Consider the following 56949-nt stretch of genomic DNA (forward strand, 5'->3'; position numbering starts at 1 on the left):
CCAGCTTGTCATCGAAATAGCGGCGCGGACCCTTGGCAAAGAACGGTGCCTTGGCCAGAAAATCCTTGAATGTGTCTTGGTCCTGCACTGTCGCAAGCGGCTCCCATTCTTCGCCTTCAGGCACGCCCATATGCGACTGCCACGCGGCGAACTGGCTGTTGTTCATCAGCCCGCCGTGATTGTCCTTGTGGCCCGCGATGGGGGTGCCCCATCCTTTGACGGTGTAGGCCAGGAAACAGGTCGGGCGATCGTGATCGATGGCGGCAAATGTTCGGGCCATGGTCTCGACGCAGTTGCCGCCAAGGTTTTCCATCAGCGCAGCCAGCTCCGCATCCGTCCGCCGTTCGATCAGGGCGGTCACATCCCCCTGATCCCCCAGATCGTCCATGAGACGCTGCCGCCAGACCGCCCCACCCATGAAAGTCAACGCCGAGTAGTCCTGGTTGGGGCACGCATCGATCCAGTCGCGCAGGCGATCGCCACCCGGTTCTTCAAAGGCCGCGCGTTGCAGAACCCCATATTTCACGCGCACGACATCCCAACCGAACGCATCGAAGATTTTCTCGATCCGTTCGAACAGCCCTTCACGGACGATACCATCCAGGGATTGCCGGTTGTAGTCTATGATCCACCACGTGTTGCGCAGGTCGTTCTTCCAGCCTTCCTGCAAAGCCTCGTACACATTGCCTTCGTCCAGTTCGGCGTCGCCAACAAGGGCCACCATCCGCCCCATCGGAGCATCCGAGCCCCAGCTTTTGGCCTTGATGTAATCCTGAATGATCGAGGCAAACGAGGTGATCGCGACACCCAATCCCACCGAGCCGGTGGAGAAATCAACGTCGTCGATATCCTTGGTCCGGCTGGGATAGCTCTGCACACCGCCAAAACCACGGAAATTCTCCATCTTCTCGCGCGTTTGATTGCCCATGAGATACTGCATCGCATGAAAAACCGGCGAGGCATGGGGTTTGACTGCTACGCGGTCTTCAGGGCGCAGGGCTGAAAAATAGAGCGCCGTCATGATCGACACCATCGAAGCAGACGATGCCTGATGGCCACCAACCTTGATCCCATCCACCTTTGGCCGGACGTGGTTGGCATGGTGGATCATCCAATGCGACAACCATAGCAGGCGCTGTTCGACGATCTTCAACTGGGTGCGATCAATGTGCATGGCGGTCTCCGGATTCAGGCGGCGCTGCGGGCAGGATAGGGCAGAGCTTGCTCCAGGTCGGCGAGGATATCTTCGACGTCCTCCAACCCAACAGACAGACGGATCAAACCATCGCTGATCCCATGCTCGGCCCGTTCCTCCGGAGTATAGGTCGAATGAGTCATGGATGCGGGGTGCTGGATCAGCGTTTCGGCATCGCCCAAGGACACCGCGCGCTGGATCATGTTGAGGCGGTTCATGAATTCAATCCCACCGGACAGGCCGGACTTGATCTCGAACGCTATCATGGCGCCGGGTTGGGACATTTGCCGCTGTGCGACATCATGCTGGGCAAAGCTTTTCAGCCCGGGGAAACAAACCTCGCCGACGGCGGGATGGGCCTCGAGGAAATCTGCAACGACCCTGGCGGAGGCACAGTGACGATCCAGACGCAGGTTCAGTGTTTTCAGTCCGCGCAGGATCAGCATCGCGTTGAAAGGGGCCATGACCGCACCGGTCATATCCTTCATTCCGACCAGGCGGATTTCGGCAATCTGTTCGGCGGTGCCAACAACCAGACCGGCGACCACATCGCCATGTCCGCCAAGATATTTGGTGGCGGAATGCAGAACGATATCCGCCCCGTGCTCGATCGGGCGGGTCAGATAGGGGCTGGCATAGGTGTTGTCGACGACAACCGTTGCACCGACCGAATGCGCGATCTCGGCGCTGGCGGCAATGTCCACAAGGCGCATGTTCGGGTTGGCCGGAGTTTCGAAATAGACAACGCGGGTTTTGTCAGAAAGCGCCGCTTTCAGGTTCTCGGGGTCCGTCATGTCGACATGGGTGATCGTGACCCCCCATTTCGCCAGACCGTGGCGCATGAAGGCGAAGGTGCAGCCATAGAGTGTTTTGTCCACGATGACTTCGTCCCCTGGCGACAGCAGAGTCCAAAGCACTGCCGTTATCGCCCCCATGCCGCTGGACAAGGCCAGTCCGGCCTCGGCCCCTTCAAGCACCGCAATGCGTTGTTCCAGAAGGTCACATGTGGGGTTCGAAATTCGGCTGTAGATATGACCTGCGCGTTCACCGGCGAACATCTCTCCACCAGCCTCTGCGGATTCGAAGGCAAACGTGGACGTCAAATGCAGCGGTGGGGTAAGGGCGCCGTCATTTTCCAAAGGGTTGTAAGCGTGGTGAATGGCGCGGGTGGCAAATCCGGTTGAACGAGTCATTGCAAGCTCCTGTTTCAAGCTGACGCCAGTTTACGCCTTTACTTTGGGCTTTTGCTTGCAAATAGTACCAAGAGCGCGATCCATATTGGCAGATTCTGCCAAGGTTGAGGTTGAAATGGACGATAAAGACAGACAGATCATTCGGGCGCTGCAAAAGGACGGGCGCATGACGAACCAGGATCTTGCCGACGAGGTGAACCTGTCTCCATCGCCGTGTCTGCGCCGGGTCAAGAACCTCGAAGCGCGCGGGGTCATAAAGGGTTACAGCGCAGATGTGGACGCTGCGGCATACGGCATAGGCATTACCGTTTTTGTGCGGATCCGGTTGGAGCGGCACAATGAAACGGACGTTCAGAATTTAGAAAAACGCGTTCGGATGATCGACGAAGTTCTTGAATGCCACGTGCTGACCGGGGCAATGGACTACCAGTTGCGGGTGCTGGTATCGGATCTCGAGTCATATGAGGAGTTCATTCGAAACAGAATTCACCCGATCGGTGGGATTGCATCGATCGACACAAGCTTTGTTTATGGAACGGTAAAGAAGACCGCAGTTTTTCCGCCCTGATGGAACGCGCCCGGCCAATCTGCGAACTCAGGTTGAGGTGCATGTTCAACGGGCGCTGGGATCAGGGTTCACAGATCGTTTTTCGACCCGTGAACCCGCTGACCTGCCGAGTTCAATAGGCACCAAGCCTAGTAGGCGACCATCGTCAACAGCTCGTATTCCGCAACCATTTCATCATCCTGCTGGGTCAGGGTGACATGCCAGCGGACTTCGCCGTATTCTTCGTTCCGCTTGGTCTTGGCCTTGACCGTCAACCGCACCTTGATGGTGTCTCCCGCCTCGACGGGCTTCATGAATCGCAACCCGTCAAGACCCGTGTTTGCCAGAACCGGGCCTTCGTTGGGTTCAACAAACAATCCGGCTGCAAATGACAAAAGCAGGTACCCATGGGCCACACGGCCCGGGAAGAACGGGTTCCGTTCCGCCGCTGCCTGATCCATATGCGCGTAGAACGTATCGCCGGTGAAATTGGCAAAGTGTTCGATGTCTTCCATCGTGATTGTACGGGGCGCCGTGTGGAGGGTCTCGCCAATCGCCAGGTCGTGGAACCGGCGCGTGAACGGATGGGCCGGCCCTTCGACCTCGGTCGCGCCGGGAACCCATTTGTTCCCGATTGCGGTCAGCAGATCAGGCGATCCCTGAATGGCTGTTCTCTGCATGTAATGCTTGACGCCACGCACGCCGCCCATCTCTTCGCCGCCACCAGCGCGTCCCGGTCCGCCGTGAACCATATGCGGCAGCGGAGAGCCGTGGCCGGTGGATTCCTTCATCGAGTCGCGATTGTTGAAGTACATGCGCCCATGATACGCCCCTGCCCCCAGGGCAACGTGCCGTGCCACATCGGCGTCACGGGTTATGACCGATGCCACCAGCGACCCCTGTCCGCGATTTGCCAGTTCGATCGCATGGTCGAGATCGCGATAGCCCATCACAGTGCTGACAGGGCCAAAAGCCTCGGTGTCGTGGACACGCCGGGCCGCATCCGGATTGGCACAATGGTACAACATCGGCGGCAGGAACGCGCCTTTCTCGGCATCCGCCCCATCAACCACAAAATCGTCAGGGTTGCCGAAAACGCGTTCAGCTTCCTGCCCGATGATTGCCGCCTTTTCCAGAACATCGCGTTTCTGACCGTTCGAAACCAACGCGCCCATGCGTGTGGTTTCCAGCCTAGGGTCGCCGATGACCGTTTTGGCCAGCCTCGCGGACAGGGCTTCGATCACCGCCTGCACCAGAGGCTCTGGGGCCATGATCCGGCGGATTGCGGTACATTTCTGCCCAGCCTTCGTGGTCATCTCGCGCTGGACTTCCTTGACGAAAAGGTCGAATTCCGGCGTTCCGGGCTCGGCATCAGGGCCCAGTATCGAGCAGTTCAGACTGTCCTGCTCGGCCACGAAACGAACTGAATTCTCCAGGATCACCGGGTTGGAACGCAGTTTTGAGGCCGTGTCAGCAGATCCGGTGAAGCTGACCACGTCCTGCATGGTCAGACGGTCCAGCATATCACCCAGACCACCCGAAACCAGCTGCAACGCGCCCGCAGGCAAAATGCCGGAGTCCAGCATCAGCCGGACGCATAGTTCGGTGACGTAGCACGAGTTCGTTGCCGGCTTTACGATGGCCGGAACGCCCGCCAGAAGGGTTGGAGCCAGCTTTTCCAGCATCCCCCAGACAGGAAAGTTGAACGCATTGATGTGAACCGCCACACCGTGCAACGGGGTGCAGATGTGCTGCCCCAGGAAGGTGCCGTTGCGGGACAGCTGCTCGACCTCACCGTCCAGGTAGACATGTCCGTCCGGCATCTCGCGCCGACCTTTCGAAGCGAAGACGAACATCGTGCCGATGCCGCCGTCAATGTCGATCAAGTGGTCGGACTGGGTGGCACCCGTGCTGAAAGACAGGTCATACATTGCCTGTTTGTGCTGACCCAAATGAATGGACAACGCCTTGAGCATCTTGGCCCGCTCATGAAACGTCATCTTCCGCAACGCCGGCCCGCCGACATCGCGCGCATAGTCCAGCATCCCCTGCACATCCAACGCGCTATTGCCGGCCGAGGCGATTACCTCGCCGGTGACTGCGCTTGCAATATTGCGGGCACCCGCACCGGGCGAAACCCATTCACCGGCCGCGAAGCTGGAAATCTGTTGGATTGTCATGAGCGTCTCCTCATCTGTTGTGTGATCTTCGCGCAGCCGTATGCCCGTCTCACGAAACCATAATATAAACCGTACGGTCGGTCAATAAATTGGCGAATTGGCAACTCGAACCGTACATCTCAGACTTGCGCTGGCAGTCGCGCGAAACCCCGAAACCGAATGCGTCCGCCCCGTTCAGCACCGTCTGTGATGCGATAGGTCGGGAATCGCGCCAGAAACCGTCCGACGGCCACGCGACCCTCCATACGCGCCAGGGTCAGGCCAACGCAGGTGTGGGGGCCTCCGGCAAACGCATGATGCTTGTTGGGACGTCGATCCAATACAACCTCATCAGGTTGTTCAAACTGCCGCGGATCGCGATTCGCGGCGCCGATGCACAGGTGAACGTCTGTACCTGCCGGAATGGTCTGACCATGGAACGTCACATCTTCGGTGGTCAGACGATTGCCAAACTGATTTGGGCTTTCCAGCCGCAGAAACTCGTCCACTGCCGTGTTGATCAGATCCGGATTGGCCAGCAGTTCGGCCCGTTTGTCGCGGTGCCGTTCCAAAAGTTCCAATGCGTTGCCGATCAGGTTGGTGGTGGTCTCGTGCCCTGCATTCAGAATGAAAATGCAGTTCTGGTACAGCTCGACCTCGGTCAGACCACCATCGGTGTCATCCTGCATCAACCGTGTCAGGACATCCGTCGCAGGATCTCCGGGGTTGGCCCGGCGATCTTCGATGACATGCCGAAGATAGTCCTTGAAATCAGATACCGAACGGTTGCCCCACTCTTCCTGCTCGGGCGTCAACTGAGGCTCCAAAGCGCCCAGTATGGCCAGAGACCAATCCCGCAAAGGCCCGCGCTCTGATCGGGGAATGCCAAGCAGGTTGCCGATGATCTCGATCGGGATGGCACCGGCGAAATCCTCGATCAACTCTACCGAGCCCTTGGCCTGCATCTCGTCCAGCAGCCCATCGACAAGTTGAATCAGGCCCGGTTCCATCTGCGCCAGCGCCCGTGGGTTCATCGCGCCAACCATGACCTTGCGGACGCGGGTATGCAGGGGCGGATCGTTGAACACAAGGCTGGTGGTATGGTGTTCGTAAAGCGGGCTGTCGATACCGTATTTGGGGCCGAAAACCGCCTTTTTGTCCGATATGAAACGCTCCGTATCCCGGTACACCAGGTCCAGGTCGTCGTACCGCGACAGGATCACCGACCCGTCGGGCTGCCAGCAGACGGGCGTGTCTTCGCGCAACACGGCGTAGGTTGGATAGGGATCCGCATGAAACCCGTCCGGAAGCGCAGTCAGAGAGAACATCAGTGACCCATCGCTCCCATTTGTTCGGGAAGGACCAGAACCAGCCACGGCACCAGAACGATCAAGGCCAGACGGAAGATGTCTGCCACCCAGAACGGTGTGACTCCTTTGAAGATTGTTCCGGTCGATACGTCCCCGACCACGCCTTTCAGAATGAACACGTTCAGACCCACGGGCGGCGTGATCAAACTGATCTCGGTCACGACGACGACGACGATGCCGAACCAGATCGGATCATATCCCAATGAGGTGACCAACGGGAAAAAGATCGGCACCGTCAGCAACAGCATCGACAGCGATTCAAAGACGCATCCCAGAATGATGTAGATCCCGAGGATCATCAGGATCACGACGAAGGGTTCCACCTCATATGCGGTGACCAGGGCGATCAGCGCTTCGGGCAGACCAGCCAGGTTGATGAAATTCGAGAAGATCTGCGCCCCGATCAGAACCGAGAACAGCGCCGCCGCGGTGAAACTGGTTTCCTTCAGCACTTCAAAGGTCGAACCAAAGGTCAGCCCACCGCGCGACAGAGCAATCAGGAATGCGCCCATGGCACCCATACCGGCAGCCTCGGTCGGGCTGAAGGTCAGGTTCAGTGGATAGAAATCGAACACTCCGTACAAACCGCCGATCACCAGGAAGAACAACAGCAATACGGCCCAGACCGAGCGCAGGGCCGACAGGCGTTCGCCCCAGCCGTGGCGTTCACCAGCGGGGCCGGATTCTGGCCTGCGCCAAACAGTCCAGCGCACGGCGAACAGATAGAAGAGGATACCAAGTACACCGGGGATGATGCCAGCAACGAAAAGTTTGCCGATCGATGTTTCGGTCAGCAGGCCGTAGATCACCAAAATGACCGACGGTGGGATCAGGATACCCAGCGTGCCGCCGGCGGCAATCGACGCCGTTGAAAGCTCATCCGCGTACCCATAGCGACGCATTTCCGGCATCGCGACTTTGGACATGGTCGCAGCCGTTGCCAGCGAGGAACCGCAAATGGCCGAAAAGCCGCCGCACGCCGCAACCGTCGCCATGGCGATACCGCCTCGGAAGTGGCCCAGGAAGGCGTTTGAAACCGCGTATAATTCGCGCGCGAGCCCGCCCTTGTTCACGAACAGGCCCATGAGGATGAACAGTGGCACGACCGACAGGCCGTAATCCTGTGCCGTGTCCGTAATCTGGCGCCCCACCATTGACATGGCGGCCTTCAGTCCGCGCTCGGACAGGATGCTGCCACCGCGCTCATATGCGAACCCAAGCGTCCCCACGAGGCCCATCGCAAACACGATGGGCAAGCGTACCAACACAAGAACCAGGACAAGGGCGAAACCGATCAGTGCGGCAGTCATCAGGCGTGCTCCGACAAGGTTTGGGGGGCAAAAATGTACAAAAGACCGGTGATGAACATCGCAACGGCCGTGATCGCAGTGAAGGCGGCGATGAACCAACCCACATAGAAGACAGGGATCGACAGGTATTCGGTGACGTCGCCGTAATCCCGTGCACGTTCAGCCAGAACCCAGACGCGCTGAATCGGCCAGATCAGCATGATGCCGGACACCAGATAGACAATCGCATCGCGCGCCCTGCTCAGCCGCAGGCGGGAAAAAATTCCATCGGTCAGGTCAACCGCGATTTGCCCCTTCCCTGCCGAGATCATCGGCAGGACCGAGAACACAAGGATCGCCATCAGAATCCGCGTCAGTTCGGTTGCCGCCTCGATCGGAGCATTGAAGACTGAGCGCAGGATGACGTCAAAAAAGGTCATCACCATCAGGATAAACAGCGCCACACAGGCCAGCACCGTCGGAATGATACTGACGCGACGCGCGAAGGTCACGATAGATTGCATGATTGGCCCCCAACGGGTGTAGATGGCTGGCGGTTCAACCCCGCCAGCCGGGCTGCGTTACTGAGCAGCCATTTCGTTTACGATCATGTCATAAGCGGCCTGCGCATCGACACCGGTGCCATTGACCTCTTCGATGACCTTGGTGCGCACATCGGTAGCGATCGCATTGAACTTTTCCAGATCTTCAGCAGAGGCTGCATTGATCGCGTTGCCTTCGGTCTGTACGGTCGCCTCACGGCCGATCGCGTCGATCTCATCCCAGATTTTACCGATTTCGCGGCTCAGCGGTTCACCGAACACCTTTTCTTCCAAAGCGGCCTGCACATCGGCGGGAAGATCCGCAAACGTGTCTTCGTTCATGATGAACGCAAATGATCCGCGATACAGGCCACCCGGAACTTCATACACGTTTTGCGCAACTTCGGTCAGCTTGAAACCCTTGCGGGATTCAAACGGCATGACGACACCATCAGCAGCTTTCGACGCGAGTGTCTCGTATACTTTCGGCGCAGGCACCTGGATTCCAGTTGCGCCCAGCGCCGTGCCTACATCTCCGCCGACACCACCCGGGATACGGACCTTGAGGCCCGATACCTCGTCAAGCTTGGTCACGGGGCTGCTGGAGTGAAGCTGCGCCGGGCCATGGGTGTGCAGGGCGATCACCTTCACACCGCGATGTTCGTCCGCCGCCTTGAGATACTTGTCGTATGTACGCCAATACGCGACCGAGGCCGCTTCGGCCGAGCCCTCATATCCGGGCAGCTCGATCATCTTGGTGGTGACGAAACGACCGGGCTGGTATCCATGAAAGATGATCGACGCATCGGCTGCGCCATCCATGATCAGGTCCATCTGCGCCGGCGGCGGGGCAATTCCCAGCTTCAGTTCAGCAGTGACTTTGCCGTCGGTGGCCTCTTCGACCATTTCCACGAATTTCGGCCACATCTTCGCGTTGATGCCGTGGGTCGGCGGTGCCCAGCTGGAAATCGTCAGCGTATAATCCGCCGCCAGCGCCACTGTGCCCGAAACGGCCAGCGCGGCCGAGGCCAAAAGAGTGCTCAACTTGGTGAACTTCATGGTTTTGTCTCCTCCCTGTGAAACATGACTCGAGAATGCGTTAATGGTCACTTTTGTAACCATCAACATGTTAATAGTTTTCGGATCGGTCCGCGACACGCCACGAACCGGGGCTTTCTTTCGCTACGGTTAGCATATTTGCGGCGCACCGGCTGACGCCGATTTCGTTGCAATAGTTCATCGGACCTCCTCTCCAGCGCGGGAAGCCGTATCCATGGATTTGAACCATATCGACGGCTTCTGCGTTTTCCGCGATCCCTTCTTCAATGATCAAAGCGCCCTCGTTGGCCAGAACCGCCAGCAGTCTTGAAGAGATATCCTCGTCCGAAAAAGCCCGCCGGGTGATGCCCTGCTGGTCAGAATAGGCTTCGATCAATGCCTCAACTTCGGAATCCCGAACCGGGGCGCGACTGCCTTCTTCGTAGCGATACCACCCTTTGCCGGTACGCTGGCCGAAACGCTCCATCTCGCACAGCTGGTCTGCGATGGTGACATAGCGTTCGTTCGGGTCGCGGTTTGCTGCATTGCGTTTGCGGTTCGCCCAGGCAATTTGAAGACCGGTCAGGTCCTGAAGCTCATAAGGCCCCATGGGCATCCCGAACGCCCGCATTGCATGGTCCACCTGATAGGGAAGCGCCCCATCTGCCAGCAGATAATCGGCCGCGCGCCGATAGGCTGCCAACATGCGGTTGCCAATGAACCCATCGCAGATACCCGACAGCACCGAAACCTTGCGAAGCTTTTTGCCAAGCGCGAAGCCGGTTGCGACAACCTCGGGAGACGTTTGCGGAGTACGCACGACCTCGAGCAGCTTCATGACATGTGCCGGACTAAAGAAATGCAAGCCGATGCATCGGGCCTGATTGCCGATGCCCGCGAAAATCTCGCGCGGATTCAGATAGGACGTATTGGTGGCCAAAATCGCGTCGCTGCTCATATGCCTGGCCAGCTCGTCAAAGACCTGCTGCTTGACGGACAGGTCTTCAAAAACGGCCTCGATCGCCAGTTCAGCATCCGCAGCGTCAGCATAGCTGTTCACCGCACGAAACGCGGCAAGACGATCCCGAAGCTGCGCCTCGGACATCTTGCCCCTGGTGACTGCGCCTTGCAGCAGACCCTCGACCCGAGTGTGTGCTGCGGCCGCGGCGTCAGCGTCTCGCTCGATCAACGTCACGGACAGCCCGCCGTTCAGGGCCGCAGTTGCGATCCCCGCCCCCATCAATCCCCCTCCGACAACGGCGATCCGTGTTATGTCACGGGCGGCCACGTCTTTGATCAACGAAGGTTTGGACACGGTACGTTCAGCAAAAAACGCGTAACGCAAAGCGCGGCTTTCCGGGCTTTGGCGCAACTCCAGATGGCGCGCGCGCTCTTTCGGTTGTGCGGTGGCAAATGGCTCAACCGACCAACCAAGCGCCGTCAGGTTTTCCAGCGGCGATTTCTGCCCCCTGGCGCGTTTCTTCAAAGCCTGGCGGCTCGCCTCCAACAGATCCGGCGCAAATTCCGCCACAGCACGCTGGCTGACAGGTATTGGGCGTTCGGGCAGATCCGCTACCAAGTCCAGAACAGCAGCCTTGGGGTCTTCGGCGACAAGGTCGACACCGCCAAGCTCGGCCAGTGTCTCTGCCCTGAGAATTTTGCCCGAACAGGCCATGTCAATTGCAGCCTGCATCCCGACCAGACGCGGCAATCGTTGAGTGCCCCCTGCCCCGGGGATCAAGCCCACATTGACTTCCGGCAGGCCAAAACCCGTTCCCGGCGCTGCGATCCGCCACGCACAGGCCATGGCGATCTCGAACCCGCCACCCAGCACGTTGCCATGCATGCAGGCTATGAACGGAACCACGCTGTCTTCGATTTTCTGAACCACGTCAGGCAAATGTGGCTCGACCGGCGGTGCATCGAATTCGGACATGTCGCCGCCCGCAACAAAGGTCTTTCCAGCACAACACAACACCGCCACGCGCGCGCCCTTGACCGCATCAACCGCGTCAGACAGCCCTTGCCGAACACCTGTCGACGTCGCGTTTACCGGCGGGTTGTCAATTGTGACCCACGCCACGTCGCCTTTAAATTCAACGCTAACCAGCGACGACTGCGACATTTGCAATCCCTTTGATCGGTTCAGATTCGGTTCGGGTTTATATATTGACCAACCGTTCGGTTAATGCAATGATTAAGTTGAAACGAGACCAGATGAGACAGTCATGAGCGATACGATTCTTGTACAAGACAACGGGAACTGGGTCGAAATCACCCTGAACCGCCCGGACAAGCTGAATTCGTTCAACGAAGAAATGCACCTGGCGCTACAGAATGCGCTGAAAGCCGCGCACGACGACGGGGCCCGCGCGATATTGCTGACCGGTGCCGGGCGTGGCTTTTGTGCCGGTCAGGACCTCGGTGATCGCGACCCGTCGAAGATGGATGGCCCACCGGATTTAAGCAAGACGGTACGCACGTTCTATGCCCCTCTTGTCCGTTTGATCCGGTCGATGAATATCCCGGTGATCTGCGCCGTGAACGGAGTAGCCGCCGGTGCAGGTGCAAATCTGGCGCTGGCCTGTGATATGGTTCTGGCCGCGGAACGTGCGAAATTCATTCAGAGCTTTTCCAAGGTGGGCCTGATTCCCGACACGGGCGGCAGCTGGCACTTGCCGCGCCTGTTGGGCGAGGCGCGCGCCAAGGGGCTGGCCCTGACAGCCCAACCCCTTCCGGCCAAACAAGCCGAAGATTGGGGGCTGATCTGGAAGGCAGTGGCCGACGATCAATTGATGACCGAAGCGCGCGCGCTTGCCGCGCAATTGGCAAACGGCCCCACCCTCGGGCTCGGGCTGACCAAACAGTGCATTCAAACTGCTGCCACCACGTCCCTCTCGGATCAGCTCGAGATCGAAGCGGACGCAATGAAGACCTGCGGGGAAAGCGCGGATTACGCCGAAGGCGTATCCAGTTTTCTTGAAAAGCGGGCACCGAATTTCCAGGGACGCTGATGATGACACCCAAGGAACGTGCCACGAGATCCGCTGAAGCGATGTGGGCGAATGACCAAGCCAGCAAATGGTTCGGGATGGATCTGGTCGACGTCGACGAAGGCCGTGCAGTCCTGACCCTGACAGTCGGGGACCATCACTGCAACGGGCACGGCATTTGCCACGGGGGCGTCACTCATGCCCTGGCCGACAGCGCCTTTGCCTTCGCCTGCAACAGTCGCAACGTGGCAACCGTCGGCCAGCATACGATGATGAGCTATCTCGCGCCCGGGAAAAAGGGGGACCTCCTGACCGCAACCGCGACAGAGGTTGCCGTCACCGGCCGCAGTGGCATCTATGACGTCCGCGTCACCAATCAAGACAACACCCTGATCGCCGAGTTTCGCGGAATGTCCCGCGCGGTCGGCGGGCAGAATTTTCAGGAATAGCTTCGCGACTGGAGGAGTGACGCGATGGAAGATCTTTCCCCAAACAAAGCGGATCTGGACCCGATCGAGATCGCCTCGATCGACGAAATCCGTGCGACGCAGCTTGAACGGCTCAAATGGTCCGTTCGCCACGCCTATGAGAACGTGCCGATGTACAAGCAACGGTTCGACGAATCCGGTGTGCATCCTGACGATCTTCAGCAGCTCTCGGATCTGGCGAAGTTTCCGTTCACGTACAAAAATGATCTGCGTGACAACTATCCGTTCGGCCTGTTCGCCGTTCCACGCAGCCAGATCATTCGTCTGCACGCCTCGTCCGGTACGACTGGCAAGCCGACGGTGGTGGGCTATACGAAAAACGACATCGACAATTGGGCGGATCTGGGCGCAAGGTCCCTGCGTGCATCGGGATTGCGCAAGGGAGACATGGTGCACAATGCCTATGGTTACGGGTTGTTCACCGGCGGTCTTGGCGCACATTACGGGATCGAGCGGCTTGGCGCGACCGTCGTCCCCATGTCCGGCGGGCAGACCGAAAAGCAAGTCAACCTGATCAACGACTTCCAGCCCGACGGGATCATGGTGACGCCGTCCTATATGCTCAATATCCTTGAACAGTTCCACAAGGCCGGGCTCGACCCGCGTGAAAGCTCGCTGAAGGTTGGCGTGTTCGGTGCTGAGCCCTGGACTGACGCCATGCGCGCCGAAGTCGAAGAAGCGTTTGATATGCACGCGGTCGACATCTACGGCCTGTCCGAAATCATGGGGCCCGGGGTGGCCAATGAATGCGTTGAAACCAAGGACGGCCCGGTGATCTGGGAAGATCACTTCCTGCCTGAAATCATTGATCCCGCAACCGGAGAGGTCCTGCCCGATGGCGAAACCGGCGAGTTGGTGTTCACGACCCTGACCAAGGAAGGGTTGCCGATGATCCGCTATCGCACCCGCGACCTGACCTGCCTGCTGCCGGGAACTGCACGGTCCATGCGCCGGATGGCCAAGATCACCGGTCGCAGCGACGACATGATGATCCTGCGCGGCGTCAACGTCTTTCCCAGCCAGATCGAAGAACAGGTCATGGCGACGGGGGGCCTTGCCCCTTATTATCAGATCGAGCTGTACAAATCCGGCCGCATGGACGCCATGCGGGTTTATGTTGAATCCTCCCCGGATTCCACCGACGAACTGTCCAAGACGGCCGCAGCACGGATGCTGACCAAGCGGATCAAGGACGTCGTTGGCGTCTCAACGGAAATTGTTGTAGGTGACCCCGGCGACGTCGAACGCTCTCAGGGCAAGGCGAAGCGCGTCGTCGACAATCGCGATAAGGAATAAACCGTGGCCCGTACAATCGCCAAAGATCACGACCAGAAGCGGAAGCAGATCCTGAAGACGGCAGCCAAAGTGTTCGCCGACCAAGGGTTCGATCGCGCCTCGATGACCCTGTTGGCAAATGAGTGCGGGATTTCCAAGGCAAACATCTACCACTATTACGACAGCAAGGATGCCATCTTGTATGACATCCTTGAAACCTACCTGCGCGAGCTGCGCGACCGTATCTGCAATGTGGATCTGAACGGTCTCACGTCTGAACAGAAGCTGCGGAAAGCGGTACGCGAAATCCTGTTTGCCTACCAAGGCGCAGATGACGAACACCGGGTGCAGATCAGCGGCATGAGCGCATTGACCGAGGAACAGCAGAAACTTCTGCGCGGGTATCAGCTGGAATTGGTGAATTTTGTGCGCGACATCCTGAAAGAGCTGGCCCCGACAGCCTTCAACGATGACAAGGACAAGCTGCGCGGCGCCACGATGTCAGTTTTTGGGATGCTGAACTGGTATTACATGTGGAACAGCGGAGCAGGGCCCAAGGCCCGCGAAGACTATGCTGATCTGGTCAGCACTCTGACCGTCCATGGTATCCACAAGCTCTAGCTGAGGCCTTTCGGGCAAAACCGTTCGAAATCCAACGCAGGTATGCCTGCCTTTGTCCCGCTGCCACAGAGCCATCTTCAGGGCCGCAACGCGTTTTCCTCATCCTGACCAGTCAATGCGGAACGCTTCCCGAAACGCAAAACGCACCAGATGAGCCTCGATGACCTGTTGCCATCGGTCCAGATCACCGCGCGCCCGGGTGGCGGCGGTTACGGTCAGGCTGGTGTCGCTTGCCGAAAGGGTGACGCGGTTCCCGTCCGGAAAGCTCACGCTGCCCCGCGTGTCATCGAATGTTACCTGCGCCTTGTGGGACCAGTGTTTGCAAAGCTGTTGCAGGTATTTCGACGCCGCGCCTGTCTGCGCGGTTCCCGAAGCCACCTGATCGGGCAGCAGGCTGAGCCCATCAGCGGCAGCGGCCCGGATTGCCTTGGCGAACAGGGTCACATCGATGTCCGTGGCCACGAATGTTGCCCCCAGATCCAGGCATTTTCGCTGCATGACCGGGTCCAGCGACAGTATCCCTGCCGGCTTGCCTGCCGCAACGATGCGCTGGATCGCATCAAGCACGGCCTCGATCACGTCCGGATGCCCGGCATCGCCGATATGGCCCATATCTGCGGCCAAATCCGACGGGCCGACGAAAACCCCATCGACTTCGGTCGCCAGTATGTCGTCCAGCGCCTCCAGCCCAAGCCTGTTTTCGACCTGCACCAAAAGACAGATCTGCTCGTCCGCCGTTTTCAGATAATCCGGGATAGCCGCAAAACGCGAGGCCCGCGCCAAGGCGGAACCTACGCCCCGAACGCCACGAGGCGGATACTGCACGGCCCGCACCAGTTCGCGCGCCTGATCGCCGCTTTCCACCATCGGCACCAGTATGTTCTGCACACCGGCATCGAGATATTGCTTGATCATCCAGGTTTCGCCAATCGGCAGGCGTGCGACGGGGGTGCTGCCAGACCCTTCAATCACCCTCACCTGCTCGAGGATCGAGCGCAGATCGTTTGGTGCATGCTCTCCGTCAACCAGCAGCCAGTCAAACTGCGCCGTTGCGGCGATCTCGGCCGTATAGGCATTGGCCAGCCCAACCCAACACCCGATCAAAGGGGTTCCCGCCCTCAGCGCGGCCTTGAACGTATTGCTTGGCGCGGGCATTGGCGTTCCTTTCAGGCGAAACGGATATCGACCGAGCCGAACGGCCCGAAATCCGCTTGGATTTCCGTTCCCGAGGGGCATTCGACCGGGCGGATAAAGCTGCCGGATAGAATGACCTGTCCGGGTTCGATGCTCTGGCCGTATTGCGCCATGCGACGCGCCAGCCAGACGACGCTTTCGACCGGATCGTTCAGCACCCCCGCGCCCAGACCGGTTTCCTCGATCTCGCCATTGCGGAAGGTGAATGCCCCGACCCAGCGCAGATCAAAGGCATCCACCCTGTGGCGGTCGTTGCCCAAAACGATACCGGCATTGGCGGCATTGTCACTGATCGTGTCAAAGACCGTGCGCGCCTTGCCGGTTTCGGGATCCACGCGTTCAATCCGGGTATCCAGAATCTCGATGGACGGCGCGACGCATTCCGTCGCCGCGATGATATCTTCGCGGGACACGTTTTCCCCGCCTATGGCAGACTTCATGACAAAGGCAATTTCGGCCTCGATCCGGGGCTGGATGAATCGCCCGGCCGGAACGGTGGCTCCGTGTTCAAACATCATGTCGTCGAACAGAATTCCACTGTCGGGAATGTCGATGTTCAACGCGTATTGCATGGCCTTCGAAGTCAGTCCGATCTTCCACCCAATCACCTTGCGCCCTTCGGCCAGTTTCTGGCGACAGATGGCGTTCTGTACTTCATAGGCATCATCCATGCCCATCTCGGGATGGCGCAGGGTCAGCAATCCGATCTGTTCGCGAGAGCTTTCAGCCTGCAACAGATCCGCAGCGGCGCGCGCGTGATCTTCGGGCGTCATGCTTGCTCGTCCTCGATGGTATTGCGCAGGGTCCCGATACCTTCGACGGAAACTTCGACCACGTCGCCCGGCACCAGGTACTTTGGCGGATCGAACCGCGCGCCCGCCCCGGTCGGTGTACCGGTCACAATGATATCGCCGGGCTGAAGCGTCATGAAAGTCGAGATGTATTCAATCTCGCGCCGGATCGGAAACATCATGCGGTTCAGCGTATCATCCTGCCGCAGCTCGCCATTCACATGTGTCTGAATACGAGCGTCATCCAACTGGGCCGCATCCGTGAAGGGAACCAGCCACGGGCCGATGGCCCCAGAGCGGTCCCAGTTCTTGCCTTGGGTGACATTGAACTTGGCGTGCCGAACCCAGTCGCGAATGGTTCCTTCATTGCACAGCGTCAGCGCGGCGATGTGATCATACGCGTCCTGCTGCGGAATGCGGCGGCCAGCCTTGCCAATCACGATGGCCACTTCGCCTTCGTAATCCAGCGTGTGGTTTTCCGGCGGGCGGATCAAAGGCCGGTCATGGCCGGTAAATCCACTGGCGAAACGCGGGAACAGAGACATGTATTTCGGCTGCGCGCTGCCATCCTTGTATTCCGCGTTCCGGTCGGGAAAGTTCACCCCGACACAAAGGATACGTCGGGCATCCGGCATCACCATGTCATAGGTAAACTCGGAATGGGTGACCGGTTTGCCCTCGGCGGCTTCCGCCAGTTGATCAAATGCACCGGCCGCGATCACCTCATAAAGGCTGTCGTGTTCGGGGAATTCCGGATTCAAAGCAATTGCACCACCGTCGGTGATTGCCCCGAAGAAACGTTCTTCGTCCGAAACGAAAGTTGCAAACTTCATTTCATGGCCTCCCACACGTCCCGGATCACGTCCGCAGCCATCAACACGTCGTCGCGGGTGGTATCGAACTGCCCGACCTGAAAGCGGATGATCTTGCGGCCGTCGAACATGCCCTGCGTCAGGTAAATCCGGCCATCGTCATTCAGCGCGTCCACCAGACGCTGCTGCTGTGCATCGTCCCCGGGACAGCGGAAGGAAAACAGGCTGAGGATTGGGCCGGTTGTGATCTCGAACCCCTCGATCGCACAAATCATTTCCGCCAGTTCGCCGGCCCATGCCACATGGTTGCGGATCCGTTCGCGCAATCCCTCCAACCCGTAGGAACGCAACAGGAACCAGATTTTCAACGCCCGGAACCTGCGGCCCAGAGGGATGGTCCACTCAGAGTAATTCGTCACTTCCGCACCGGTCGTCTTGAGGTATTCCGGTTCGATTTTCAGCGTATCAAGCTGGGGCGTGGCGTCCTTCAGGAACTGGATGGCACAATCGAATTGCGCGCCCATCCATTTATGCGGGTTGAAGACAATGCTGTCATAGCGACCGGCCCCCTGCCACAAAGCCTTGCGAAATTCCGGGCAGATCATGGCCGATCCTGCCCAGGCGGCGTCGAGATGGGTGTAGAGGTCGTGTTTTTGCGCAATGTCAGCCACGGCCATAAGGTCGTCGCAGGCCCCCACTCCTGTGCCGCCGGTAATGGCAACGATCCCGGCCGGAATATGCCCGGCGGCAATGTCATTCTGAATGGCGGCCTCGAGCGCCGAGGGAACAATCCCGAAATTCGGCCCCTGCGTGGGCAACTTGACCAGATTGTCCTGACCGATCCCGGCAACCCAGCAGGCCCGGTCGATCGACGAATGCACCTGGTCCGAACAATAGATCCGCAATGCCCCCTTGGCGTTCAGGCCTTCACGGTTGCCGGTAAAGCCGGTGGCCCGTTCCCGCATGGTCAGCACCGCTGATAAAGTCGCTGAAGAGGCGCTGTCCTGAATGACGCCGGTCATGCCCTCGGGCAATCCAAGAGCCTGCCGCAGCCAGTCGACCATGACGCCCTCGACCTCGGTCGCGGCAGGCGAGGTCTGCCACAACATGCATTGGGCCGCGATTGTCGTCACAAGCATCTCGGCCAACATGGACGGGGGCGCGGCATTGGCCGGGAAATAGGCGAAAAAGCGTGGATGCTGCCAATGTGTGATGCCCGGCATCACGATCCGTTCGAAATCGGCCATGATGGCGTCCATCGGCTCGCCTGTCTCAGGTGGCACCGGCACAAGCTGGGCCGCGATTTCCCCCGGCGCGGTCTGCGCCCGCACGGGAAGTTCAGCAAGTGTCTTGTGATAATCCGCCGCCCATTTCGAGATGTGCTGACCCCAATACGAAAACGTGTCCCAGTTCATCTACTGATTTTCCTTTGTGACGGGATCACCGCCAAATCCTTTTGTTCCGTTGCGTGCGTCACACCGAAAAGCTGACATTTGCCTGACCGGTGCCAGAGCTGCCGAAATACGGGGTATAGATGTCAATCTCGCCCTTGTAACTTCCCCAACCCAATGCACCAAACAGCAAGGCAGTGTCATTCATGGCGCATTCGCCAGTGCATTTCTTTGCATAGTCCGGCAGCATCTCAAGAAACTCTTCAAATCGGCCCTGCTGCCACAGCTCCAGAACGCGCATGTCCATCTGGCGGTTGAACTCGCCGTTCACGGCGTTCAGCCCGTCGACCGAGCGTTCATTCGGTGTGAAGTCGTGGCTGAGCGAGCCGGACGCCAGAATGGATACATTGCGGTCCGAACGTCGGATGCCTTCGGCAATGGCCTCGCCCCAGGCCCGGTTTTCCGCAATCGACGAGAATTGATTGACTGCCACCGGCAATACCCGGGCATTCACACCGTCGTTGATGAAATGCATCGGCAGCAGGGTGCCGTATTCCATGCCCATGTCGGGGTGCGAATGGCCCAGCGCCCGCTCTCCCCGCTCGCGCAGAACGTCAAGGATGGTTTCCCCAAGTTCATGATCGCCGCGATAGTCGAACTCCATATCCGCCAACATATGCGGCAGTTCGTGACTGATGAACCGGCCCTTGTGATGTTCCTTCGTGTTCAGGTGAAACCCTTGATTGGTGATCCAATGGGTGTCGAACACGATGAACGTCTCGACCCCGCGGTCAATCGCGTCCTGACGCAGGCGCCCGTACCCATCAATGGCGGATTGCCGGATGCCCTTGTATTTTGGCATCGTGTGGGACATCCAGATGCTGGGCACATGCGTAATCTTTGCGGCCTGTACTATCTTTCCCATGGCAATTCCTCCTCGTGAAATGGGCTTGCCCCAGCCGGGGTCGGCCTATGGGATCTACTTACCCAACTGCATGATCTTGTGCTGACCGGTGGCAAAGCCGATGTGTTTCTGTTCCATATAGAATTCAAAGCTCCAGTCGCCGCCATCCCGGCCGATGCCGGACGCCTTGACCCCACCGAACGGCGTTGGCAAGTGACGCACGTTCTCGGAATTCACCCAGATCATTCCAGCCTCCAGCCTGTCTGTAAACCGAAGCGCGCGGGTCAGATCATTGGTCCAGACATAACCGGTCAGGCCATAGGGCGTGTCGTTGGCGATCTCCAGCGCCTCATCCTCGGTCGAGAACGGGATAGAGGTCAGGACAGGGCCAAATATCTCTTCCCGGGCGATGCGCATCTGGTTGGTGGCATTGGTGAACAGGGTCGGCCGGACGAAATAGCCCACATCCCCCACCTTGACACCACCAGCGGCGACAGTTGCGCCATCTTCCTTGGCGATGTCGAAATAGCTCGTGACCTTGGTGTAGTGTTCTTCGGTCACCAACGGCCCGATCTCGGTCTCGGGGTCCAAGGGGTGACCTACCTTGATGTTGTTGACGCGTTCAATCAGTCTGGCTTCGAAGTCTTCCTTGATCGTGTCCTGCACCAAAAGCCGCGAAGACGAGGTGCAGCGCTCGCCATTGATCGAATAGATCATGAAGATCACGGCATCCAACGCGCGGTCCAGATCCGCATCGTCAAACACGACAACCGGGTTTTTTCCACCCAGTTCCAGATGGTTGCGCTTGTGGGTATCTGCGCCTTGCTTGACGATCAGACTGCCGGTACGGCTTTCGCCCACAAAGGCAATGGCCTTGATCAGCGCATGCTCGCACAAAGCCTTGCCAGCGTCGGGGCCAAATCCGTTGACCGTGTTCAGCACACCTTTGGGCAGCCCTGCCTGTTCGGCGATTTCCACCAGAAGGCGGGCCGTCAGAGGGGAATCCTCGGCGGGTTTGTGAACCACCGTGCAACCCGCAGCCAGGGCCGGCGCGATCTTCCAGGTCGACAGCATGAACGGCGTGTTCCATGGGGTGATCACGCCGACCGGGCCAATCGGCACACGGGTCGTCACATTCATCAGCGTCGGAGACTTCAGGTGCTGCCCATCCCGCGCCTGTATCACCTGATCCGCGAAATACCGGAAGTTCTCTGCCCCGCGCAAAGCTGCCTTTGACATGAAACGCAGGGTCTGCCCCGTGTCCCAGCACTCGCACAGCGCTATTTCCTCGGCGCGCGCTTCTATGGCATCAGCCACATTCAACAAGATGCGACGGCGTTGGGTGGCGGGCATGTCTCGCCATTCGGCAAAGGCTGCGTGGGCGGCCTGGGCCGCCGCGTCGATGTCAACTGCCGTGCCATGGGCAACATCACAGATCACGGATTTATCGACGGGCGAGACCGACTGAAACACCCCGGCAGATCCGTCCCGGTCTTCACCCGCGATACGGTTGCGGATGCCCGTTTCCCGGAACCGGTCCAGAAAGCCGTTCAGCTTTTCGATGTTTGTGTCCAGTGCGCTCATGCGTCAGGTCTCCTGCGTGGTCGCCGACAGGTGGTCGCGGATCGTACCGGCCTTGGGCGACAGCTTGGGGTCGATGTCACGCATCTCAAGCGAGAGCGCGATGGAATGCCGTGAAAAAACCGGCGCCAGATATGCTTTGACCGCCTCGAATATGCGCTGGGTGGCGTCTTGTTTGACATCCGCGGATCGGCCTGCCCGCAGGCGGATCGAGATATCAATGAACCCATGCGCCGGGTTGCCGTCCGCTATGGCGTAATGATCGACCCGCGTCGCCCGCACACGAATGCCGGGCATCGGAAAGGTCTCGATCCCGGCCGCCGTTGCCCGAATGCACTCGCACAGGCCACCCATGTCGATCGTTTCTTCCAGATTTCCGGAATATTCGACGTGGAAGTGAGGCATGATCTCTCCTTTATTAGTTAACATGTTTAGTTTTTAATGCGCCCCCTGTCAAGAGATTGCTTTGTTAATCTTTGCAATTCCCGGAACGGCGTTCTAGAAGGCCGCATGAACACTCACAGCCATTCCAAAAGCACCGCCCGGTCCCTTCCGATCGCGCTGCTACGAGCCCGCGAAACCGTCATGGCTCCGATCCGGGACATGCTGCAAGGGATCCAGCTGACCGAGCAGAAATGGCGCATCCTGCGTGTTCTGGACGAGCTGGGCGAAGTGGAGCAAAGCACCATCGCGCACGAGGCATGCCTGCTGCTGCCCAGCGTGACCCGCATTTTGCGCACGATGGAGGCCGACGGCCAGATCACCCGCCGTCAGGATAGTGACGACAAGCGCCGCACCATGGTCAAGATCACCGAAGCAGGCCGCACCATCCTCAGGGAAAACCTGGCTACATCACTCGCCATCTCCAGCAATATCGAAGCGCAGATGGGCAAGGAGAAACTGGATCAGCTGCTGGACCTGCTAGAGGAGCTGCAAGCCATCAAAGTCTGACCCCGCCAGGTTCCGACGGGGTCGGTTGGCCGCCTACAAAGTGGCAAGACCGGTATCCAGCGCCGACAGAATTTTTGCCACATCTTCCGAAGTGACGATCAGCGGCGGCGACAGAATGATGTTGTTGCCAGACACACGCACCATCACGCCATCTTCGTATGCGGCTTTCTGAACCTGAAGCGGCAGGTGTTTTGCGACCGGCGCCTTGGTCTCCCGGTCCGAAACCAGTTCCAATGCACACATCAGCCCCTCGCCGCCCCGCACGTCCCCGATCGCGTCGTGCTTGTCGGCCAGCTTTTGCAAGCCGGCAAACAACTCGTCCCCACGCGCAGCAGCGTTTTCCCAGATCCGCAGGCGGTTGATCTCGGACAGGGCGGCCAAAGCTGCGGCCGCCCCGACCGGATGGCCGGAATAGGTATACCCCTGATCGACGGATGCCAGACCCGTGGTGTCACTTTCAAAAACCTCTGCGACCGCACCGGAAATCATGGCCGCGCCAAAAGGGAAATACCCGTTGGTGATCGCCTTGGCCGTCGTCATGATATCCGGCTGGACGCCCCAGTGCCGCGTACCGCTCTCGCTGCCGGTGCGACCAAAAGCGGTGATGATCTCGTCCGAGATCAGCAGGATGCCGTGCCTGGAACAGACCTCGCGCACCATGGGCATGAAGCTCTTGTGTGGCGGGATCACACCCCCGGCCCCCAGCACCGGCTCCATGATGAAGGCCGCCACAGTGTTTGCACCCTGAAACGCGATCTCGGCCTCAAGCGCCTTGACGCAAAGCTGCGCCAGACGCTCGGGGTCGGTTTCGTCAAACGGGTTGCGATAAGTCCACGGTGCGGGCACGTGGAAACAGCCGGGCATCATCGGCTCATACACCGCGCGGAATTTCTGGTTGCCGTTGACAGAGGCGGCAGCAAAATGGGTGCCGTGATAACCCTGCTTCAGGCTGATGAACTTGGTGCGCCCTGCTTCACCCCGGACCTTGTGAAATTGACGCGCAAGTTTCAGAGCTATTTCGACCGAATCCGACCCCCCCGACGTAAAGAATGAACGGGTCAGCCCGTCGGCCTCGAAGAACTGGGCCAGCTCATAGGACAGCTCGATCGCCTTGTCGTTGCTGGTGCCGCGAAAGGTCGAGTAATAGGGCAGCGCATTCAGTTGATCCGCTATGGCCTGTTTCACCGGTTCACAGGAATAGCCCAGATTGACGTTCCACAACCCCCCTACGGCGTCCAGCGCCGTGTGACCATCGACATCAGTGATGTTGACCCCCTCACCACCGCTGAGAATGGTCGGCGGGTTCTTCCGGCTGTCGGCGGGATGCGCCATCGGGTGCCAGAAGTACCGGGCGTTGTTTTCCTTCAGAAAGTTGGAGTCTTTCATGTCGCGGGTCTCCGAATGTTGAATCCACCCCGGGTCACGGGTGGAATCCGGTTGGAAAGGAGTCGGGCAACTGGCCGCCAAAACCGGCAGTCAGATCAGCCGAAAGTGAATGCAAAGTTGACAGTATTGCCGGAAGGCGGTCGCTGGTTGCTCGGGTTTCCGGGACAGCTATCGCGATGGTTCCCAACGCGATTTGATCGATGCCGAAGATCGGCGCGGCATATCCAAAAACGCCATCTTCGTAACTGCCACGGCTGTCGGCCCAGCCTGAAACTCTGATCTTTGCGACCCGTTCCTTGATGAGCTTCGGATCAGTAAGCGTGGCTTGTGTAAACCGTGCCTGCACGTCCTGATCCAACTGCTCCAAAAGGTGAGCCGGCCCGAAACTGAGCATGCACAGACCGGAAGCCGTCGCATTGAGCGGAAGCATCTCGCTGGGATCAAGACTGACACGAACACTGTGCTGCGTTGTTTCCACCACAAGCGCCGTCTGCAACCCCGTTTTCTCCAGCACGGACAGATGCAGGGATTCACCGACCACCTGCATAGCGGCCTGCATTTTTTGACGCGCGTCCTCAATGCCGGGTCTGGCGATCTCTCGCAGCGCGGCCAAACGCAAAGCCGCCGGCCCGATCGCATAGGATTTCGTCATCGGGTTCTGTTCGATCAACCCGAACTCCTCAAGCGCGCGCAGGTGCCGCAACGCCGTTGCTTTGTTCAGCCCGGACAACCGCGCCAGGTGACTCAGCCCGATCTCAGGGCGGGCATTGGAAAAGTAGTCCAGCATTTTTAGGGCGTTAAGGGCTGTACCCATGTGCGTGTGGTCCTCTTGCTCAGGTAATACTTGACAGAACTAACTTAACAAAGCAACATTATTATTGTTAACGAGGTTCAAATATTGAACCACGAACGGGAGGTGTCAATGAAGAAATTTCTAACAGCCGCCGCTTTTGCGGCTTCGGCCACTGCCGCACTGGCAGAGTACCCTGAAAAGCCGGTAAGTTTTGTCGTCCCCTGGCCTCCGGGTGATCTGGAAGATGTCCTTACCCGGATGATCGCCGACGAATTCCAGGCCATGTACGGTGTGCCTGCCGCTGTCGTGAACAAACCCGGCGGCGGAGGCGGCCCATTCCCCGGCGCGGTCGAGGTGGCAACCGCCCCTGCGGATGGCTACACCATCGGCTCATTCGTCATCGGCGTACCTGTCATCGGCCCCGAAATCGGAATTCCCGAACTCAACCCGAATCCTTTTGATCCAATTGGCATCTTCCTGACTTATCCCTTCGTCATCGCGGCCAGCAAAGACGCGCCGTTTTCAAGCTGGGAAGAACTGGCCGAACACGGCAAGGAAAACGACGTTGCGCTTGGCCATTTCGGATCGGTTCTGCCCCCCACACAGGTCACCTTTGCAGCTGCGGTCAGCAGCGGGTTCGACTTTGCCAGCGAAGCGGCCTTCGACGCACTGGATTGCAACACGCTGGCCTCAGGCGACGTGGATGTCATCAATACGACGCTACAGCTTATCCTTCCCTGCCTTGATCAGGTGAACGTCCTTGCCAGCATCGGCGGCGAGCGGATTTCACTGGTTCCGGATACGCCGACGATCGTGGAACTCAATCCGGACCTTCCATTGGCCCTTTGGAACGGGCTGTTTGTGCACAAGGACACGCCCGCCGACGCGCGTGAAAAGATCACGGCCGCCGCACAGAAAGCGTTGTCCTCGGACAAAGCCAAGAAGCTGGCTGAGGAAACCGGCGCCCTGATCTACTGGCAGGACCCGGACGCGTCCAAAGCTCAGATCGAGCAGGACAAAGCCTCTTTCGCCAAGATCGAAGAGATTCTGGGCGAATAATCCGAAAGAGGCCCGGCAAGGCCAAACAACCCCGGGCCTTTTTCATTCAAACAGGAGGCCAAAATGATCGCAAAGACGCTGCAAGACATGTTCCGACGGTATCGACGTCCGGGCGATATTGTCTTTGCCTTCCTTTTCTTCGGTTTCTCCCTGTTCCTCCTCAGCCAGATCGGCACTGAGACTCAGATCGTCAAACGAACCAAGTGGTTTGCCCAGCCCGCCCTTTGGCCCAAGATTGCGATCTGGGGCATGGTTTTGTTCAGCGGCCTCCACTTGCTGAGCTCTTTCCTGTCCCCACGCATTCCCGGACGTTTGCGAGAGGTGACGTTCTGGTTGATGTCCATCGAATATGTTGCCTACTTCCTGATCTATGTCGTGGCGGTTCCGTGGCTTGGGTATCTGCCCTCCACCATGCTTTTTGCAGCCCTACTGACGATACGATTGGGATTTCGATTGCCTGGGGCTTTTTGCGTTGCACTTGCCTTCGGCGCGGTCGTGGCCGTCGTTTTCCGCGCGTTGCTTCAGGTGAACATTCCGGCCGGTCGGATATACGAATACCTGCCCGACGGGCTGCGCGCCTTTGCGCTGACCTACCTGTGAGGCCAAGATGGACAATCTGATTTCCGGCTTTGCAATTCTGGCGCAGTGGCAGGTCGTCGTCGCACTGATCATCGGATCGGTGGGCGGAGTCATCATCGGTGCGTTGCCCGGCGTCGGCGCTGCTGTGGCAATTGCCATCCTGTTGCCCGCCACCTTCGCGTTCGAGCCCATCGTCGGCCTGACCCTTCTGTTGGGCATCTACGGGTCGTCCATGTATGGCGGCGCAATCCCCGCCATCCTGATCAACACGCCCGGCACAGCCGTCAACGCACTGACCACCTATGACGGCTATCCCATGACCAAGCGCGGCGAGGGCCACCGGGCCCTGTCGCTGGCCTATTCGGCGTCGTTTTTCGGCGGCATCTTCTCGATTCTCTGTCTGATCATCCTGTCACCCGTGTTGGCCTGGGTTGCCCCGCATTTCGGCAGCCGCGAGATATTTCTGGCCGCACTCATGGGCATCCTTCTGGTGATCCTGGCCCATCGCGGACAGACCTTTTCGGCCGCGATGCTGGCGTTCTTTGGCATCTTCCTCAGCACCGTTGGTCTGGAACCCGTCAAATACACCAAACGTTTCACCTTTGACCAAACCTGGCTTTCGTCAGGTATCGATCTGATCGTGGTGGTTCTGGGGCTGTTCGCCATCAGTCAGGCGCTGCTGTTGCTGGTCGACAAGGAACACGCGCCGGGCGAAGCCCATGTGCGCGGCAGCATCTTCGCGGGCCTCAAAGAGCTGCTGGGCCTGAAACGCATCGCAACGGTGTCGTCATCGCTGGGTGTGCTCATGGGCATGGTACCGGGCACAGGCGAATTCACATCACAGTTCCTGTCATACACATACGCCCAGAAAACCTCTGAAGACCCCGACAAGTTCGGCGATGGATCACCCGAAGGTCTGGTGGCGTCCGAGGCGGCCAACAATGCCGTTCCCGGGGCTGCGATGATTCCGCTGCTGGCGCTAGGTATTCCGGGCGAGGCGCTGACCGCGATGATGCTGTCCGTCTTCTATGTTCACAACGTGATCCCCGGGCCGCAGCTTTTCGCCGACCAGATGGATTTTGTCATGGCCCTGTACATGTCGCTGATCCTGCTCAATGTGATCGTTCTGGTCTTTCTGTTGTTCTCGACCAACCTGTTGCTGAAAATCATTCAGATCCCGACGCGCTTTCTGGGGATCATGATCCTGACGCTGTCCTTTGTCGGGGTATTCAGCCTGCGCAACTCAGTCACGGACTGTGCCATTGCCGCCGGGTTCGGTGTGTTCGGGCTGATCCTGAAGCGCCTGAACCTGCCCATAGTTCCGATCATTCTGGGCATGGTTCTGGGCGGGATCATGGAAGTCAAACTGCGCAGCGCCATGGCGCGGGTGAAGACGCCACTTGATTTCATCGACCGGCCGATTGCCGCAATACTATTCATCATGATCCTTGGGATCATTTTGCTCCACGTTCGCTCGCTGATCAAGGAACACAAGGAACGCATCACACCGCAGCCGGTTCTCGACGAAGACACAACTCAGCAAGGATAACCCCCATGGACCAATCCTCGATTGATGCGCTGCGTGCGCAGGACATTGCTCCGCGCGGGCATTTCATAAACGGCCGCGTTCAGGATGGCGAAACCGGGGCCCGGCATCAGGTTCTGTCTCCGATCAACGGCCAACCTCTGGCGCTGATCGCCGAAGGCACACCGGCCGATGTCGACACGGCCGTTCGTGCGGCGCGCCTCGCGTTCGAGGACGGGCGATGGTCGCGCATGGCCCCTGCCGGCCGTAAGAAAGTGCTGTTGAAGCTGGCTGATCTGATCGAAGCCCGCGCGCTTGAACTGGCCGTGCTGGGCGTGCGCGACAACGGAACCGAAATCACCATGGCCTACAAGGCCGAGGCGCTCTCGGCGGCGGCCACTTTCCGGTATTATGCCGAGGCGATCGACAAGATCTACGGGCAGATCGCCCCGACAAGCAGTGACTTTCTGGGTCTTGTGCATCACGCTCCGGTCGGGGTTGTCGGGGCCATCGTGCCCTGGAACTTTCCACTGATGATCGGCAGCTGGAAAATTGCACCGGCACTGGCCGCAGGCAATTCCGTCGTGCTGAAACCTGCCGAAAGCGCCTCACTCAGCCTGCTCAAGATTGCCGAGCTTGCCGCAGAAGCCGGAGTGCCCGATGGGGTGTTCAACGTCGTGACCGGGCGTGGCTCGGTCGTGGGTGAGGCGCTGGCCCTGTCGATGGATGTCGACATCATGGTGTTTACCGGGTCGGGCACAACCGGGCGGCGGCTGCTGGAGTATTCCGCGCGGTCGAACCTGAAACGCTGCTATCTTGAACTGGGCGGCAAATCCCCGAACATCGTTTTTGCCGACGCCCCTGATCTGACCGAAGCGGCCAAGGTTTCGGCGGCGGGCATCTTCCGCAACTCTGGTCAGGTCTGCGTCGCCGGATCGCGCCTGTTGGTCCAGCAAGAGATCTACGAGGACTTCGTCGCCGAGATCAGCCGCCATGCTGAAGGCTTTTGCGTCGGCGACCCGCTGGATCTGAACAGCCAGATCGGTGCGGTCCACAGCCTGTCAGAGCTTCAGGCCAATCTGGATTTCGTCACCAAGGCCGAGGCCGAAGGCGCCGAGCGCCGGACCGGCGGAAACCGCATACTGACCAAGACCGGAGGCTATTACATGGCGCCCACTGTGATGGCCAACGTGAAAGAGACCGATACACTGTTCCAGAATGAGGTCTTTGGCCCTGTTCTGGCCGTCACGCCCTTTGCCGACGAAGACGAAGCGCTGCGCCTTGCCAACGCCACCGTTTATGGGCTGGCCGGTGGTGTCTGGACCTCGAACCTCAGCCGCGCGCATCGCATGGTCGCCGGTATTCGCGCCGGCGTTGTGCATGTCAATACATATGGCGGTGCCGACCTGACCGTTCCGCTGGGCGGGGTTCGCCAATCCGGCAACGGGCACGACAAATCGCTGCACGCGATCGAGAAATACTTCGATCTGAAAACCGCATGGATAAAACTCTGAGAAAAGGCCGCCCTCATGACTCTTCCAGCGAAATCAGTGGAACTCATTGAACGCCGGGCCAAGCTATTGGGCCCTAACGTGTCGACGTTCTACGACGAGCCGGTTCATTTCGTGAAAGGTGAAGGCGTCTGGCTGTGGGATGCAGACGGGCGCAAGTATCTGGACTGCTACAACAACGTGCCACATGTAGGGCATTGCAACCCGCGCGTGGTCGAGGCGATCTGCCGTCAGGCGCGCACGCTCAACACGCACACCCGGTATCTGCACGACGGGATTCTGGACTATGTGGAAAAACTGACCGGGACGATGGATGCAGCGCTGGATACGGCCATCCTCACCTGTACCGGTTCCGAGGCAAATGACATTGCTTTGCGAATGGCCGAGGCGATGACCGGAAAACGAGGGATCATTGCCACTGACGCCACCTATCATGGAAATACCGCGCTGGTCAGCCAGTTGAGCAGATCGAACATCCCGACAGTCGGCTTCGGGCTGAGCCAGTATTTCCGCTTTGTCAGCGCGCCCGACAGCTATCGCGATCCCGACCCGGACGGGTCAAAATTCGCCGATGCGGTGGCGGAACAGATTGCGGAACACGAAAAGGCCGGCACCGGTTTTGCCGCATTGATCCTCTGCCCTTATTTTCTGAACGAGGGGTTTCCCGACAATCCGGACGGTTGGCTGGCACCCACGGCCAAGGTCGTCCGCCAAGCCGGGGGCCTGTTGATCTGCGACGAGGTGCAATCAGGCTTTGGCCGAACCGGCACCCACATGTGGGCGCATCAGAAGTTGGGCGTTGTGCCGGATGTCATGACCTTGGGCAAACCCATGGCCAACGGCCATCCGGTGGGCGGCGTGGTCACAGGTTCCGAGATCATTTCGGCATTCCGCAAAGGATATCGGTACTTCAACACGTTTGGCGGAAACCCTGTTTCCTGTGCTGCCGCGATGGCGGTTTTGGACGAGATCGAAGACCAGAGCCTGGTCGCACATGCCAGATCCGTTGGTGATCACGCGCGAAAACGGCTGAACCTTTTGAAAGAAAAATATGACGTCATCGGAGACATACGCGGCTCGGGGCTGATATTCGGGGCCGAAATGGTCCTTGATCGCGACAGCAAGGAACCCGCCAGTGAATTCACCGACCGTATCATCAACACCATGCGCCAGCGCGGGATCATTCACTCCAAGCTTGGACGCCATAAGAATACTCTGAAAATTCGCCCTCCCATGCCATTCTCTGTCGAAAACGCGGATCTTCTTTTCGACACGCTGGACGACGTGTTGGCGGAAACGCCACTGGTCGCATGAAGCAGATCGTGGAACAGGCGCTGACCCTTTGGGAACTGGTCGATAGCGAATGGTCTCTTGTGGCTGCTCGGGAAAACCGCGTCTATCGCGTTCAGGCCGGCCAGACCGCCTATGCTCTGCGACTGCATCGCAAAGGCTTGCGAACCGATGCCGAACTCCGTTCAGAGCTACAATGGATGGCCGTTCTCGGCAAAAACGGGGTCCGGGTTCCAACGCCTGTCCCGGCCGCAGATGGACGCTATCTGCATCTGGTGGACGGCATTCAGGTCGACATGCTCAACTGGTTGCCGGGCCGGCCGTTGGGTGCGACCGGATCAGCCTTGGAGCAGCGCGACAGGACCGGCGTCTTCCACACAATTGGCCGGGAAATGGCGCGACTGCATGACATCAGTGACCAATGGACTCGTCCGCACGACTTCACGCGTTGGTCATGGGACCGGGGCGGGCTGCTTGGAGACACCCCTCTCTGGGGGCGTTTCTGGGAAAACCCAACGCTTGGAAAAACGGACCGGGCTCTTTTCCTGGCGTTCCGGGATATCGCAGATCGTGACCTTCGGCGCGTCGAAAATCAGTTGGATTACGGGCTGATCCACGCCGATCTTGTCCGCGAAAACGTCATGGTTGATGGTGACAAACTGTGGCTGATCGACTTCGACGATGCCGGGTTCGGTTTTCGCCTGTTTGATATCGCAACAACACTTCTCAAGAACCTGCACGAACCGGATTTCAACCGGCTGCGCGATGCTTTGCTGGCCGGGTATCGATCGGAACGACCGATCTGTACCCACCAACTCGACCTGTTCATGGCACTGCGCGCGGCAACCTATGTGGGATGGGTTGCATCCCGCCTGAACGAAGATGGATCGGACATACGCAATGTGCGGTTCATTGAAACCGCCCGAGGGTTGATGTCCCAATACCTTCAACAGCACACTTAGACAGGAGGCACCAATGGCTAAAAAGACAATCCTGCTGATTGGTACTTATGACACCAAAGAGCCCGAAATGCGGTTCATCGAAAAGGCAGTCAGAGCGCAGGGCGCTGACGTCCTGACCATGGATGTCTCGGTTCTGGGTGATGCGTCCGATCCAACTGATATCTCAAAGCACGCCGTGGCCGCAGCCGGTGGCATGACCATTGAAGAAGTCATCGCGCAAGGAGACGAGAACAAGGCCTTTCGCATAATGTCGGCAGGTGCCGCAAAAACCGTTGCAAAGGCTTATTCAGAAGGTCGGTTTGACGGGATGCTGGCCACGGGCGGGACCATGGGCACGGACCTTGCGCTGGATTGTGCGCAGGCGCTACCGATGGGCGTTCCCAAATACATCGTGTCAACGGTCAGCTTCTCGCCTCTGATCCCTCCGCACCGGTTGGCGCCGGATGTTCAGATGATCCTCTGGGCCGGCGGCCTGTATGGCATGAATTCGATCTGCAAATCGTCGCTCAGCCAGGCTGCCGGGGCCGTCGTGGGCGCAGCCAGGGCAGCGACCGCCCCCGATCGCAGCAAACCTCTGATCGGGATGACCAGCCTTGGTTCGTCCTGCCTGCGTTACATGAAAATTCTGAAACCGGCACTGGAAGACCGCGGCTTTGAAGTGGCCGTGTTCCACTCTACCGGCATGGGCGGCATGGCCTATGAAAAACTGGCAGGCGAAGGCGCGTTTGCCTGCGTGATGGACTTCAGCATGCAGGAATTCGGCAACCTGATGGCGGGCTCTGTTGTGTCCAGCGGCGATGACCGGGTCACCAATGCCGGGCGCGTTGGAACGCCCCAGATGGTGGCCCCCGGTGCGCTGGATCTATTGGATTTCGCGGGTTGGCAGGACATCCCCGAGCAATATGCCGATCGCCCGTTCCACGAACATAACCGCCTGATCAAAAGCTCGGTCTTCAACGGGGCTGAACGGCGCGCGTGGATTCGGGAACTCGCCAACCGTCTGGAAGCCGCAACCGGGCCCGTGCATTTCTTTTTGCCCGTTCAGGGTGTCGAAGCCTGGGACAGAGAAGGCGAAGAGGCGCATGATCCAGAGGCTCTGGCCGAAATGGTGGACGAGGCGCGCAAGGTCATGCCCGGCCGGGTGCCGATGACCGAGCTGGATGTTCACATCAACGACGCGGCTTTCTGTCAGGCTGTTCTGTCACGATTTGACACGTGGGTGGAAACCGGCGTCATCAGAACAGACTGAACGCCATTGGAAGGAGTGTGAAAGGGCAAAACAACCCTGCGCGTTGTCTGACAGCGAATAGTGGCACCTGGCCGGATTTGTGCGGGTCGGTTCCGTAAACCTCGGGCACCCAGTCTTCAGACGGACGGTTCCAGAACGTGTTGGTGTTGTCTTGGTCCATCCCGGCCCGGTGCAGGCTGCACCACGCGGACCGGGTCAGAATGACCGGTTCTTCTTGGGATGTTGCGCAAAAAGCGTTTCCCCTACGTTTTGATGATCGGCCTGCCCCCACCCCCAAGACGATCAATCAGCGAAGGGCGTTTCTTGAACATTTGATCCATCCGGAAGCCGGATACGGGCGCGTGTCGGTTGCCGATGACAAATTTATGTGGATGTTGTATCCAATATCCGTTACTCGTGGCCACATCTTTTGATTCAGGGAGGATCACATGCTCAAGAAACTCGTCGCTTTGGCGGCCCTCACCACGTTCACAACAGGTCCTGCGATGGCGGACACGCTCGACGATGTCGTGGATCGCGGCACTCTTCGCTGTGGCGTTGTTCTGGACTTTCCGCCGATCGGGTATCGCGACGCCAACAACGAACCGGCGGGATTTGACGTGGAATACTGCAATGATCTGGCTGCGGCGCTTGAAGTTGAGGCGGAAATCCTGCCGTTGACCTGGGCCGAGCGCCTGCCGGTCATCGTAACCGGGCGCGCAGATGTCGTGTTCGGCGCGACCTCGGACAGCCTTGAACGGGCGCGGACCGTGGGCTTTACCATTCCTTATGCGATCTACTATGCGCAGGGCGTCGTGAACGCGGACAGCGGGATCGAAACCTTCGAAGACATCCGCGGCAAACGCGTCGCCGCCGCGATTGGCACCGTGCCGGAACAGGAATGGCTGAAGATTGCCGCCGAATGGGGTGAGGAAAGCAATTATCAGGGCTATCAGTCGGAAAACGAGGTGTTTCTGGCGGTCGCGCAGGGCAAGGCCGATATCGGCATCACCACCAACACCGCCGTTCTGCCGATCACCCAGCAATATGAAACCGTGCTGGCCGGTCCGCGTATGCCCTGGACCACCGACTACACCTCGGTCGTGGGCAAAAGACAGGACGTCACCTGGCTGAACTTCCTGAACCTGTTTGTCACGCATCAGGTGCGTTCGGGCCGGTATCAGGAACTGTGGGGCAAATATGTCGGAGGCGAAGCACCCGAGCTGCGCATCCCCGGCGTGATGTACTGATTTCACCCCCCAGTGCTCTTTCGTCGGGTTTCGGCCTGGCGAAAGAGCCGGTCAATTCGGAAAAAACCTGTGTTCGATTACAACTTCCACTGGCGACCGGTCATGAAAAGCCTGCCGGACTTGCTTGAGGCATCACTGCTGACCTTGCAAGTCGCGGTTCTGGCGATGATCCTGGGCATCATCATCGGCCTGTGTCTTGCGCTGACGCGGCTGCACCTGAAGGGGCCGCTGTACTGGTTCGCCTCAGCCTGGGTTGAACTGGCCCGAAACACGCCCGCCCTGTTTCAGCTGTTCTTTTTCGGCTTCGGGCTTGGCGCGTTCGGCCTGCACCTGTCGCCTTACTTCATCGTGCTGGTGGGTTTGACCTTCAATTGCGCCGGTTATCTGGCCGAAAACTTTCGCGGAGGTTTTCAGGCCGTCCCCGAGACGCAGTTGCGGGCCTCTCGTTCCCTGGGCATGACCGCGTGGCAGGCTTACACACGCGTGGTGATCCCGCAGGTGTTTCGTATCGTCTATCACCCGATCACCAATCAGATGGTCTGGGCCGTGCTCATGTCCTCGCTGGGCATGCTGGTCGGCTTCCGGGAACTGTCAGGTGAAACGCAGTTCTTTGCCTCGCGCACCTTCCGCATCTTTGAATATTTCGCCGTCACAGCGGTCATCTACTACGTGATCGTCAAAATCATTCTCGGAGCCTCACGCCTGCTGGCGACCCGGCTCTTTCGCTACTGAAGGACGCTCGGATGGAACCCACTGTCAGCTTTTTCAGCGGCTTCACCATCAATGATCTGTGGTTTCTGGGCGAAGCGGCCCTGCGGACACTCTGGATTTCGGTTCTGTCGATATCCATCGGAACACTTCTTGGCGTGGTATGCGGGTGGATCCTGTACGAGGGCAAGCTGGCCGCCGCCCTGACAGTGGCCCCGTTTCTGGATGTTTTCCGGTCCGTCCCGCTGATCATCCAACTGGTGCTGTTCTACAACTTTGCGCCCATTGTCGGGCTCAATCTGGACCCGTTCGCCTCGGGCATGGTGATCCTGTCGATCTACACGGCCGCTTTGGTTGCGAATGTCGCGCGCGGCGGGATCGAGGCCGTCGGCGCGCCGATGCGCCGTGCGGCACGCAGCCTGGGCATGACCTATTGGCAGGACCTGCGCTATGTCGTCTTCCCAATCGGCGGACGCGCGGTGTTCCCCGCCTGGGTCGGTGTCGCACTGGGAGTGATGAAGGACAGCGCGTTGGTTTCGGTGCTGGGCTATGTCGAACTGCTCAAGGCCAGCCAGATCCTGATCACCCGCACGCAGGAACCTTTCCTGATCCTGACAATCGCGGGCGCGTTCTATTTCGCGCTCAGCTATCCGATTTCGCGCTATTCCGCGTCTCTTGAAAAAAGGTGGGCCCAATGATCGAAATTCGCGACCTGCACAAGTATTTCGGCGCGCTGCATGTGCTGAAAGGCATCAATCTGGATGTGCAGAAAGGAGAAGTCCTGTCGGTGATCGGCGCATCGGGCTCCGGCAAATCGACCCTGCTGTATTGCATCAACGGGCTGGAGCCGATCCAGCAAGGCTCGGTCAGGGTCGATGGCACCGATGTTCATGCCAAAGGCACCGACATCAACAAGCTGCGCACGAAGCTGGGGATGGTATTTCAGCAATGGAACAGCTTTCCCCATCTGACAGCGCTGGAAAACGTCGCACTCGCCCCCAAGATCGTCAAGGGACTGTCAAAATCAGAAGCCCGCGATATCGCCGCCCGCCAACTGACCCATGTTGGCCTGGGCGAAAAGCTGGGCGTCTACCCCTCGGCCCTTTCGGGTGGCCAGCAACAGCGTCTGGCCATCGCCCGCGCGCTGGCGATGGAACCGGAATACATGCTGTTTGATGAGGCGACGTCAGCGCTGGACCCCGAACTGGTGGGCGAGGTTCTCGACACGATGCGCCTTTTGGCCGAAGAAGGGATGACCATGATTTGTGTCACGCACGAGATGGGTTTCGCACGCGATGTGTCGGACCGGGTTGCTTATTTCCATCAGGGCATGATGGAAGAGATCGGCCCGCCCGGGCAGATATTCGGTGATGCGCAATCCGAAAACACCCGTAAATTCCTGGCCAACGTGCGCTGAGTGCACCGGCCCCCTGAAACAACGAGGAAGATCACCTTCATGTCCAAGAATATCTTCACCGGCACCATGCCAGCCCTGATGACCCCCTGCAAAACCGACCGGACACCGGATTTCGATGCTCTGGTCAAAAAGGGCAAGGAAATGATCCAGGCAGGCATGTCGGCCGTGGTGTATTGCGGTTCGATGGGCGACTGGCCGTTGCTGTCGGATGCCGAACGCATGCAAGGTGTCGAACGCCTGATCGAGGCAGGCCTGCCCGTCGTCGTCGGCACCGGTGCGATAAACTCGAAATCTGCCGTGGCGCTGGCTGCACATGCGCAAAAGGTCGGAGCGGCAGGGCTTATGGTCATCCCACGTGTGCTGTCGCGCGGATCGTCCATCCCGGCACAGCGCAACCACTTCAAGGCAATCCTGTCAGCCGCGCCGGATATCCCGGCCATCATTTACAACAGCCCCGTTTACGGCTTCGCCACCCGCGCCGATTTGTTCCTGGAATTGCGTGCAGATCATCCGAACCTGGTTGGGTTCAAGGAATTCGGCGGCAAAAGCGACCTGCGCTACGCCGCGGAACACATCACCTCGAAAGATGATCAGGTGACACTGATGGTTGGTGTGGATACCGAGGTTTACCATGGCTTCGTCAACTGCGGCGCTACCGGATCGATTACCGGTATTGGTACTGCCTTGCCCAAAGAGGCACTGCTGCTGGCCGCCCTGTGCCAGAAAGCGGCGGCGGGCCACGCCGAAGCGCGCCTGCGCGCGCGCGAGCTTGAAGAAGCCTTTGGCGTGCTGGCCAGCTTTGACGAAGGCACCGATCTGGTGCTGTATTACAAGCACCTTCTGGTCCTGAACGGTGAAGAGGAATACCGCTTGCACTTCAACGAAACCGACGAACTGACGGATGCCCAGCGCAACTATTGCGAACAGCAATACAGACTGTTCCGCACATGGTTTGCCGACTGGTCCAGCCAGGGCGGAGTCATCGCTGAATGCATGTGATCGACAGCCATACCGGAGGCATGCCCACGCGGGTCATCCTGAACGGCGGCCCCGATCTGGGGTCGGGCCCGCTGGCCGAGCGCGCACAACGTCTGGCCACCGAGCACAAGGCTTTCTACAAATCGGTCCTTCTGGAGCCGCGCGGCCAACCCGGCATGGTCGGGGCGCTTCTGGTCGCCCCGGAAACGTCTGGCTGCGAAACCGGCGTGATCTATTTCGATGCCGACGCCGTTCTGGGCATGTGCGGTCACGGCACCATCGGCCTTGGGGTCACTCTGGCGCATCTGGGCCAGATCGGTCCGGGAACGCACGGGGTCGAAACGCCGGCCGGCGTCATCTCGGTTGAGCTGTTGGACGCCAATACGGTGCGCGTCACCAATATCGAAAGCCGCCGGGTCAGGGCTTCGGTGTCGGTTGAGGTCGAAGGCCATGGAAAAGTGACCGGTGATCTGGCCTATGGTGGTAACTGGTTCTTCATTGTCGATCCCAGTCCGATGGACGTGACGCCCGGCAACATCCGTGCCCTCACCGATCTGACCATTGCAATTCGCAAAGCCTGCACCGACCAGAATGTGCGTGGTGAAAACGGGGAACCGGTGGACCACGTGATCTTGCAGGGCAAATCCCCGGACAAAGACGTTCACAGCCGGAATTTCGTCCTGTGCCCGGACGATCAATATGACCGATCCCCGTGCGGGACAGGCAGTTCGGCGCGTCTGGCCTGTCTGGCGGCGGATGGGGTTCTGGCTCCGGGGGTTGAGATCGTGCAGGAAAGCGTGATCGGCAGTTCCTACCGGCTGAGCTATCAGCCCGGCCCCAATGGCGGCGTCATTCCAACCCTGACCGGGCAGGCGCATATCATGGCCGAGGGCACATTGATTTTCGCGCAAAACGATCCGTTCCGCGGCGGGATCCTTCTTTGACAAAACCATCGGGGACTGGCGCAATCCGGCCCCCGGTACCGAACCACAGTTTGAAAAGATCTGGCCATGCTGCAAGACAACCCGACGGATATTGTTGTGATCGGTGCCGGTATCATTGGGATCAGCACGGCACTGGAATTGCAAAAGCGCGGCAAACAGGTTCTGGTGCTGGATCGCGAAGGCGTAGGAGCCGGTGCCTCGAAAGGGAATGCCGGAGCTTTTGCCTTTACCGATATCGTGCCGTTGGCCACCCCCGGGATCATGCGCAAAGCTCCGAAATGGCTGTTTGATCCATTGGGTCCGCTTTCAATCCCCCCCTCTTACGCTTTGAACATCGCACCGTGGATGCTGCGGTTCTGGCGGGCCAGTTGGCAAGATCGCTATGCTGCGGCCTTGTCTGCACAGGCTGCTTTGATGGATCACAGCCGCGCGGCGCTGGAACGCCAGATCGCGGATGTCGACGGCGAAGCGCTGATGCAACGCGAAGGCCAGTTGCAGTTGTTCGAAAGTGAAGGCGAATTCCGCGCCAGTCTGCCCACATGGGATATGCGCAAGGATCACGGCATCCCCTTTGATCTGCTGGACAGCCCCGACGCGATTGCGGACATCCAGCCCGGGCTTGACCGACGATTTACCCATGCGGGTTTTACGCCCACCTGGATGAACACGGTCGATCCGGCCAGCTGGGCAAGACATTTGGCCACCCGGTTCACCGCCCGCGGCGGTCAGGTTGAAATCGCGGCAATCAACGCGCTCACACCGATGGATTCAGCCGTTCGCCTGACGACTTCGATCGGTGAAATTGAAGCAAGACAGGTGATCGTGGCCGCCGGGGCCTGGTCTCACCAACTCGCGAAAACCTTGGGTGATCGCATCCCTCTGGAAACCGAGCGCGGATACAACACCACCCTGCCCGAAGGGGCCTTTGACCTGCGCACCCATCTGACATTCGGGGGACATGGGTTCGTGGTGACTCGGATCAACGGCGGCGTGCGCATCGGAGGCGCGGTCGAGTTGGGCGGGCTGGAACTGCCACCCAATTACAAACGCGCCGACACGTTGCTGGCAAAGGCCGGTCGCTTCATGCCTGGCCTGAATTTGGAAGGCGGCACGCAATGGATGGGCTTCCGGCCGTCGCTTCCCGACAGTTTGCCGGTGATCGACCGCTCGGCCCGTGCGTCACAGGTGTTCTACGCCTTCGGACATGGCCATCTGGGCTTGACGCAATCCGCAGGCACGGCGGAACTGGTCGCGGATCTGGTCACGAACGCCAAGCCCGCGCTCGACATGAAGCCTTACGCATCCACACGCTTCTGATCAGGAGAACACCTCATGAAAATCACCGCACTGAACGTATATCAGGTGGATCTTCCGCTGAAGGAAGGCCGCTACAGCTGGTCCAATGGCAACTATGTCGAAGTCTTCGACAGCACCGTTCTCGAGATCATCACGGATGAAGGTCTGAAGGGGTATGCCGAATGCTGCCCGCTGGGATCGGCTTATCTTCCGTCCTTCGCCCTTGGCGTCAGGGCCGGGCTGGCCGAATTGTCGCCACATCTGATCGGGCAGGATCCGCTGAATATCGGCCAGATCAATCGTACCATGGATGCTGCCCTGCGTGGCCACCCCTATGCCAAGGCGCCTGTCGATATCGCCTGCTGGGATCTGCTGGGCAAGACGACCGGGCAACCCCTTTACACCCTGTTGGGCGGCGCGGCACAAAAGGACGTGGTGCTGTATCGCGCGATCAGCCAGGAAGCGCCGGACATCATGGCGCAAAAGATCGAAGGCTATGCGGCCGAAGGCTACACGAAGTTCCAACTCAAGGTGGGCGGTGAAGCCAATGACGACATCGACCGCATTCATGCCACCCGCGCAGTTCTGAAAAAGACCGACCTGCTGGTGGCAGATGCCAACACCGGCTGGACCCGGCACGAGGCCGCCCGTGTCGTGGGCGCGGTCTCGGGTCTGGATGTCTATGTGGAACAACCCTGTTTGACCTATGAGGAATGCGTGTCGATCCGCCGCCGCACCGCGCTGCCCTTCGTGATGGATGAGGTCATCGACACGCCCAACACATTGGTCCGCGGCATCGCCGATGACGCCATGGACGTGATCAATCTGAAAATCTCCAAGGTAGGAGGTTTGACCAAGGCAAAACTGATGCGGGATCTGTGCGTGGCGCACGGTATTCCAATGACCATCGAGGACACATGGGGCGGCGACATCACCACAGCCACCATCGCCCATCTGGCACGGTCAACACCGTCCGAGTTCACGTTCTCGGCCACCGATTTCAATTCCTATGGTACCGTGGACATCGCCGAAGGCGCACCGAAGCGTGTCAATGGCCGGATGACCGCAGCAGATCGTCCCGGTCTGGGCGTGACACCGATCTTCGACGCGCTGGGTGCTCCTGTCGCGCAGTACGGCTGAGGTAAACATGCGCAGCAGCAAAACCATACATGTGATCTCGGCCCATGCCGAAGGTGAGGTTGGAGATGTCATCGTCGGAGGCGTCGCCCCACCGCCGGGCGACACTCTCTGGGATCAGCGAAGCTTCATTGCGCAGGACCAGACACTGCGCAACTTTGTTCTCAACGAGCCGCGCGGCGGTGTGTTCCGGCATGTCAACCTTCTGGTTCCGCCAAAACACCCCGAGGCGGACGCCGCCTGGATCATCATGGAACCCGAAGACACGCCGCCCATGTCGGGGTCTAACTCGATCTGTGTCTCAACCGTGTTGCTGGATGGCGGGATCATTCCGATGAAAGAGCCGGAAACCCATATGGTGCTCGAGGCACCGGGCGGGCTGGTCCGGGTGCGTGCGGAATGCCGCGATGGCAAGGCGCGGCGCATCTTCGTCCAGAACCTGCCCAGCTTTGCCGACAAGCTGTCGGTCCCGCTCGAGGTATCCGGACTGGGCACGATCACGGTAGATACCGCTTATGGCGGCGACAGCTTCGTGGTCGTCGATGCGCAGACGCTTGGGTTTGCAATCGTCGATAATGAGGCCCGCGACATAGCCCGGTTGGGGGTAAAGATCACAAACGCCGCCAATGAACAGCTTGGGTTCTCTCATCCCGAGAACCCGGACTGGGATCATATATCGTTCTGCGCCTTTTGCGGCCCGCTGAGCGAGACGGAAACCGGTCTAAGCGGCAAGTCCGCCGTGGCGATCCAGCCGGGTAAGGTTGACCGTTCACCAACGGGTACCGCGGTGTCTGCCCGCATGGCGCTGATGGCGGCCAAGGGGGTGATGAAACCCGGCCAGACCTTCGACGCGGTTTCGATCATCGGATCACGATTTACCGGTCGGATCCTTGACACTGTGCAGATAGGTGGCCGCCCGGCAATCGTTCCTGAAATCAGCGGTCGCGGTTGGATCACCGGAATACATCAGCACATGCTGGACCCTGACGACCCGTGGCCCGGTGGGTATCGCCTGTCTGACACCTGGGGTGTTTGATGTCGGGAAACACATTATTCAGAGACGGAAAAGTCTGAAGATACGCGGGCTGGTTACGGATTCATAAGCAGATTCAGGCTTTTCCAGATCTCGGGCATGGGTCGAACATGGGTCGAAATCCAAGTTCGGCTTGGAAAAGTCGATGATTACGGGTAATTGTATCCAAAAAACCGTGGCGGGATATTGGACATGGCAGGGAAACGCGCGATCACGAAACAAAGCCTACCGGACGTTATCGCAAATGATCTGCGTGAACGTATCCTGAGCGGCGAACTTGCCGAAGGTGAGACGATCCGGCAGGAAGCTCTGGCCGAGGAATATGATGTCTCGCGCATGCCGATCCGCGAGGCGCTGAAGCGCCTGAATGCCGAAGGTCTGGTGCAATGGGCCAACAATCGCGGCGGCTCGGTGACCAAGCATTCCCTCGACGAAATCGGTGAAATCTTCGATCTTCGCATCCTGATCGAAGTGGATCTGTTTCGCCGGGCCATCCCGAATATGGGCCCAAGGGAATTTGCGCGTTGCGACGAGATTCTCAGGCAGATGGAAGCGTCATATGACGAAAATGACGTCGGCAAGTGGGGGATATTGAACTATCAATATCACTCGGCGCTTTATGCGGCGTCACAGCGGAAGCTGACCAACGAATTGCTGGACCGCGTCAACCTGCAATCGGATCGTTATGTAAGGATGCACCTGAGCGTGATGAAACAGCGCGAACCCGCAAAAAAGGAACATCGTGATCTGTTGCGGCTGGCGCAGGAAGGCAATGTGGACAAAGCCTGCGAGGTCTTGGCCCAGCATATTCGCCGGACCAAGGAACAGCTTCTGGAAATGATCGCCTCGAAGCGCGGGACAGACGAACCCTAGGGCGGTCTTGCATGTCCTGCCATTTTGGATACATTATCCATTAATCTGGACATCCCGAATTACGAGGCCCAAATGACCTTTACCCCGCATGGCAAGCATCTGATCGCCGGCAACTGGCTTGCTGGTGACGATTTCTTTGCATCACAACCCGCACATGGGCCATCGCATGACTTTTCGAAAGGTCGCATTTCAGACGTCGACGCCGCTGCGCAGGCCGCGGAAGAGGCGTTTTGGAGTTATGGCTATTCCACTCGGGAAGAACGCGCCGCCTTTCTGAACTCCATTGCCGACGAGATCGAAGCGCGCGCCGATGCAATCACCGAGATTGGCACTCAGGAAACCGGCCTGCCCGAGGCTCGGCTGCAAGGTGAGCGGGGCCGCACGTCGGGGCAGCTGAGGCTGTTCGCAACGCATATCCTCAGCGGCGATTATCTGGACCGGCGCCACGACAGCGCACTGCCGGACCGTTCCCCCCTGCCCCGGCCCGATCTGAAGATGATCCAGCGCCCGATCGGCCCGGTCGCGGTGTTCGGCGCATCAAATTTCCCGCTGGCATTTTCCACCGCCGGGGGGGACACCGCCGCCGCACTGGCTGCCGGCTGCCCGGTTGTCGTCAAAGGCCACGGCGCCCATCCGGGCACCGGCGAGATCATCGCCGAAGCCATCCTTGCGGCCATCCGCCGTTGCAACATTCATCCCGGCGTTTTCAGCTTGATCCAGAACGGCGGCCCGGCTGTGGGTTCTGCCTTGGTGCAGCACCCTCTGATCAAGGCGGTCGGGTTCACCGGATCGCTTGCGGGCGGCCGCGCCCTGTTCGACCTGTGCGCCGCGCGCCCCGAACCAATTCCGTTTTTTGGCGAGCTTGGATCGGTCAATCCCATGTTCATTCTGGATGCGGCACTGACAAACCGGGGTGAAGACATCGCCAAAGGCTGGGCCGGCTCGCTGACGATGGGCGCTGGTCAGTTCTGCACCAACCCGGGCGTCGTCGTGATGCCCGCAGGTGAAGCAACGGACCGTTTCGCCGAGATCGCACAGGCCGCATTGACCGAAGTTCCGGCGCAGACCATGCTGACCGACGGCATCGCCAAAGCCTATCGCAACGGTCAGGCCCGTGTTGCTGAAACCGCTGGCGTTCACGAGGTTCTGGCTTCGACATGCGATCAGCGCAATGCAACCCCTTTCCTTTACCGAACAAGCGCCGCAACCTGGCTGGCCAACACATCCCTCGCGGAAGAGGTGTTCGGCCCGCTGGGCATCATCGTGACCGCCGAGACATCCGACGAAATGCACGATGTCGCGCGCGGATTGCACGGGCAGCTGACCTGCACCCTGCATATGGACGAGGCCGACATGGGCATGGCGCGGTCCCTGCTGCCGATCCTTGAACGCAAAGCCGGGCGCGTGTTGGCCAATGGCTTCCCCACGGGGGTCGAGGTATGTGACAGCATGGTCCATGGCGGTCCCTACCCGGCTTCAACCAATTTCGGTGCCACATCCGTGGGCACATTGTCGATCCGACGTTTCTTGCGTCCTGTTTGCTATCAGAACCTGCCGGATGCCTTGCTGCCGGAACACTTCTCATAGGGAAATCAGTCGACACCCGCCGATACTCTGAAAGCACGATGCGCAGCAGGGTGTCGGCGGTTGTAACTGCCAAGCGACAGGGGAAGGAGGCACATGCCCCCGGATCCAATTGCACAGTTTCATTTGGGTAACAGTGCTTTTGATCAATCGGTTCATGGGAACGCAATCACGGCCCGATCCGTTGGCACCATGGTCAACTACCTGTATGAATTGACCCGTGTTGCCCAATACCATGAACAATTCACCAATACCCATGAGATGATCGCCTCATTCGAGATCCATTTCCTCGCTGCATCCACCTCTCTCTCCATACTTCAAGAAAGGTAAACCTGATGGCCAACCCCCTCTATGACGGCCTGTTCGGCATTCATGCTGGCAAAGGCACACCTTTTTTGCGGCTGCTGGACGGGACAACGATTTCCCATCAGGACTTTCTAGGCAAAGCGGCGCAGATTGCACATGTGGCCAAGCATCTAGGCCTGAATCCCGGTGATCGCGTTGCGGCGCAGGTTGCGAAGTCACCCGAGGCGCTGGCGCTTTATGCTGCCTGCGCCCAGGCCGGTCTGGTGTTCCTGCCCCTGAATACGGCCTACACGGTCGATGAATTGACCTATTTCATTGAAAACAGCGGGGCCGCGCTGATTATCTGCGACACCGAAAGTGAGGAAAAACTCACCCCTGTCGGCGCGCAGCTGGGCACCCGGGTAGAGACGCTGAACGCGGATGGCAGCGGGTCTCTGACAGATCTGGCCGCGACCATGCCGACACGTTTCGAAACCGTCCCCCGCGATGGCGAGGACCTGGCTGCGTTCCTCTATACATCGGGAACCACAGGCCGGTCCAAGGGGGCCATGCTGACCCAGAACAATCTGCTGTCGAACGCCCGGACACTGGTCAGGGAATGGCGCTTCAACTCGCAGGATGTACTGCTGCATGCCCTGCCGATCTTTCACACCCACGGGCTGTTCGTCGCGACCAATATCATGCTGGCTGCGGGTGGATGCATGATCTGGCTGCCCAAATTCGATCTGGACCAGATCATCGACAATTTGCCCTGTGCCACGTCGATGATGGGCGTCCCAACCTTCTATACGCGCCTGTTGGACGACCCGCGTTTTACCAGGGAACTGGCCACCCATATGCGCCTGTTCGTATCGGGATCGGCACCGCTGCGGGCGGAAACCCATGTGCAGTTCGAAAAACGAACGGGGCATCGCATCCTTGAACGCTATGGCATGACTGAAACCAACATGAACACGTCAAACCCGTATGACGGCGAGCGGCGCGCCGGAACGGTCGGGCACCCGCTGCCCGGGGTCGAACTGAAGATCTGTGATTCAGACGGCAATACCCTGCCTGCGGGCGAGATCGGCACAATTGAAGTGCGCGGGCCCAACGTCTTCAAAGGGTATTGGCAGATGCCTGAAAAAACCGCTGCCGAACTGCGCGACAACGGCTTTTTCATCACCGGTGATCTGGGCCGCATCGACGAGGATGGCTACGTCCATATCGTTGGTCGCAACAAGGATCTGATCATCTCGGGCGGTTACAACATCTACCCAAAAGAGATCGAGATGGTTCTCGATGATCAACCCGGTGTTCTGGAAAGCGCCGTGATCGGCGTGCCGCATCCCGATTTCGGTGAAACGGTTGTTGGTGTCATCGTGGCAGAGCCCGGCCAGACCCCTGATCCGGATGCGATAACGGGCGCGGTCCACGAAAGTCTGGCCCGGTTCAAGCATCCGCGCAAGCTGATCGTTCTGGATGAGCTGCCCCGCAACACGATGGGCAAGGTTCAAAAGAACATTCTGCGTGACCGATACAAAGACCTCTTCATGACCGTATGAGTGGGTCTCGGCACAGCGGGGATCAGCGGATGCAGCCCCTGAAAAGAAAACCAGGCGAGGGTGTCCTCGCCTGATTTATTCATGAGTCAGGCAACCAGATCGAACCGGTCGTTGTTCATGATCTTGGTCCATGCCGCCACAAAGTCGCGCACGAACTTCTCGGCATTGTCGTCCTGAGCGTAGACCTCAGCATAGCTGCGCAGGATCGAGTTCGAGCCGAAGACCAGATCTGCGCTGGTTGCGGTGAACTTGACCTCACCCGAGGCGCGGTCGCGCAGCTCATAGGTGCCTCCGTCAACCGGATGCCAGCTCAGCGACATATCCGTCAGGTTGACGAAAAAGTCGGTTGTCAGCTGGCCCACCCGGTCAGTGAAGACACCATGCGGCGATCCGCCATGGTTGGCACCCAGCACACGCAGACCACCGACCAGAACGGTCATCTCGGCCGCAGTCAGACCCAGCAGTTGCGCACGATCCAGCATCATTGCCTCTGGCGAGACCGCGTATTCCTTCAGCTGCCAGTTGCGGAACCCGTCCGCCAGCGGCTCAAGTACCGAGAAACTGTCCACATCGGTCTGCTCGTCCGACGCGTCGCCGCGACCGGCCGAGAACGGAACCGCCACGTCAAAGCCTGCGGCCTTGATCGCCTGCTCCAGCCCGACATTGCCCGCCAGAACGATCACGTCGGCAATCGAGGCACCGGTTTCAGCCGCGATCGGTTCCAGCACACCCAGCACTTTTGCCAGACGCTCTGGCTCGTTGCCTGCCCAGTCCTTTTGCGGCGCCAGTCGGATGCGCGCCCCATTTGCGCCACCGCGCTTGTCCGAGCCACGGAAGGTGCGGGCACTGTCCCAGGCGGTGGTGATCATCTCGACCGCGGTCAGGCCGCTGTCTGCGATCTTGGCCTTGACGGCATCAATGTCATAATCTGTCGAACCAGCCGGGATCGGATCCTGCCAGATCAGGTCTTCTGACGGCACATCCGGGCCATAATAGTTGGCGCGCGGACCCATGTCGCGGTGAGTCAACTTGAACCAGGCACGTGCGAATGTATCGGCAAAATAGTCCGGATCCGCCATGAATTTCTGACAGATCGCGTTGTAGGTCGGGTCGACCTTCATCGCCATGTCCGCATCGGTCATCATCGGCATGCGACGAACAGTGGGGTCGGTCGGGTCGACCGGCTTTTCGTCTTCCGGCATGTCGACGGGCTGCCACTGATGGGCACCGGCGGGTGATTTGCCCAGCTCCCATTCATAGCCGAACAGATAGTCGAAATAGCCCATGTCAAATTTCAGGGGCTCTTTCGTCCACGCCCCTTCGATCCCCGAGGTAAAGGCATTGGCCGCTTTACCGTTCTGATCAGGGTTCTCCCATCCCAGACCCTGGCTGGACACGGGGCAGGCTTCGGGCTCGGCGCCGATATTGTCGCCTGGCATCGCACCATGGGCCTTGCCGACCGTATGACCACCGCAGGTCAACGCCGCGGTCTCTTCGTCATCCATCGCCATACGGGCAAAGGTCTCACGGATATGCAGCGCGGTTTTGGCCGGATCCGGATTGCCGTTCACGCCTTCGGGGTTCACATAGATCAGGCCCATATGCACCGCACCCAGAGGGTTTTCCAGCGTGCCGGGGGTTTCCAGATCGCCATAGCGATTCTCGGACGGGGCCAGCCACTGGTTTTCCGACCCCCAGTAAACATCTTTCTCGGGCCCCCAGATTTCTTCGCGACCAAACCCAAAGCCAAAGGTCTTCAGCCCCATGACTTCATAGGCCACCGTGCCCGACAGAACGATCAGGTCAGCCCAGGACAGCGCGTTGCCGTATTTCTTTTTCACCGGCCACAACAGACGCCGGGCTTTGTCCAGGCTTGCATTGTCCGGCCATGAATTCAGCGGCGCAAACCGGATGTTGCCCGAACCGGCGCCACCTCGACCATCCCCCAGACGGTAAGACCCGGCCGAGTGCCACGCCAGACGGATCATCAGGCCACCGTAGTGACCCCAGTCTGCCGGCCACCAGTCCTGACTGTCGGTCAGCAGCGCCTCGACATCGGCACGAACCGCCTTGAAGTCCAGGCCCTTGACCGCTTCTCGGTGATTGTAATCCGCATCCATCGGGTTGGTGCGCGTGTCGTGCTGGCTCAGAATGTCCAGGTTCAGCGAGTCCGGCCACCACTTGGTGACGGAATTGCCCGTTCCAGTATTGCCGCCATGCATGACGGGGCAGCCGCCGGATTGATGATTGTGGGGGGTACCGTCCATTGTAAATCTCCTGAGTATTTACCTAGGGGTTCAGATATCTTGACTCGTACCGCACAGCTTCGATAATTGGAAATTTGTAATTACTATCGTTGCGATTAGTTTTTCATATGAAAACACTGACCCTCAAACACCTGCGCTATTTCGAGGCGCTCGCCACGCATGGCCACTTTGGCAAAGCGGCTGCGGCCAGTGCGATATCGCAGCCCGCGCTTTCCATACAAATCAAAGAGCTGGAAGCAATCATGGGTGGGCCGCTGGTCGAACGCGCGGCCCGGCAAACCCGCCTGACAGCACTTGGCGAAGACGTGCTGAAACATGGCCGCGAAATCCTGACCCGAGTCGAGGATCTGGGGAAATTGGTGCAATCCCCCTCAGGCCCCCTGTCGGGCCGCATCAGAATCGGGGTCATTCCCACGGTTGCACCTTATCTGCTGCCCTCGATCATCAAAGCGTTGTCGCAGCGATTCCCACAACTGACCATTGAACCCAAGGAAACGATAACCAAGACGTTGATCGGTGAAATTCTGGATTCGAAACTGGATTTCGGCGTCGTTGCCCTGCCCGTCTCGGAACCCAACCTCCGAGAGTTCTCGCTGTTCAACGAAGATTTTCTGCTGGTTCGCCCGGCGCAGGATGCCAACCTGCCGATGCCAAGTTCGTCGCAGCTCAGAACCATGCGCCTGCTGTTGCTGGAAGAGGGGCATTGCTTCAGGGATCAGGCCCTGTCCTTCTGTTCGATCCGCAACATCGAACCGCAGCACATCATGGAGGGCAGTTCGCTTTCCACACTGGTTCAGATGGTCGGCGCCGGCATCGGTGTGACCCTGATACCGGAAATGGCGGTCGGGCTGGAAACCCGATCCGCGGATGTGTCCATTGCCCGGTTTCAGGACACGCCGCCGACACGGACGATCGGTCTGATCTGGCGAAAGACCAACCCGCTCAGCGAAAACCTATTGAAGATCGGCGCGATCATCCGCAAAACGGCCGAAGAAAACACGTGGGGCGTGAAGCTGCCACAGCCCGAAACAACCGGCTGACCCGCCTGAAACGATGTTCCACGGCACGGGGGCCAGACCGGCGCAACCCGTCAGGCGTCACCGGTGTAATAGCCGATCACATCATTCTCGGTCGTTGCCCCCAACCCGTTCAGCAACCGGTTTGAATAATTGAAATAGGCGCAGACCTGATTGACCTCCAGGATCTCGCCATCCTCACAGCCTGCAATCTTGAGCGCTTCGAAGTCGGACTTGACCATTTTGCCGACATCCGTCGTCAGCTTGGCGGCATAGCGCAGCAGCGCCAGTTCCCTGCCTTCGAATTCGTCCTCGGGCCGATGCGCCTTGAGCGCGACGAAAATCCGGTCGCTGCGCGGCTGGTCCTTCAGCAGGTTGCGCACGTTCATGAAGTGATGGGTCAGGGAATAGGTGCAATCGTTCAGGATCGAGGTATAGCTGGCGACAACTTCGAGGAACCAGAATGGCAACTGGTTGTCATCGGAATGCAGGACCGAACGGTACAGCGTCACATGCCCGTTCATCGTTTCGGGCCGCAATGAATGCACACGCATGACCGTGTCCACGGTGCCATGTGGGGTGCGGGCCTTGTCCAGCAGCTCTTTCAGGCGGCCCTCGGCCTTGTCGTCCGAGATCATCTCGATCCAAGCGCTCATTGCTGTGTCTCCTGTCTTGTTCGGGCTCAGCTTATGGACAAAGCCCACAGGCATGTCAGTTAATTTTTTTCCTAAGGTGAAATTTTTTCTGGATCACGGAAACGTGAAAGATGTAAAATACCAGCGCGGGGGAGTTGTTGAGGATCGACGCGAATGCACAATCCAGAGCTTATGGCAGGTGCCGAAAACCTGTTGTTCAGATGCGGCGGTCTGACGGCGGGCGACCAGTTGCTTGTGGTCTGCGAAGATGCGGCCAACGGGTATTACGATGCCGAGATCACCGAGGCTATCGTGGACTGCGCGCGACAGAACCGGATCAAGACCGCAGTTCGAACCCTTGCATTCGATCCCATGGGTTCATCGCTGCCAGCGGATCTGAAAACGGCGATGGAAGCGGCGGATCGCACCTTGTTTCTGTCCCGCACCGGCGATCAGATTCGTTTCGACGCAGGAATGAGGGACGTTCGGCCCATCATGTCCTATGCGCTGGACGCCGGAATGCTGGCCTCGGGTTTCGGGCGCGCCAACTACACCGGGTTCGTTGAACTGAAAAACGCGGTCAACCGGCTGCTGGCCAATGCCGGGCATATCCACGTGACCTGCCCATTGGGCACCGACTTCGCGGGCCCCGGCGCCGCCTTCCCCCCAGCAGGTGCCGCGGATGTCAGCGTGGCGCGTTTTCCGATGTCGGTCTTTGCCCCGGTTCCCGCGCAGGGGTTTTCCGGAGTACTGGTTCAGGACGGGTTTCTGGTCGGCACCGGTTCGAAATTCTACGAACCATACGGCTGTGACCTGCGCGAACCGCTGACCATACGGTTCGAAAACAACCGCCTGACCGGCTTTGAGGGCCATCCCATGGATGTGCATTGCGCGCAGATGCATTACGAAAAAGTCGGCAAGATGTTCGACCTTGACCCCCTGACCATGCATTCCTGGCACGCAGGCATCCACCCGGGCTGCGCCTACACGACCCCGGCCCGAAGCAATTTTGAACGTTGGAGCGGGTCGGCCTTTGGCAATCCACGCCTGCTGCACTTTCACACATGCGGGCATTATGCGCCGGGTGAGATTTCGCTGAACGTGCTGGACCCGACGATCCGCGTGGATGGCGTTGCGATCTGGGATGCCGGTGTTCTCCGGGCCGATCTGTTGCCCGGTGGGGCTGAAATTCTCGACCGGTACCCCTGCATCAAAGCGGTTTTCGACGCCCCGGCCCGACACGTGGGCCAGGGCGCGAACGGGCGCTTGTCGGCCTGATGATCAGCCGGCCTGCTGCGCGATCAGCTTTGCAACCCGTGCGCGGAACCGCATCGCGCCTGCGTCCAGCCCGAGGTTGATATAGCCGGTCTTGCGCCGCGCCATGCCGGTCTGAACGTGTTCCAGAACCTCTTTGTCCTCGTTGAAGGCCATGACCGCGCCTTCGAACATGCGCTGCGACATGGCTGTGTCATCCGCGTGCATGTTGCGGTGCTGGAACCAGAAATACCGCGATGTTTCCGCATCGACCGGTGTGATGAAATTGTACGAAATATTCACAAAGGCATTGGGCGACAACGGCCGATCCGCCCCGCCTTCTCCGGCCGGAGTGTAAACGGACATGTTGATCGCAGTGGACGGCAGACGGCATTCGTAATGCTGCTTGCGGTCGCAACTTGGCCCGAACGGCAGTATCGGCGCATAGTAGGGCGGCGCGGGTTCACCCGCGATCCAGCGCGAAACAATGACGCCGCTTTCGGTTTCTTCAAGATCCAGCGGGCGGTTGTCGGTTCCCGCCCCGGCAAACGAGGTCAGATGCACCCAGGCCACATGGCTTGGATCCAGCAGGTTGTCGATAATGTAAAGGTAATGGCACGCCATCTCCATCGCGCCGGTCCCGGTCTTGCCCCAGGACGGGTTGTCGAAATTGGGGATGTCGATGATATCGCCTGTGCTGGCTTTATCCGGGTCCCCCATCCACAACCAAAGAAACCCCCAGCGGTCTTCGGCCGGGTACGCATGCACGGCGGCGCGGCGCGGAGGATTGTCCAGCTGTGTCGGGGCGCTGACACATTCACCGCCGCAGCCGAATGTCAGACCGTGATAGCCGCAAACCACATGATCCCCTTCGATGGTGCCCCGAGACAGCGGCAGCTTTCTATGCGGGCAAGCATCCTCCAACGCGATCGCTTTGCCCGCTGTGTCACGGTAGATCACGATCTCTTCGTCCAGCATTCGTACGGCGCTCAGGCTGCGGCCAAAATCCTCGGACCGTCCGGCGACGTACCAGCTGTTGCGAATAAACCCCTCTGCTCCGGCCAGATCAGGACGCATGTTTCTTACTCCGAAAACTCGTCAAAAGCCCTGAGCGCCTTGGCGCTGTAGGCATAGGACGGCCCGCCGCCCATATAGGTGGCCATGGCCAATGCCTCGCACATCTGAGCGCGGGTGGCGCCCAGTCGAACCAGCGAACGCACGTGGAATCCGATGCAGCTGTCGCAGCGGGTCGCAATCGCAATGCCGAGCGCCATGAACTCCTTGGTCTTCTCGCTCAGCGCCCCGTCAGTCTTAGCCGCCTTGCCCATGATGCCAAAGCCGCGCACGGTTTCCGGCACTTCTTTCGAGAAGGTTCCGATATTGGCCTCGGTCTCGGCCATGAAATCTTTCCAGTTCATGTCTTCACTCCTTATCCGCGCTCATCCGCGCCCATGCGACGCTCCAGCCAGCGCACCCCGGCCGAGATGATCAAAACCAGGATCAGGTATTCGAAAATCAGCAGGGTATAGATTTCCAGCGGGCGGTATTCCGTCACCACCAATTCATTCGCACGGCGGGTCAGTTCCTGCATCCCGATGACGCTGGCAAAGGCGCTCATCTTGACGATGTAGATGAACTGGTTTGCCAAAGGCGGCAGAATGCGCCGGATCGCCTGCGGCAGAATCACATAGCGCATGGTCTGCACATAGTTCAGCCCGATGGTCTGCGCCGCCTCGCGCTGTCCACGCGCAATGGATTGAATACCTGCGCGATAGATCTCGGCCGTAAAGGCGCTGTCTGAAATCGCCAGCGTTATGATCGCCCCCCAGAAGGGATCGATGGGGATGTTCAGACCCATCGACTGAAACACGATGGGCAAGCCGTAAAACACCCAGAACAGCATCGGCAACAGGGGAATGGCGCGGATGAACTCCACGTAAACCCGGTTCACAACCCGCCAGCCACGTTTTTCGGACAATCCCGGCAGGGCGACCAGCAATCCGATGACGATCGACAGAACGGCGGCGATCAGGGAAATCTGGATCGTCGCGCCCATCCCCGAGATCAGGAATTTCACATTGGTCCAACCCGAGGCCGTCGTCGGATCGATGACGTACCAGCCCCAGGTCTGCGACGACGAACAGCCTGCCAGCAGAAGCAGAGGCAATATGAGAAGAAGTTTTTTCATCGGCCCCTCTCAGTGTTGCAGGATCTGGGACAGGAATTTGCGACACCGATCGGACTGAGGATCGGTGAAGAAATGTTCGGGCTTGCCTTCTTCGACGATTTCACCGGCATCCATGAAGATCATCTTGTCGGCCACCTTTCGGGCAAACCCCATCTCATGCGTGACAACCACCATGGTCATCCCCTCATTGGCCAACTCGACCATCACGTCCAACACTTCCGAGATCATCTCAGGGTCCAGTGCCGAAGTGGGTTCGTCAAACAGCAGAACGCGCGGCTCCATGCACAGGGATCGCGCTATGGCGACGCGTTGCTGCTGGCCGCCCGACAACTGAATGGGCTTTTTGTCGGCCTGATCGGGAATGTGCACCCGATCCAGATAGTGACGCGCTTTTTCCTCTGCCTCTTTGCGGCCGAGACCGCGGGCCTTGACCGGGCCCAAAGTCAGGTTCTCCAACACGGTCAGATGCGGGAACAGGTTGAACTGCTGGAACACCATGCCGACCTCGGATCGGATCCTGGCCACGGATTTTGCGTCATCCGTCAACTCGATCCCATCTACGCGGATGGTGCCTTTCTGGTGCTTCTCCAACTGGTTGATACATCGCACAACGGTGGATTTTCCAGACCCAGAAGGCCCGCAAATCACCACCTTTTCGCCGCTGTCGACCGTCAGATTGATGTCCTTGAGAACGTGAAACGTGTCGAACCACTTGTTCACGCCCACAAGTTCGATTGCGGCGTCTGGCATAAGATGAACTGCCCCTGTTTTAGTCCCAGTATAATATTTTCTTGAGGTTATCTTTCCCTTTGGGCTTAAATCAATGAAGAATACCGCCACAAGGTCGAAACGCCACCAACGGGAGAAACCTATGAACACTTTTTGGAAAGCTGCGGCAGCCGCTGCGCTTGGGCTTGTATTGTCAGGCGCAGCGCAGGCGCAATCTGCACTGAACGAGGTGCTGGATTCCGGCGTGCTCAAGGTTGGCACCACGGGCGATTGGAATCCCATGTCGCTCCGCGACCCAGCGACCAACAGCTACAAAGGGTATGATATCGACATCATGAACGAGCTGGCCGCCGATCTGGGGGTCGAGGTCGAATATGTCCCCACCGACTGGAAAACACTGGTCAACGGTGTGGTGGCAGGCAAGTATCACCTGACCGGATCGGCATCGATTTCACCGCCGCGCATGAAGGTCGCGGGCTTTTCCGACAGCTATATTTCGGTGGAGCTCTTCCCCTATACCACCAAAGACAAGGCCGACAAATTCGACGGTTATGACTCGATCAACCAGCCCGGAGTAAAAGTCGCGACCACCCTGGGCACAACGTTCGAAAAACGCGTCCGCGAATGGTTCCCGAACGCAGATATCAAGGTGGTCGAGGCCCCGGCCCGCGGTTTTCAGGAAGTAATCGCAGGACGCGCGGATGTCTTCATCACGTCGAACATCGAAGGCTCGACCCTCGAGGCGAAGTTTCCGGTGGTACGCGTAAAGAACGCAGGCCCGCGCTCGCCGTCACCCATCGCGATGATCCTGCCACAGGCCGATCAGGTGTGGATCAACTACGTGAACAACTGGATCGAAGTCAAAAAGGCGCAAGGGTTCTTCGAGGAAAACCGCAAGAAATGGGGTCTCTGACTCGTCTCGGATCACCTTGATTCCCAAACGCCCGGCCCGGTCGCCGGGCGTTTTCAATTGTCGCCCGAAACGGCTTTGGCAACCACAGTGACAAAGGTGACCGTGTCAGTTTTCAACTCCAACGGCCCATGAGTGGCGTTTGAATCAAAACTCAGACTGTCTCCCGGCCGCATGTGATACGCGGCTTCACCGCAGCCATAGACCATCTCGCCGGCGGTGACGTGGATGAATTCGACACCCTGATGTTGGTAAAGCGGGCGTTCGTCCAAGGGACCTTCCAAAGTAACGCTGAAACTCTCGAAACTGACATGTTTCGCTTCCGCCCGACCGATCAGCTTGTAACTGTGCCCGAAACCGGTGCCCAACCGTTGCACGGTTACACCTTCGCCTGCGGCCACAAATGACACATCCGTGCGTTCGACCGTACCCGCGAAAAAGTTGATCAGCGGAACGCCGATTCCGCCGGCCAGGGCCTCCAGCGTCGCCAGTGAAGCAGACACCTGACCGCGCTCGATCTTGGAAATCATCGCCGTGGATACGCCGGACCGCTGAGACAGTTCGGCTAGTGTCAACCCGGCCAGCGCGCGATGCGTTTTCACCGCGGACCCGACCAGGTGATCCAGCGGCGGTTTTTCGGTGGAAAGCACAGATGAATCTTCCATTTGCGAAGCCTATCGACACGTATGAAAAAGGCAAAAGAAATGTCACCGAACCACTTTCACCAGTTCGGCGGCAAACTCTCAGCCTCCGTTCAGAATGTCGCCTGTAAGATCATTCAACTTTGCCAACCCTGCCCGCAAATGATCTTCGGGCAGGGCCGAGCTGAACCGAAAATGGTTCTCGACCCCGAACCGCGACCCCGGAATGACCAGCACGTCTTTTTCGCGCAAAAGGCGCATGCTGAATTCCTCGGATGCGATCGGTAGATTGAACCGCACGAACGACATGGCCGACGCCTGAGGTGGTACAACGGAAAACACCCCCTGATGCCGCGCCAGCTCTTCCGTGAGAACGTCAAACCCCGTGCGGATCAGACGGCGCGCGCGGGCTTTCAACTTGGACCGTGCCGGTTCGGCAAGCGCCTTGTCCGCCAGTTCCATCGACAACATGGATGCTGCGATCGAGGCATATTCGTGCCGCCGCCAGCATTGTTGAATGATTTCTTCCGGCCCCACAAGCCACCCCAGCCTCAGCCCCGGAAGCCCATAGGCCTTGGACATGGAGTTCACCACAAGAACCCTGTCCGTCCTTCCCCAGAACGAAGGCGTTTCGGTATCACCTTCGCGCTCGGTTCCGGCATAAACTTCGTCCGAAACGATCCAGGCGCCAACGCGCTCGGCAGCCGACACGATACGCGCGCGGTCTGCTTCGGTCAGAATACGGCCCGTTGGATTGTTCGGATTGACCACATGGATGATGCGGGTCCTGTCATCGACGGCCCGTTCCAGCGCCTCTGCGTCAATGCCCCACCCTGCGGATTCGATCAGATCGACCCAGCGCACCTCGTTGCCGAGATTGGCGGCGTTTCCTGAAATCTGCTCATAGGTCGGTCGGAAACACACAACATTGTCGCCGGGCGCCAACAAGGTGTTGGCCACCAGCGTGTTCGCTTCGGTTGCCCCGACCGTGACCAATACCCCATCTGCCGAGGCCCCGGGATACAAGCCTGCGATGGTTTCGCGCAGGGATTGCTTTCCATTGACTTGCGGATAATCAATCATCGTTGTCAGCAGAGCGTCGAGATCAATCCGGGCAAGATCCATCAATCCCTGCAACGACATGGGATGAACACCGCTTTCCGAGAAATTGAAGACCACCCCGTGTTCCGTTTCGGACAGGAACTGTTCGACCCGAAATGGTTGGAAATCTCGGTTGATCATGACGCATCCTTTGCTCGGCCGTGCTGCGCACCTCGCAGCCTCAATCGGCTGCGTTTACTTGAACCGTTCTGATACTGGGATCGACGCGGCTGTAGGCGGCCAGCAACCGTGCCGTCCATTTCTGTGCAATGTAATCAGCCATGAACCGCGAGGGTGCAACCAGTATGACGCGCCCCCCTGCCCTTTCCGACTCGGACAGATGCTGGAACCAACTCGCCCACAACTCGGGATCGCGCCCGTGAAGAATTGACTGTACCTGCGACCAGATATCCTCGGGCTTGGCTTCGGGGGTGTTGATTTCAGGCCCCGGGGGTTTTGCCGCGAAAGGCA

The 56949-nt window shown here is 59.0% G+C and carries 55 protein-coding genes (2 of these 55 only partly in view); 29 read left to right on the plus strand and 26 right to left on the minus strand.

Features of this window, described 5'->3' with window-relative positions:
• Nucleotides 1-1174, minus strand: partial view of a 1-deoxy-D-xylulose-5-phosphate synthase N-terminal domain-containing protein gene (locus tag NOR97_RS19445; RefSeq protein WP_257601126.1) — the 5' end (the start) only. 1208 nt of this gene lie to the left of the window's left edge; the window shows 1174 of its 2382 coding nt (coding positions 1-1174); the start codon lies at nt 1172-1174; its stop codon lies off the left edge, out of view.
• A 14-nt stretch (nt 1175-1188) separates the two neighbouring features.
• Nucleotides 1189-2388: a methionine gamma-lyase gene (locus NOR97_RS19450; protein WP_257601127.1), complete on the minus strand. Its 1200-nt coding sequence runs from the start codon at nt 2386-2388 to the stop codon at nt 1189-1191.
• A gap of 115 nt (nt 2389-2503) precedes the next feature.
• On the opposite strand from NOR97_RS19450, the gene NOR97_RS19455 reads away from it, so the two are divergent.
• Nucleotides 2504-2956: an Lrp/AsnC family transcriptional regulator gene (locus tag NOR97_RS19455; protein WP_257601128.1), complete on the plus strand. Its 453-nt coding sequence runs from the start codon at nt 2504-2506 to the stop codon at nt 2954-2956.
• Between the two features lie 128 nt (nt 2957-3084).
• Here the strand turns inward: NOR97_RS19455 and paaZ are convergent, their stop codons facing one another.
• The 6 genes from paaZ to NOR97_RS19485 all read right to left on the minus strand — a co-directional run bounded on the left by paaZ (nt 3085) and on the right by NOR97_RS19485 (nt 11458).
• Nucleotides 3085-5115, minus strand: coding sequence for a phenylacetic acid degradation bifunctional protein PaaZ (gene paaZ / locus NOR97_RS19460; protein WP_257601129.1), 2031 nt, complete (start codon nt 5113-5115; stop codon nt 3085-3087).
• Between the two features lie 119 nt (nt 5116-5234).
• Nucleotides 5235-6422, minus strand: a complete 1188-nt coding sequence (locus tag NOR97_RS19465; RefSeq protein ID WP_257601130.1) for a cytochrome P450 — start codon at nt 6420-6422, stop codon at nt 5235-5237.
• On the minus strand, nt 6422-7774 hold the full coding sequence (locus tag NOR97_RS19470; RefSeq protein ID WP_257601131.1) for a TRAP transporter large permease: 1353 nt from the start codon (nt 7772-7774) through the stop codon (nt 6422-6424). Before NOR97_RS19470 ends, NOR97_RS19465 begins: the two co-directional genes overlap by 1 nt.
• A complete protein-coding gene (locus tag NOR97_RS19475) occupies nt 7774-8277 on the minus strand; it encodes a TRAP transporter small permease (RefSeq protein WP_170345182.1) in 504 nt (167 codons plus the stop codon). Before NOR97_RS19475 ends, NOR97_RS19470 begins: the two co-directional genes overlap by 1 nt.
• A gap of 57 nt (nt 8278-8334) precedes the next feature.
• Entirely contained in the window at nt 8335-9354 is a 1020-nt protein-coding gene (locus tag NOR97_RS19480) for a TRAP transporter substrate-binding protein (RefSeq protein WP_257601132.1), read from the minus strand.
• 70 nt (nt 9355-9424) lie between these two features.
• Complete coding sequence (locus tag NOR97_RS19485) at nt 9425-11458, minus strand: FAD-dependent oxidoreductase (protein ID WP_257601133.1); 2034 nt, start codon at nt 11456-11458, stop codon at nt 9425-9427.
• Between the two features lie 103 nt (nt 11459-11561).
• Between NOR97_RS19485 and paaG the strand changes: the two genes are divergently transcribed.
• The 4 genes from paaG to NOR97_RS19505 are packed head-to-tail and all read left to right on the plus strand — an operon-like array spanning nt 11562 to nt 14710.
• Nucleotides 11562-12347 (plus strand): 2-(1,2-epoxy-1,2-dihydrophenyl)acetyl-CoA isomerase PaaG, encoded by a 786-nt coding sequence (gene paaG, locus NOR97_RS19490; protein WP_257601134.1) that lies wholly within the window; start codon nt 11562-11564, stop codon nt 12345-12347.
• Nucleotides 12348-12349: 2 nt separating this feature from the next.
• The gene (paaI, locus tag NOR97_RS19495; protein WP_170345375.1) at nt 12350-12775 is read left to right on the plus strand and encodes a hydroxyphenylacetyl-CoA thioesterase PaaI; all 426 of its coding nucleotides are present in this window, start codon (nt 12350-12352) and stop codon (nt 12773-12775) included.
• 24 nt (nt 12776-12799) lie between these two features.
• On the plus strand, nt 12800-14110 hold the full coding sequence (gene paaK, locus NOR97_RS19500) for a phenylacetate--CoA ligase PaaK (RefSeq protein ID WP_170345178.1): 1311 nt from the start codon (nt 12800-12802) through the stop codon (nt 14108-14110).
• Nucleotides 14111-14113: 3 nt separating this feature from the next.
• Entirely contained in the window at nt 14114-14710 is a 597-nt protein-coding gene (locus NOR97_RS19505) for a TetR/AcrR family transcriptional regulator (protein WP_257601136.1), read from the plus strand.
• Between the two features lie 99 nt (nt 14711-14809).
• On the opposite strand, the gene NOR97_RS19515 is transcribed toward NOR97_RS19505, so the two are convergent.
• The 7 genes from NOR97_RS19515 to NOR97_RS19545 are packed head-to-tail and all read right to left on the minus strand — an operon-like array spanning nt 14810 to nt 21788.
• Nucleotides 14810-15865, minus strand: coding sequence for an aldolase/citrate lyase family protein (locus tag NOR97_RS19515; protein ID WP_306980435.1), 1056 nt, complete (start codon nt 15863-15865; stop codon nt 14810-14812).
• 11 nt (nt 15866-15876) lie between these two features.
• The gene (hpaH, locus tag NOR97_RS19520; RefSeq protein ID WP_257601137.1) at nt 15877-16677 is read right to left on the minus strand and encodes a 2-oxo-hept-4-ene-1,7-dioate hydratase; all 801 of its coding nucleotides are present in this window, start codon (nt 16675-16677) and stop codon (nt 15877-15879) included.
• Nucleotides 16674-17528 carry a fumarylacetoacetate hydrolase family protein gene (locus tag NOR97_RS19525; protein WP_257601138.1) on the minus strand — a complete coding sequence of 285 codons (855 nt, stop codon included), beginning with the start codon at nt 17526-17528 and terminating at the stop codon, nt 16674-16676. The genes hpaH and NOR97_RS19525 overlap by 4 nt, the downstream gene beginning before the upstream one ends.
• The gene (locus tag NOR97_RS19530) at nt 17525-18922 is read right to left on the minus strand and encodes a pyridoxal-dependent decarboxylase (protein ID WP_257601139.1); all 1398 of its coding nucleotides are present in this window, start codon (nt 18920-18922) and stop codon (nt 17525-17527) included. The genes NOR97_RS19525 and NOR97_RS19530 overlap by 4 nt, the downstream gene beginning before the upstream one ends.
• A gap of 58 nt (nt 18923-18980) precedes the next feature.
• On the minus strand, nt 18981-19823 hold the full coding sequence (hpaD, locus tag NOR97_RS19535; protein WP_170345172.1) for a 3,4-dihydroxyphenylacetate 2,3-dioxygenase: 843 nt from the start codon (nt 19821-19823) through the stop codon (nt 18981-18983).
• Between the two features lie 54 nt (nt 19824-19877).
• The gene (gene hpaE / locus NOR97_RS19540; protein WP_257601140.1) at nt 19878-21386 is read right to left on the minus strand and encodes a 5-carboxymethyl-2-hydroxymuconate semialdehyde dehydrogenase; all 1509 of its coding nucleotides are present in this window, start codon (nt 21384-21386) and stop codon (nt 19878-19880) included.
• 3 nt (nt 21387-21389) lie between these two features.
• Nucleotides 21390-21788 carry a 5-carboxymethyl-2-hydroxymuconate Delta-isomerase gene (locus tag NOR97_RS19545; RefSeq protein ID WP_257601141.1) on the minus strand — a complete coding sequence of 133 codons (399 nt, stop codon included), beginning with the start codon at nt 21786-21788 and terminating at the stop codon, nt 21390-21392.
• A 105-nt stretch (nt 21789-21893) separates the two neighbouring features.
• Here NOR97_RS19545 and hpaR point away from each other — a divergent pair, with 105 nt between their 5' ends.
• On the plus strand, nt 21894-22334 hold the full coding sequence (gene hpaR, locus NOR97_RS19550; protein ID WP_257601142.1) for a homoprotocatechuate degradation operon regulator HpaR: 441 nt from the start codon (nt 21894-21896) through the stop codon (nt 22332-22334).
• A 33-nt stretch (nt 22335-22367) separates the two neighbouring features.
• Here the strand turns inward: hpaR and NOR97_RS19555 are convergent, their stop codons facing one another.
• Together NOR97_RS19555 and NOR97_RS19560 are read right to left on the minus strand one after the other, a co-directional pair.
• Entirely contained in the window at nt 22368-23720 is a 1353-nt protein-coding gene (locus NOR97_RS19555; protein WP_257601143.1) for an aminotransferase class III-fold pyridoxal phosphate-dependent enzyme, read from the minus strand.
• A 34-nt stretch (nt 23721-23754) separates the two neighbouring features.
• The gene (locus tag NOR97_RS19560) at nt 23755-24534 is read right to left on the minus strand and encodes an IclR family transcriptional regulator (RefSeq protein ID WP_257601144.1); all 780 of its coding nucleotides are present in this window, start codon (nt 24532-24534) and stop codon (nt 23755-23757) included.
• Between the two features lie 108 nt (nt 24535-24642).
• On the opposite strand from NOR97_RS19560, the gene NOR97_RS19565 reads away from it, so the two are divergent.
• The 20 genes from NOR97_RS19565 to NOR97_RS19660 all read left to right on the plus strand — a co-directional run bounded on the left by NOR97_RS19565 (nt 24643) and on the right by NOR97_RS19660 (nt 45737).
• Entirely contained in the window at nt 24643-25572 is a 930-nt protein-coding gene (locus NOR97_RS19565) for a tripartite tricarboxylate transporter substrate binding protein (RefSeq protein ID WP_170345166.1), read from the plus strand.
• A 63-nt stretch (nt 25573-25635) separates the two neighbouring features.
• The gene (locus NOR97_RS19570; protein ID WP_170345165.1) at nt 25636-26172 is read left to right on the plus strand and encodes a tripartite tricarboxylate transporter TctB family protein; all 537 of its coding nucleotides are present in this window, start codon (nt 25636-25638) and stop codon (nt 26170-26172) included.
• Nucleotides 26173-26179: 7 nt separating this feature from the next.
• Complete coding sequence (locus NOR97_RS19575) at nt 26180-27700, plus strand: tripartite tricarboxylate transporter permease (protein ID WP_257601145.1); 1521 nt, start codon at nt 26180-26182, stop codon at nt 27698-27700.
• Between the two features lie 5 nt (nt 27701-27705).
• Complete coding sequence (locus tag NOR97_RS19580; protein WP_257601146.1) at nt 27706-29190, plus strand: aldehyde dehydrogenase; 1485 nt, start codon at nt 27706-27708, stop codon at nt 29188-29190.
• A gap of 15 nt (nt 29191-29205) precedes the next feature.
• Nucleotides 29206-30501 (plus strand): aspartate aminotransferase family protein, encoded by a 1296-nt coding sequence (locus tag NOR97_RS19585; RefSeq protein ID WP_257601147.1) that lies wholly within the window; start codon nt 29206-29208, stop codon nt 30499-30501.
• Nucleotides 30498-31439 carry a phosphotransferase enzyme family protein gene (locus tag NOR97_RS19590; RefSeq protein WP_257601148.1) on the plus strand — a complete coding sequence of 314 codons (942 nt, stop codon included), beginning with the start codon at nt 30498-30500 and terminating at the stop codon, nt 31437-31439. The genes NOR97_RS19585 and NOR97_RS19590 overlap by 4 nt, the downstream gene beginning before the upstream one ends.
• Before the next feature lie 13 nt (nt 31440-31452).
• A complete protein-coding gene (locus tag NOR97_RS19595; RefSeq protein ID WP_257601150.1) occupies nt 31453-32688 on the plus strand; it encodes a Tm-1-like ATP-binding domain-containing protein in 1236 nt (411 codons plus the stop codon).
• A 200-nt stretch (nt 32689-32888) separates the two neighbouring features.
• Nucleotides 32889-33101, plus strand: a complete 213-nt coding sequence (locus NOR97_RS19600; RefSeq protein WP_257601151.1) for a hypothetical protein — start codon at nt 32889-32891, stop codon at nt 33099-33101.
• A gap of 15 nt (nt 33102-33116) precedes the next feature.
• Nucleotides 33117-33917 carry a transporter substrate-binding domain-containing protein gene (locus tag NOR97_RS19605; RefSeq protein ID WP_257601152.1) on the plus strand — a complete coding sequence of 267 codons (801 nt, stop codon included), beginning with the start codon at nt 33117-33119 and terminating at the stop codon, nt 33915-33917.
• Between the two features lie 69 nt (nt 33918-33986).
• Nucleotides 33987-34649, plus strand: coding sequence for an amino acid ABC transporter permease (locus tag NOR97_RS19610; protein ID WP_257601153.1), 663 nt, complete (start codon nt 33987-33989; stop codon nt 34647-34649).
• An 11-nt stretch (nt 34650-34660) separates the two neighbouring features.
• The gene (locus tag NOR97_RS19615; protein ID WP_257601154.1) at nt 34661-35323 is read left to right on the plus strand and encodes an amino acid ABC transporter permease; all 663 of its coding nucleotides are present in this window, start codon (nt 34661-34663) and stop codon (nt 35321-35323) included.
• Nucleotides 35320-36042 (plus strand): amino acid ABC transporter ATP-binding protein, encoded by a 723-nt coding sequence (locus NOR97_RS19620; RefSeq protein ID WP_257601155.1) that lies wholly within the window; start codon nt 35320-35322, stop codon nt 36040-36042. Before NOR97_RS19615 ends, NOR97_RS19620 begins: the two co-directional genes overlap by 4 nt.
• A 39-nt stretch (nt 36043-36081) precedes the next feature.
• Nucleotides 36082-37041 (plus strand): dihydrodipicolinate synthase family protein, encoded by a 960-nt coding sequence (locus tag NOR97_RS19625; protein WP_170345154.1) that lies wholly within the window; start codon nt 36082-36084, stop codon nt 37039-37041.
• Complete coding sequence (locus NOR97_RS19630) at nt 37032-37964, plus strand: proline racemase family protein (RefSeq protein ID WP_257601156.1); 933 nt, start codon at nt 37032-37034, stop codon at nt 37962-37964. The genes NOR97_RS19625 and NOR97_RS19630 overlap by 10 nt, the downstream gene beginning before the upstream one ends.
• A 66-nt stretch (nt 37965-38030) precedes the next feature.
• The gene (locus NOR97_RS19635; RefSeq protein WP_257601157.1) at nt 38031-39281 is read left to right on the plus strand and encodes an FAD-binding oxidoreductase; all 1251 of its coding nucleotides are present in this window, start codon (nt 38031-38033) and stop codon (nt 39279-39281) included.
• 15 nt (nt 39282-39296) lie between these two features.
• A complete protein-coding gene (locus NOR97_RS19640) occupies nt 39297-40400 on the plus strand; it encodes a cis-3-hydroxy-L-proline dehydratase (protein WP_257601158.1) in 1104 nt (367 codons plus the stop codon).
• A 7-nt stretch (nt 40401-40407) separates the two neighbouring features.
• On the plus strand, nt 40408-41433 hold the full coding sequence (locus NOR97_RS19645; RefSeq protein ID WP_171118201.1) for a proline racemase family protein: 1026 nt from the start codon (nt 40408-40410) through the stop codon (nt 41431-41433).
• A gap of 189 nt (nt 41434-41622) precedes the next feature.
• Nucleotides 41623-42303 carry a GntR family transcriptional regulator gene (locus NOR97_RS19650; protein ID WP_257601159.1) on the plus strand — a complete coding sequence of 227 codons (681 nt, stop codon included), beginning with the start codon at nt 41623-41625 and terminating at the stop codon, nt 42301-42303.
• Nucleotides 42304-42375: 72 nt separating this feature from the next.
• Nucleotides 42376-43890: an aldehyde dehydrogenase (NADP(+)) gene (locus NOR97_RS19655; protein WP_257601160.1), complete on the plus strand. Its 1515-nt coding sequence runs from the start codon at nt 42376-42378 to the stop codon at nt 43888-43890.
• Between the two features lie 332 nt (nt 43891-44222).
• On the plus strand, nt 44223-45737 hold the full coding sequence (locus NOR97_RS19660; RefSeq protein ID WP_257601161.1) for a malonyl-CoA synthase: 1515 nt from the start codon (nt 44223-44225) through the stop codon (nt 45735-45737).
• Nucleotides 45738-45823: 86 nt separating this feature from the next.
• Here the strand turns inward: NOR97_RS19660 and katG are convergent, their stop codons facing one another.
• A complete protein-coding gene (gene katG / locus NOR97_RS19665) occupies nt 45824-48004 on the minus strand; it encodes a catalase/peroxidase HPI (RefSeq protein WP_257601162.1) in 2181 nt (726 codons plus the stop codon).
• Nucleotides 48005-48111: 107 nt separating this feature from the next.
• On the opposite strand from katG, the gene NOR97_RS19670 reads away from it, so the two are divergent.
• Entirely contained in the window at nt 48112-49044 is a 933-nt protein-coding gene (locus tag NOR97_RS19670; protein WP_257601163.1) for a hydrogen peroxide-inducible genes activator, read from the plus strand.
• 50 nt (nt 49045-49094) lie between these two features.
• Here NOR97_RS19670 and NOR97_RS19675 read toward each other — a convergent pair whose 3' ends face one another.
• A complete protein-coding gene (locus NOR97_RS19675; protein WP_257601164.1) occupies nt 49095-49676 on the minus strand; it encodes a carboxymuconolactone decarboxylase family protein in 582 nt (193 codons plus the stop codon).
• A 153-nt stretch (nt 49677-49829) separates the two neighbouring features.
• Between NOR97_RS19675 and NOR97_RS19680 the strand changes: the two genes are divergently transcribed.
• A complete protein-coding gene (locus tag NOR97_RS19680) occupies nt 49830-50933 on the plus strand; it encodes a hypothetical protein (protein ID WP_257601165.1) in 1104 nt (367 codons plus the stop codon).
• Between the two features lie 3 nt (nt 50934-50936).
• On the opposite strand, the gene NOR97_RS19685 is transcribed toward NOR97_RS19680, so the two are convergent.
• Genes NOR97_RS19685 through NOR97_RS19700 form a run of 4 tightly spaced genes read right to left on the minus strand, consistent with a single transcriptional unit; the run spans nt 50937 to nt 53847 of the window.
• A complete protein-coding gene (locus NOR97_RS19685) occupies nt 50937-51986 on the minus strand; it encodes an aromatic ring-hydroxylating dioxygenase subunit alpha (protein WP_257601166.1) in 1050 nt (349 codons plus the stop codon).
• A 5-nt stretch (nt 51987-51991) separates the two neighbouring features.
• On the minus strand, nt 51992-52327 hold the full coding sequence (locus NOR97_RS19690; RefSeq protein ID WP_171118220.1) for a carboxymuconolactone decarboxylase family protein: 336 nt from the start codon (nt 52325-52327) through the stop codon (nt 51992-51994).
• 11 nt (nt 52328-52338) lie between these two features.
• Nucleotides 52339-53097: an amino acid ABC transporter permease gene (locus tag NOR97_RS19695; RefSeq protein WP_171118222.1), complete on the minus strand. Its 759-nt coding sequence runs from the start codon at nt 53095-53097 to the stop codon at nt 52339-52341.
• 9 nt (nt 53098-53106) lie between these two features.
• Nucleotides 53107-53847 (minus strand): amino acid ABC transporter ATP-binding protein, encoded by a 741-nt coding sequence (locus NOR97_RS19700; RefSeq protein WP_257601167.1) that lies wholly within the window; start codon nt 53845-53847, stop codon nt 53107-53109.
• A 121-nt stretch (nt 53848-53968) separates the two neighbouring features.
• On the opposite strand from NOR97_RS19700, the gene NOR97_RS19705 reads away from it, so the two are divergent.
• A complete protein-coding gene (locus NOR97_RS19705) occupies nt 53969-54739 on the plus strand; it encodes a transporter substrate-binding domain-containing protein (RefSeq protein ID WP_170345137.1) in 771 nt (256 codons plus the stop codon).
• A gap of 53 nt (nt 54740-54792) precedes the next feature.
• On the opposite strand, the gene NOR97_RS19710 is transcribed toward NOR97_RS19705, so the two are convergent.
• The 3 genes from NOR97_RS19710 to NOR97_RS19720 all read right to left on the minus strand — a co-directional run.
• Nucleotides 54793-55401, minus strand: coding sequence for a helix-turn-helix domain-containing protein (locus NOR97_RS19710; RefSeq protein ID WP_170345136.1), 609 nt, complete (start codon nt 55399-55401; stop codon nt 54793-54795).
• A 78-nt stretch (nt 55402-55479) separates the two neighbouring features.
• On the minus strand, nt 55480-56619 hold the full coding sequence (locus NOR97_RS19715) for an aminotransferase class I/II-fold pyridoxal phosphate-dependent enzyme (RefSeq protein ID WP_170345135.1): 1140 nt from the start codon (nt 56617-56619) through the stop codon (nt 55480-55482).
• A gap of 40 nt (nt 56620-56659) precedes the next feature.
• Nucleotides 56660-56949, minus strand: partial view of a DnaA N-terminal domain-containing protein gene (locus NOR97_RS19720; protein WP_257601168.1) — the 3' portion only. It continues 181 nt past the right edge of the window; the window shows 290 of its 471 coding nt (coding positions 182-471); its start codon lies off the right edge, out of view; its stop codon occupies nt 56660-56662.

The organism is Ruegeria sp. YS9 (genome assembly GCF_024628725.1).
In the GTDB taxonomy this organism is placed as follows: Bacteria; Pseudomonadota; Alphaproteobacteria; order Rhodobacterales; family Rhodobacteraceae; genus Ruegeria; species Ruegeria atlantica_C.

What these genes read in the sequence shown, in the direction of transcription:
- NOR97_RS19595 (WP_257601150.1), top strand. Translation starts at nt 31,453, where the DNA reads ATGGCTAAAAAGACAATCCTGCTGATTGGTACTTATGACACCAAAGAG.
- NOR97_RS19475 (WP_170345182.1), bottom strand. Translation starts at nt 8,277, where the DNA reads ATGCAATCTATCGTGACCTTCGCGCGTCGCGTCAGTATCATTCCGACG.
- NOR97_RS19485 (WP_257601133.1), bottom strand. Translation starts at nt 11,458, where the DNA reads ATGTCGCAGTCGTCGCTGGTTAGCGTTGAATTTAAAGGCGACGTGGCG.
- NOR97_RS19685 (WP_257601166.1), bottom strand. Translation starts at nt 51,986, where the DNA reads ATGCGTCCTGATCTGGCCGGAGCAGAGGGGTTTATTCGCAACAGCTGG.
- NOR97_RS19630 (WP_257601156.1), top strand. Translation starts at nt 37,032, where the DNA reads ATGCATGTGATCGACAGCCATACCGGAGGCATGCCCACGCGGGTCATC.
- paaZ (WP_257601129.1), bottom strand. Translation starts at nt 5,115, where the DNA reads ATGACAATCCAACAGATTTCCAGCTTCGCGGCCGGTGAATGGGTTTCG.
- NOR97_RS19690 (WP_171118220.1), bottom strand. Translation starts at nt 52,327, where the DNA reads ATGAACTGGAAAGATTTCATGGCCGAGACCGAGGCCAATATCGGAACC.
- NOR97_RS19585 (WP_257601147.1), top strand. Translation starts at nt 29,206, where the DNA reads ATGACTCTTCCAGCGAAATCAGTGGAACTCATTGAACGCCGGGCCAAG.
- NOR97_RS19590 (WP_257601148.1), top strand. Translation starts at nt 30,498, where the DNA reads ATGAAGCAGATCGTGGAACAGGCGCTGACCCTTTGGGAACTGGTCGAT.
- NOR97_RS19710 (WP_170345136.1), bottom strand. Translation starts at nt 55,401, where the DNA reads ATGGAAGATTCATCTGTGCTTTCCACCGAAAAACCGCCGCTGGATCAC.
- NOR97_RS19645 (WP_171118201.1), top strand. Translation starts at nt 40,408, where the DNA reads ATGCGCAGCAGCAAAACCATACATGTGATCTCGGCCCATGCCGAAGGT.
- NOR97_RS19675 (WP_257601164.1), bottom strand. Translation starts at nt 49,676, where the DNA reads ATGAGCGCTTGGATCGAGATGATCTCGGACGACAAGGCCGAGGGCCGC.
- NOR97_RS19705 (WP_170345137.1), top strand. Translation starts at nt 53,969, where the DNA reads ATGAACACTTTTTGGAAAGCTGCGGCAGCCGCTGCGCTTGGGCTTGTA.
- NOR97_RS19650 (WP_257601159.1), top strand. Translation starts at nt 41,623, where the DNA reads ATGGCAGGGAAACGCGCGATCACGAAACAAAGCCTACCGGACGTTATC.
- NOR97_RS19620 (WP_257601155.1), top strand. Translation starts at nt 35,320, where the DNA reads ATGATCGAAATTCGCGACCTGCACAAGTATTTCGGCGCGCTGCATGTG.
- NOR97_RS19570 (WP_170345165.1), top strand. Translation starts at nt 25,636, where the DNA reads ATGATCGCAAAGACGCTGCAAGACATGTTCCGACGGTATCGACGTCCG.
- NOR97_RS19635 (WP_257601157.1), top strand. Translation starts at nt 38,031, where the DNA reads ATGCTGCAAGACAACCCGACGGATATTGTTGTGATCGGTGCCGGTATC.
- katG (WP_257601162.1), bottom strand. Translation starts at nt 48,004, where the DNA reads ATGGACGGTACCCCCCACAATCATCAATCCGGCGGCTGCCCCGTCATG.
- NOR97_RS19470 (WP_257601131.1), bottom strand. Translation starts at nt 7,774, where the DNA reads ATGACTGCCGCACTGATCGGTTTCGCCCTTGTCCTGGTTCTTGTGTTG.
- paaK (WP_170345178.1), top strand. Translation starts at nt 12,800, where the DNA reads ATGGAAGATCTTTCCCCAAACAAAGCGGATCTGGACCCGATCGAGATC.
- NOR97_RS19565 (WP_170345166.1), top strand. Translation starts at nt 24,643, where the DNA reads ATGAAGAAATTTCTAACAGCCGCCGCTTTTGCGGCTTCGGCCACTGCC.
- NOR97_RS19545 (WP_257601141.1), bottom strand. Translation starts at nt 21,788, where the DNA reads ATGCCTCACTTCCACGTCGAATATTCCGGAAATCTGGAAGAAACGATC.
- paaG (WP_257601134.1), top strand. Translation starts at nt 11,562, where the DNA reads ATGAGCGATACGATTCTTGTACAAGACAACGGGAACTGGGTCGAAATC.
- NOR97_RS19660 (WP_257601161.1), top strand. Translation starts at nt 44,223, where the DNA reads ATGGCCAACCCCCTCTATGACGGCCTGTTCGGCATTCATGCTGGCAAA.
- NOR97_RS19695 (WP_171118222.1), bottom strand. Translation starts at nt 53,097, where the DNA reads ATGAAAAAACTTCTTCTCATATTGCCTCTGCTTCTGCTGGCAGGCTGT.
- NOR97_RS19625 (WP_170345154.1), top strand. Translation starts at nt 36,082, where the DNA reads ATGTCCAAGAATATCTTCACCGGCACCATGCCAGCCCTGATGACCCCC.
- NOR97_RS19480 (WP_257601132.1), bottom strand. Translation starts at nt 9,354, where the DNA reads ATGAAGTTCACCAAGTTGAGCACTCTTTTGGCCTCGGCCGCGCTGGCC.
- NOR97_RS19465 (WP_257601130.1), bottom strand. Translation starts at nt 6,422, where the DNA reads ATGTTCTCTCTGACTGCGCTTCCGGACGGGTTTCATGCGGATCCCTAT.
- NOR97_RS19640 (WP_257601158.1), top strand. Translation starts at nt 39,297, where the DNA reads ATGAAAATCACCGCACTGAACGTATATCAGGTGGATCTTCCGCTGAAG.
- hpaR (WP_257601142.1), top strand. Translation starts at nt 21,894, where the DNA reads ATGAACACTCACAGCCATTCCAAAAGCACCGCCCGGTCCCTTCCGATC.
- paaI (WP_170345375.1), top strand. Translation starts at nt 12,350, where the DNA reads ATGACACCCAAGGAACGTGCCACGAGATCCGCTGAAGCGATGTGGGCG.
- NOR97_RS19715 (WP_170345135.1), bottom strand. Translation starts at nt 56,619, where the DNA reads ATGATCAACCGAGATTTCCAACCATTTCGGGTCGAACAGTTCCTGTCC.
- NOR97_RS19580 (WP_257601146.1), top strand. Translation starts at nt 27,706, where the DNA reads ATGGACCAATCCTCGATTGATGCGCTGCGTGCGCAGGACATTGCTCCG.
- NOR97_RS19530 (WP_257601139.1), bottom strand. Translation starts at nt 18,922, where the DNA reads ATGAACTGGGACACGTTTTCGTATTGGGGTCAGCACATCTCGAAATGG.
- NOR97_RS19515 (WP_306980435.1), bottom strand. Translation starts at nt 15,865, where the DNA reads ATGCCCGCGCCAAGCAATACGTTCAAGGCCGCGCTGAGGGCGGGAACC.
- NOR97_RS19615 (WP_257601154.1), top strand. Translation starts at nt 34,661, where the DNA reads ATGGAACCCACTGTCAGCTTTTTCAGCGGCTTCACCATCAATGATCTG.
- NOR97_RS19700 (WP_257601167.1), bottom strand. Translation starts at nt 53,847, where the DNA reads ATGCCAGACGCCGCAATCGAACTTGTGGGCGTGAACAAGTGGTTCGAC.
- NOR97_RS19670 (WP_257601163.1), top strand. Translation starts at nt 48,112, where the DNA reads ATGAAAACACTGACCCTCAAACACCTGCGCTATTTCGAGGCGCTCGCC.
- NOR97_RS19455 (WP_257601128.1), top strand. Translation starts at nt 2,504, where the DNA reads ATGGACGATAAAGACAGACAGATCATTCGGGCGCTGCAAAAGGACGGG.
- NOR97_RS19450 (WP_257601127.1), bottom strand. Translation starts at nt 2,388, where the DNA reads ATGACTCGTTCAACCGGATTTGCCACCCGCGCCATTCACCACGCTTAC.
- NOR97_RS19600 (WP_257601151.1), top strand. Translation starts at nt 32,889, where the DNA reads ATGACCGGTTCTTCTTGGGATGTTGCGCAAAAAGCGTTTCCCCTACGT.
- NOR97_RS19525 (WP_257601138.1), bottom strand. Translation starts at nt 17,528, where the DNA reads ATGAAGTTTGCAACTTTCGTTTCGGACGAAGAACGTTTCTTCGGGGCA.
- NOR97_RS19555 (WP_257601143.1), bottom strand. Translation starts at nt 23,720, where the DNA reads ATGAAAGACTCCAACTTTCTGAAGGAAAACAACGCCCGGTACTTCTGG.
- NOR97_RS19680 (WP_257601165.1), top strand. Translation starts at nt 49,830, where the DNA reads ATGCACAATCCAGAGCTTATGGCAGGTGCCGAAAACCTGTTGTTCAGA.
- NOR97_RS19655 (WP_257601160.1), top strand. Translation starts at nt 42,376, where the DNA reads ATGACCTTTACCCCGCATGGCAAGCATCTGATCGCCGGCAACTGGCTT.
- NOR97_RS19605 (WP_257601152.1), top strand. Translation starts at nt 33,117, where the DNA reads ATGCTCAAGAAACTCGTCGCTTTGGCGGCCCTCACCACGTTCACAACA.
- hpaH (WP_257601137.1), bottom strand. Translation starts at nt 16,677, where the DNA reads ATGACGCCCGAAGATCACGCGCGCGCCGCTGCGGATCTGTTGCAGGCT.
- NOR97_RS19560 (WP_257601144.1), bottom strand. Translation starts at nt 24,534, where the DNA reads ATGGGTACAGCCCTTAACGCCCTAAAAATGCTGGACTACTTTTCCAAT.
- NOR97_RS19575 (WP_257601145.1), top strand. Translation starts at nt 26,180, where the DNA reads ATGGACAATCTGATTTCCGGCTTTGCAATTCTGGCGCAGTGGCAGGTC.
- hpaE (WP_257601140.1), bottom strand. Translation starts at nt 21,386, where the DNA reads ATGAGCGCACTGGACACAAACATCGAAAAGCTGAACGGCTTTCTGGAC.
- hpaD (WP_170345172.1), bottom strand. Translation starts at nt 19,823, where the DNA reads ATGGGAAAGATAGTACAGGCCGCAAAGATTACGCATGTGCCCAGCATC.